This is a genomic window from Mucilaginibacter pankratovii (assembly GCF_014773265.1).
GTDB classification, from domain to species: Bacteria; Bacteroidota; Bacteroidia; order Sphingobacteriales; family Sphingobacteriaceae; genus Mucilaginibacter; species Mucilaginibacter pankratovii.
In genome coordinates this window covers 460472-518142 of sequence record NZ_JACWMY010000002.1, presented here as the reverse complement: position 1 = coordinate 518142, position 57671 = coordinate 460472, and the positions used below count along the sequence as shown (strand labels likewise).

Annotated in this window: 36 protein-coding genes (2 of these 36 running past the window's edge); 26 read left to right on the top strand and 10 right to left on the bottom strand. The window is 44.7% G+C overall.

Translation table 11 applies throughout. The annotated features are described in order from the left end of the window. From IDJ77_RS04990 to IDJ77_RS04965, 6 genes are all read left to right on the top strand, one after another. Positions 1-477 carry the 3' portion of a FecR family protein gene (locus tag IDJ77_RS04990; protein ID WP_191187826.1) on the top strand. 495 nt of this gene lie to the left of the window's left edge, so 477 of the gene's 972 nt are visible here — the last part of the coding sequence; its start codon lies beyond the left edge, outside the window; its stop codon occupies positions 475-477. A 146-nt stretch (positions 478-623) separates the two neighbouring features. After that, positions 624-4022, top strand: a complete 3399-nt coding sequence (locus IDJ77_RS04985) for a SusC/RagA family TonB-linked outer membrane protein (RefSeq protein ID WP_191187825.1) — start codon at positions 624-626, stop codon at positions 4020-4022. 29 nt (positions 4023-4051) lie between these two features. After that, positions 4052-5866 (top strand): RagB/SusD family nutrient uptake outer membrane protein, encoded by a 1815-nt coding sequence (locus IDJ77_RS04980; protein WP_191187824.1) that lies wholly within the window; start codon positions 4052-4054, stop codon positions 5864-5866. Between the two features lie 106 nt (positions 5867-5972). Further along, a complete protein-coding gene (locus IDJ77_RS04975; RefSeq protein WP_191187823.1) occupies positions 5973-6914 on the top strand; it encodes a hypothetical protein in 942 nt (313 codons plus the stop codon). 35 nt (positions 6915-6949) lie between these two features. Then, complete coding sequence (locus IDJ77_RS04970) at positions 6950-8101, top strand: TlpA disulfide reductase family protein (RefSeq protein WP_191187822.1); 1152 nt, start codon at positions 6950-6952, stop codon at positions 8099-8101. Between the two features lie 35 nt (positions 8102-8136). Further along, entirely contained in the window at positions 8137-9567 is a 1431-nt protein-coding gene (locus IDJ77_RS04965) for an alpha-L-fucosidase (protein WP_191187821.1), read from the top strand. 201 nt (positions 9568-9768) lie between these two features. On the opposite strand, the gene IDJ77_RS04960 is transcribed toward IDJ77_RS04965, so the two are convergent. The 4 genes from IDJ77_RS04960 to fucP are packed head-to-tail and all read right to left on the bottom strand — an operon-like array spanning position 9769 to position 14741. Beyond that, positions 9769-10791 (bottom strand): zinc-binding alcohol dehydrogenase family protein, encoded by a 1023-nt coding sequence (locus tag IDJ77_RS04960; RefSeq protein WP_191187820.1) that lies wholly within the window; start codon positions 10789-10791, stop codon positions 9769-9771. Between the two features lie 59 nt (positions 10792-10850). Next, positions 10851-11909, bottom strand: a complete 1059-nt coding sequence (locus IDJ77_RS04955; RefSeq protein ID WP_191187819.1) for an aldo/keto reductase — start codon at positions 11907-11909, stop codon at positions 10851-10853. A gap of 5 nt (positions 11910-11914) precedes the next feature. Then, positions 11915-13429, bottom strand: a complete 1515-nt coding sequence (locus IDJ77_RS04950; RefSeq protein WP_191187818.1) for an alpha-L-fucosidase — start codon at positions 13427-13429, stop codon at positions 11915-11917. Positions 13430-13463: 34 nt separating this feature from the next. Beyond that, the gene (gene fucP, locus IDJ77_RS04945; RefSeq protein WP_191187817.1) at positions 13464-14741 is read right to left on the bottom strand and encodes an L-fucose:H+ symporter permease; all 1278 of its coding nucleotides are present in this window, start codon (positions 14739-14741) and stop codon (positions 13464-13466) included. Between the two features lie 138 nt (positions 14742-14879). On the opposite strand from fucP, the gene IDJ77_RS04940 reads away from it, so the two are divergent. Together IDJ77_RS04940 and IDJ77_RS04935 are read left to right on the top strand one after the other, a co-directional pair. Further along, positions 14880-15752 (top strand): AraC family transcriptional regulator, encoded by an 873-nt coding sequence (locus IDJ77_RS04940; protein ID WP_191187816.1) that lies wholly within the window; start codon positions 14880-14882, stop codon positions 15750-15752. Between the two features lie 473 nt (positions 15753-16225). Further along, the gene (locus IDJ77_RS04935) at positions 16226-18577 is read left to right on the top strand and encodes a glycoside hydrolase family 127 protein (protein ID WP_224750966.1); all 2352 of its coding nucleotides are present in this window, start codon (positions 16226-16228) and stop codon (positions 18575-18577) included. A gap of 169 nt (positions 18578-18746) precedes the next feature. Here IDJ77_RS04935 and IDJ77_RS04930 read toward each other — a convergent pair whose 3' ends face one another. After that, on the bottom strand, positions 18747-20270 hold the full coding sequence (locus IDJ77_RS04930) for a gluconokinase (protein WP_191187815.1): 1524 nt from the start codon (positions 20268-20270) through the stop codon (positions 18747-18749). Positions 20271-20278: 8 nt separating this feature from the next. Further along, the gene (locus IDJ77_RS04925; RefSeq protein ID WP_191187814.1) at positions 20279-21160 is read right to left on the bottom strand and encodes an AraC family transcriptional regulator; all 882 of its coding nucleotides are present in this window, start codon (positions 21158-21160) and stop codon (positions 20279-20281) included. A 261-nt stretch (positions 21161-21421) separates the two neighbouring features. On the opposite strand from IDJ77_RS04925, the gene IDJ77_RS04920 reads away from it, so the two are divergent. The 9 genes from IDJ77_RS04920 (at position 21422) to IDJ77_RS04880 (ending at position 35369) form a co-directional block, all read left to right on the top strand. Continuing rightward, positions 21422-22375 (top strand): RraA family protein, encoded by a 954-nt coding sequence (locus IDJ77_RS04920; RefSeq protein ID WP_191187813.1) that lies wholly within the window; start codon positions 21422-21424, stop codon positions 22373-22375. Positions 22376-22401: 26 nt separating this feature from the next. Next, positions 22402-23685: a mandelate racemase/muconate lactonizing enzyme family protein gene (locus IDJ77_RS04915; protein ID WP_191187812.1), complete on the top strand. Its 1284-nt coding sequence runs from the start codon at positions 22402-22404 to the stop codon at positions 23683-23685. After that, entirely contained in the window at positions 23666-24823 is a 1158-nt protein-coding gene (locus tag IDJ77_RS04910; RefSeq protein ID WP_317174305.1) for a bile acid:sodium symporter family protein, read from the top strand. Before IDJ77_RS04915 ends, IDJ77_RS04910 begins: the two co-directional genes overlap by 20 nt. Positions 24824-24992: 169 nt before the next feature. Further along, on the top strand, positions 24993-25829 hold the full coding sequence (locus tag IDJ77_RS04905; RefSeq protein ID WP_191187811.1) for a fumarylacetoacetate hydrolase family protein: 837 nt from the start codon (positions 24993-24995) through the stop codon (positions 25827-25829). Continuing rightward, positions 25829-27421, top strand: a complete 1593-nt coding sequence (locus IDJ77_RS04900) for an aldehyde dehydrogenase (NADP(+)) (RefSeq protein ID WP_224750965.1) — start codon at positions 25829-25831, stop codon at positions 27419-27421. The genes IDJ77_RS04905 and IDJ77_RS04900 overlap by 1 nt, the downstream gene beginning before the upstream one ends. Positions 27422-27443: 22 nt before the next feature. Next, entirely contained in the window at positions 27444-29159 is a 1716-nt protein-coding gene (locus IDJ77_RS04895; protein ID WP_191187810.1) for an IlvD/Edd family dehydratase, read from the top strand. 20 nt (positions 29160-29179) lie between these two features. Further along, the gene (locus IDJ77_RS04890) at positions 29180-30496 is read left to right on the top strand and encodes a gluconate:H+ symporter (protein WP_191187809.1); all 1317 of its coding nucleotides are present in this window, start codon (positions 29180-29182) and stop codon (positions 30494-30496) included. Between the two features lie 188 nt (positions 30497-30684). Then, complete coding sequence (locus IDJ77_RS04885) at positions 30685-33843, top strand: SusC/RagA family TonB-linked outer membrane protein (protein ID WP_191187808.1); 3159 nt, start codon at positions 30685-30687, stop codon at positions 33841-33843. Positions 33844-33854: 11 nt separating this feature from the next. Continuing rightward, positions 33855-35369, top strand: coding sequence for a SusD/RagB family nutrient-binding outer membrane lipoprotein (locus tag IDJ77_RS04880; RefSeq protein ID WP_191187807.1), 1515 nt, complete (start codon positions 33855-33857; stop codon positions 35367-35369). A gap of 143 nt (positions 35370-35512) precedes the next feature. Here IDJ77_RS04880 and IDJ77_RS04875 read toward each other — a convergent pair whose 3' ends face one another. The 3 genes from IDJ77_RS04875 to IDJ77_RS04865 all read right to left on the bottom strand — a co-directional run bounded on the left by IDJ77_RS04875 (position 35513) and on the right by IDJ77_RS04865 (position 39161). After that, entirely contained in the window at positions 35513-36688 is a 1176-nt protein-coding gene (locus tag IDJ77_RS04875) for a glycoside hydrolase family 43 protein (protein ID WP_191187806.1), read from the bottom strand. Between the two features lie 103 nt (positions 36689-36791). Beyond that, a complete protein-coding gene (locus IDJ77_RS04870) occupies positions 36792-37979 on the bottom strand; it encodes an alpha/beta hydrolase-fold protein (RefSeq protein ID WP_317174304.1) in 1188 nt (395 codons plus the stop codon). 60 nt (positions 37980-38039) lie between these two features. Next, positions 38040-39161: an alpha/beta hydrolase-fold protein gene (locus tag IDJ77_RS04865; RefSeq protein ID WP_191187805.1), complete on the bottom strand. Its 1122-nt coding sequence runs from the start codon at positions 39159-39161 to the stop codon at positions 38040-38042. Between the two features lie 459 nt (positions 39162-39620). On the opposite strand from IDJ77_RS04865, the gene IDJ77_RS04860 reads away from it, so the two are divergent. The 8 genes from IDJ77_RS04860 to IDJ77_RS04825 all read left to right on the top strand — a co-directional run bounded on the left by IDJ77_RS04860 (position 39621) and on the right by IDJ77_RS04825 (position 54171). Then, positions 39621-41732 (top strand): alpha-L-arabinofuranosidase C-terminal domain-containing protein, encoded by a 2112-nt coding sequence (locus IDJ77_RS04860; RefSeq protein ID WP_224750964.1) that lies wholly within the window; start codon positions 39621-39623, stop codon positions 41730-41732. Between the two features lie 34 nt (positions 41733-41766). Then, positions 41767-42735: a glycoside hydrolase family 43 protein gene (locus IDJ77_RS04855; RefSeq protein ID WP_191187804.1), complete on the top strand. Its 969-nt coding sequence runs from the start codon at positions 41767-41769 to the stop codon at positions 42733-42735. A gap of 19 nt (positions 42736-42754) precedes the next feature. Then, a complete protein-coding gene (locus tag IDJ77_RS04850; RefSeq protein ID WP_191187803.1) occupies positions 42755-44329 on the top strand; it encodes a glycoside hydrolase family 43 protein in 1575 nt (524 codons plus the stop codon). 318 nt (positions 44330-44647) lie between these two features. Next, on the top strand, positions 44648-48802 hold the full coding sequence (locus tag IDJ77_RS04845; RefSeq protein ID WP_191187802.1) for a two-component regulator propeller domain-containing protein: 4155 nt from the start codon (positions 44648-44650) through the stop codon (positions 48800-48802). Positions 48803-49259: 457 nt separating this feature from the next. After that, a complete protein-coding gene (locus tag IDJ77_RS04840; RefSeq protein WP_317174303.1) occupies positions 49260-51101 on the top strand; it encodes a family 43 glycosylhydrolase in 1842 nt (613 codons plus the stop codon). Between the two features lie 11 nt (positions 51102-51112). Further along, the gene (locus IDJ77_RS04835; protein WP_191187800.1) at positions 51113-52384 is read left to right on the top strand and encodes a glycosyl hydrolase family 8; all 1272 of its coding nucleotides are present in this window, start codon (positions 51113-51115) and stop codon (positions 52382-52384) included. A gap of 30 nt (positions 52385-52414) precedes the next feature. Beyond that, a complete protein-coding gene (locus tag IDJ77_RS04830; RefSeq protein WP_191187799.1) occupies positions 52415-53308 on the top strand; it encodes an alpha/beta hydrolase in 894 nt (297 codons plus the stop codon). An 11-nt stretch (positions 53309-53319) separates the two neighbouring features. Next, on the top strand, positions 53320-54171 hold the full coding sequence (locus IDJ77_RS04825) for a sialate O-acetylesterase (RefSeq protein WP_191187798.1): 852 nt from the start codon (positions 53320-53322) through the stop codon (positions 54169-54171). A gap of 46 nt (positions 54172-54217) precedes the next feature. Here IDJ77_RS04825 and IDJ77_RS04820 read toward each other — a convergent pair whose 3' ends face one another. Next, positions 54218-55000 (bottom strand): response regulator transcription factor, encoded by a 783-nt coding sequence (locus IDJ77_RS04820; protein WP_191187797.1) that lies wholly within the window; start codon positions 54998-55000, stop codon positions 54218-54220. An 889-nt stretch (positions 55001-55889) separates the two neighbouring features. On the opposite strand from IDJ77_RS04820, the gene IDJ77_RS04815 reads away from it, so the two are divergent. Further along, positions 55890-57671, top strand: partial view of a SusC/RagA family TonB-linked outer membrane protein gene (locus tag IDJ77_RS04815; protein WP_191187796.1) — the 5' portion only. Its footprint extends 1377 nt past the window's final position; only the first 1782 of its 3159 coding nucleotides appear in the window; it begins with the start codon at positions 55890-55892; its stop codon lies off the right edge, out of view.

The following is a 57671-nucleotide window of genomic DNA, read 5'->3' as shown; positions in this document are numbered from 1 at the left end:
CCTTTTATTGTTAGCACAGGCAGCACCAGTACAAGGGTATTAGGTACCAGTTTTAACATATCGGCTTTAAAGGAAAACGATAATGTTACTGTAGCATTGATAACAGGGAAGGTCTCATTTACCGGTAGTAAAACGGCCGTATCGCTGTTGCCAAATAACCAGGTTGTTTACAATAAAGCAACGAAAGAAGCCAGAGTTATGCCTATTGCTGATATAGACGCAGTTGTTGGCCGGCACAATGGTTACTACGAGTATAAAAATATCCCATCTAAAGATGTGGCCGAAGATCTAGGCCGCTTATATGGTATGAATATCAAAGTAGTTGGCAACGTACAGAATTGCACGTTTTACGGCCGCATAAAGCCAGGTGAGAGCCCGGTTAAATTCTTAAAAAAGATGGCGTTTGTACTTAACGCATCTGTAACCACAAAGGATAGTGTATGGATCATTAAAGGAGGAGGGTGTAATTTGAAGTAACGATACCTGCTCATCCAAAGATCAATTAACGCCCCGTGCGAGGGGGCGCTAACTGTATCAAAAAAACATCACAGTAAACAGCTATACCTCAACGGAGTGGAACCCAGGGTACCTGCTATTTTTTAACGTTTTATCGAAGTGAATATATGAAAAATAATGTATCCCGCAATAAGGGACGCAAGTATATGCTTTTTATGAAGATAAGCACCCTCATACTTACAATTTTAAGCAGTTCAACTATCCTGATGGCAGCGCGCCCGGCAGATGCGCAGGATCTGTTGAAAAAGCACATCACTGTTAATTTAAAAAACAGCTTATTGGTAGAGGCTCTTGACAATATTTCGACTGCCTCGGGCGTAAAATTTACGTACAACGGCGCGGTAACCAACAGCAAAACGCGCATATCTGTAAAGGTTGTTAACCAGGAGCTTGGCAGGGTGCTAAATAAAGCCCTCAGCAATACTTCCTATACATTTATAGTGCTCGATGATGAAATTCTCATTCGGTACGAAGAAAAGGTACCCATTGCCAAGCCAAAACAAGCTCAGCGTATTGTTACGGGTAAAGTGGTTGATGAAAAGGGCGAGGCTTTACCCGGTGTTACCATCAGGGTTAAAAACACCACCCGCGGTGGTATCACCGATGCATCAGGAAAGTACCAGATACAGGTAAATGATGATACCGAAACGCTGGTGTTTGCCTTTATTGGTTATCAAAGCCAGGAAGTGGTGGTAGCCGATGCAAAGGTGATAGACATAAAAATGGTACCTAATCCGCAAAACGAGCTGAAAGAAGTTGCGGTGGTTGCTTACGGTACGCAGCGTAAAGTGAGTTTAGTAGGAGCACAGTCTACAGTTGACGTTGGCGAATTAAAACAGCCTGTTGCTAACATTTCTACTTTACTGGCGGGCAGATTATCGGGTATAGTTGGCGTGCAGCGTTCGGGTGAACCCGGCGGCAATAGCGCCGATATCTGGATCCGCGGTATCTCTACTTTTACCAATAACGCTACAGGCCCTTTAGTTTTGGTAGATGGTGTTACCCGATCTATAAACAACCTCGATCCGCAGGATATCCAGTCGTTCACTATTTTAAAAGATGCATCTGCAACAGCAGTGTACGGTGTTAGGGGGGCAAACGGTGTTATATTGGTGCAAACCAAGCGTGGTAAAGCAGGTAAGCCAAAAATTGATGCCGACTATTATGAAGGTTTCACTTCATTTACCCGTGTGCCCGAAATGGCCGATGGCATCACCTTTATGAATGCCGTTAACGAGGCTAATACTACAAGGGGAGGAGTTCCTAAGTATTCGCAGCAATACATTCAAAACACACAGAATAATGTTGATCCACTGCTTTATCCGAACATTAACTGGATGGATGCAGTATTTAAAAATACAAGCCGTAACAGGCGTGCCAATGTTAACATCAATGGTGGTGCACCTAATTCCCGTTACTATATATCGGCCAGTTACTATAACGAAGGCGGCCTTTTAAAAACCGACAAGCTATCTACATACAACTCTAACATTGACTACAGCCGTTACAACTTTACCAGTAACGTTGACCTGGACGTTACCAAGAGCACCAAGGTAGCTTTGGGTGTACAGGGATATGTAAGTAAGGGCAATTACCCATCTGTATCTTCCGGCGATATTTTCCAACAGGCCATGATTGTTTCACCGGTTGTGTTTCCGCTTGAATACCCGGGTGGTTTTGTACCGGGGGTAAACCCTAACGGTGATCAGCGTAACCCTTATGCCGACCTTACCCGCAGAGGTTATCGCACCAACTTCGAAAATCAGCTTTACTCTAATATCCGCGTAACACAGGATCTGGGCTCGATTATAAAAGGTTTAACCTTTAACACCCTCTTCGCCTTTGATGCTTTTAACAGTAATGGCATTACCCGCCAAAAAGGCGAGGATACGTGGTACCCTGATCAGAATACTCCTTACAAACCTGATGGTACCTTAAACCTGGTAAGAACTTACACCGGGCAGGGTAATTACCTTAACTATGGTGCCGGCAGCGGTGGCCGTAACAAGGTTTACACCGAGTCGTCTTTAAACTACGATCGCGGGTTCAGCAAGCACCGCATTGGTGGGCTTTTATTGTTTAACCAGGAGGATGAGTCGCGTTTTCCGGCAGACAACTTTACCACTTCTATCCCATATCGCCTGCGAAGCCTGGCGGGCAGGGTAACCTACTCTTATAGTGATAAGTATTTTGCCGAGTTTAACGTAGGTTACAACGGATCTGAAAACTTTGCGCCGGATAAACGTTACGGTTACTTCCCTGCATTTGGTTTAGGCTGGCTGGTATCCGAAGAAAAGTTTTTTGAACCTGTCAAAAACACTATCTCCTTCTTTAAGATCCGCTACAGCAACGGTATTGTAGGCAGCGCAGATATTGGTTTGGGCCGTAGGTTTGGTTATTTAACGCTATTGTCAGACGGTGCCCCGGGTTATACTTATGGCCAAAACAATACCAATGGCATTAGCGGTATCAATATTACCGATTATGGTGTTGATGTAACATGGTCCAGATCGCACAAGCAGGATCTGGGTTTTGATATTAGAGCGTTTCACGAAACCTTCTCTTTAACCTTCGATCTGTTTAAAGAACATCGCAGCGGTATCTTCCTGCAAAGGGCAGCTGTACCGGGTTATGTGGGCTTATCATCCGCACCCTATGCTAACCTTGGTATAGTTGAAAACAAAGGTTTTGATGCCACCATCGAACAACGCCTTAACATAGGCCAAACGGTGGTGAATTTGCGTGGTAATGTTACCTACAATAAAGATGTTGTTATTGAAAATGACCAGCCATCTCCTAAATATCCATGGAACGACCGGCGCGGACATAACATCCTGGCCGATTTTGGCTACGTAGCCGAGGGTTTATTTACAAGCCAGGAAGAGATCAACAACAGCGCTGTACCAGGATCGAAAGAGAGTATCCGCCCGGGCGATATTAAGTACCGCGATTTAAATAACGACGGCATCATTAACGCTTACGACAGAACACAGATTAGCAAGGGCGATGTGCCTTTCTTAACCTATGGTGTTGGTTTTAACGTTGCTTACAAAGGCTTTAATCTGGGTGCGTTTTTTCAGGGAACCGGCCACGCATCGCGCTATATATCTGGCAATGCTATACAACCCTTTGCAACCAATGGGGGTATCAGCAACGCTTATGCCAACATCACCGACAGGTGGACGGAAGATAACCCGAGCCAGGATGTGTTTTATCCGCGTTTAGCTTATGGCGATGGCGATAACACCAACAACACGCAGCACAGCTCGTGGTGGATAAAAGATGTACAGTTCATCCGCTTGAAAACACTTGATGTTGGATACACCTTCCCGAAAGCCACATTCAATAAATTTGGTATGAGCAACGCCCGTATCTACATAATGGGTTACAACTTGTTCACCATCAGCGATTTTAAGTTATGGGATCCGGAACTAAACACCGGCAACGGCACTACTTATCCTAACGTGAAAACAATTTCCTTAGGTATCAGCGCTCAGTTTAATTAACGGACAAACATTTATTTAAAGCAAATAAAATGAAACGAATTGTAATAGCAGCCTTTGCAACTTGCATATTAACACTTAGTCTTTCGTGTAAAAAAGGTTTCTTAGACCAGGTACCCGATGATCGCCTTACACTCGACGAGACTTTCAGAAACCGAAACTCGGCAGAAAAATTCCTGGCCAATGTATACTCGGTTATACCCGATGAAGCTTCGCAACGATTCCCGGGATCGGATAACAACATAGGGGAATGGACAGGCGGGTCTGACGAAGCCGAATACGACTGGGGTTTTGTAGCAACCCAAAATATCAATAATGGTACCTATGATGCATCAAGCGGGTTTGTAAGCGGTTTTTGGACAACTTATTACCGTGGTATCCGCTCAGCAGGAATCTTTATGGATAATGTTGATAAGGTATCAGATCTGCCGAGCTCATTAAAGGTGCAATACAAGGCCGAAGCAAGGGCTTTAAGAGCCATGTACTACTTTTGGTTGATGCGTATTTACGGCCCGGTAGTAATAACCGGCGATAAATCCATTAATCCGGATGCTTCTTTTGACGATGTACAGCTGCCCCGCAGTTCGTTTGACGAGTGTGTAACTTATGTAACATCAGAACTGGATGCAGCCATGGCAGATCTGCCTTTAAAAGCATCAAACACTAATAATTACGGCCGTATAAACAGGGCTTACGCAATGGCCATTAAATCGCAGGTGTTACTTTATGCCGCCAGCCCGTTATTTAATGGTAATACGGATTACAGTTCAATGCAAAATGCCGATGGTAAAAAACTGATCAGCGATCAGTACGATGCATCTAAATGGAAAAAAGCTGCAGACGCAGCCAAAGCGTTTATAGACCAGTTTGTACCTACCCAGTTCGATCTTTACCGGGTAAACGATGCAAGCGGCAATTATAGCCCGTACCTGTCAACCCGCGACGTAATGCTGGTAGACTGGAACAAGGAAGTAATTTATGCACGTATTGATGCCGGTATCACTAACAGGGCGTACGAACTGGCGCCATATCATTCGGGCTATGCAGATGAAGTAAGGGGCAGCGGCGGATTAGGTGCTACCCAAGCTATGGTAGATGCCTATTTTACAGCAAACGGCCGTTCCATAGACGATCCTGCTTCGGGTTATGTAAAAACCGGGTTCTCCGATTTTCAGGCACCCTATGATGATAAGGCAAGGCGCACTTATAACCAATGGGCAAACCGCGAACCGCGCTTTTATGTGGGTATTACCTACAATGGCAGCAAATGGCTAAATACCAACAGCGGCGAAGTAATTACCGAAACATATAACACGGCCAATTCCGGAAAACAAACAGGCGGTAACGATTATTCGCCAACTGGCTATATTGTGCGCAAAAACATTGTAACCGGCGACTGGAGACAAGGTGGCCGGTCATGGGTAATGCTGAGGCTTGCCGAGATCTACCTGAATTATGCCGAAGCTTTAAACGAAGCGGAGCCAGGTAATGCCGACGTGCTGAAATATGTAAATCTCATCAGAAACAGGGCGGGTGTGCCCGAATACGGCAGTGCCAATCTGCCTGTGCCTGCCGGCCAGGCTGCCATGCGCGACGCTATCAGGAGAGAACGCAGGGTAGAACTTGCCTTTGAAAACAGTCGTTTTTTTGATACGCGCCGCTGGAAAATTGCCGAAGTTACAGATAACGGTCCATTCAAAGCATTAAACATCAGCGCCAACCTGCCCGAGTTTTATAACCTGGTAACGTTTGAGAACCGCGTGTTTAACAAAAGGCATTATCTGTATCCAATTCCCCAGAAAGATGTTGACAGTGATAAACAATTAGTTCAAAATACCGGCTGGTAACAATTTAAAAACTGAGGGGCATCTTCGGATGCTCCCTCAGTTTTAATACAATGGCATCCATCCTACACTGCCGCTAAAATCATGGCAGAAAAACACCTTTAACAACATGACCTTAAAAATCAGTTTAACACTGTGCGCATTAGCATTTGCGGCAGTGATAGAAAGCTCATGCAGCGAAACCAGGCCACAGCGCAATCAAACGCAGCGTACAGCCGCCGACACTTCAAAGACTGGCACGCCGCCGCTTAAATGGAAGGAACACTGGTTTGAGCATGATCTTACTGTATCCAGAACATTCTATGATAATAACGCTGCTATTTACTATGATGATAATATGCCGCGCAACATAACGTGGCCAAACAAGGTAATATCTGATGCCTGGGCCTACGTTAGGAAAACATATGGCAGTTTTGGCGATTCTACCCGTGTATATGCTATTTTCCATAAGGTGGTTGATGGGAAACTTGGCGGCGGGCACCCCGCTTCGTATTTCGATGACAGCCACGATTTTAGGAACGTTATTGACTGCGGGTTGGACGACTGGACAAATCCAACCGGCCAGCAGATAGGAATGCCGATACACGAGCTGGGCCATATAGTATGCGGTGCCAGCCACGGTGTAAAAGGTTCTCCATCTGATGCCCTATGGGGCGATAGTAAATTCATGGAGATCTTTATTTATGATGTGTACCTCCATATTGGTTACGAAGCTGAAGCAGCCAAAGTGTTTGCTGAAATGCAGTCAAAACACGATAATTTCCCGGCTGCAAATACCCAGTGGTTTAAAAACTGGTTCTATCCAATTTATGATAAGCATGGTAAAGCCGCGGTACTAAATAAATACTTTGAGCTGCTTGCCAGTTACTACCCAAAAAAGAACGGTAACGAGTTTGACCATGATCTTAACTGGGGCGAGTTTGTACACTTTTGGAGCGGCGCTGCCGGCATTAACCTAAAAACGCAGGCAACTACCGCCTTCGGTTGGAACGCCAAATGGGAAGCAGAATTTAACAAAGCAAGAAAAGATTTCCCGGCGCTTAAGTATTAAACCGGTTTGCCTTACATAAAGCCCTACATCAACCTATGAAAACATTAAAAATAATTACCGGCATTGCCTGTTTAGTTATCCTAATGCCGTTTATTGCCTGCGCGCAATCGTCAAACTTTAAGTTATCCGGTAAAATTGGCAATTTAAATAAGCCGGCAATGGTCTACCTGGATTATATGGATAACGGCAAAAGCCACGAAGACTCTACCGAATTAATTAACGGTGCATTTAGCTTTTCCGGGCAAATAGCCGATCTCGCCACAGCACGGATGGCACTTGCACCAAACGGAGGCGGTAAGCAATTTGCTATTTACCGGGGTGGCGATGCCATCTATTTTTATTTCGGTAAAGAACAGATCATGATGGCCTCGAAGGACTCATTAAGCAACGCGCTTGTTACCGGCTCTAAAACGTACGATGAATTTGCGGCTTATACCAAAACGGTAGGCGGCTCCATCATGGCGCTTACCAAAGCTGTAAACCTTGATTTTGCAAGCGGCACACCCGAGCAGCAAAAAGATACCACCTATATAAAAGCCGTTGATGCACGGTTTCGAAGGGCTATAGCTGCACGCAACGAAAAGCAATTGAAGTTTGCCAGGGAAAATCCGAATTCTTATTTCGCCCTGGTGGCTTTATCAGAAGCAGCCGGCAGTAAAGTAGATGTAGCTGTGGTAGAGCCCATATATAAAACGCTAAAGCCCCAATTTAAGCAAACCGATATGGGCATTGAGTTGGCCCAGCGCATAAAGGCGGCCAGTACAATTGTTGTTGGCAACCAGGCACCGCTGTTTACACAAAACGATGAAACCGGAAAGCCACTTTCGTTAGCGGCCCTAAAGGGGAAAGTAATCCTCATTGATTTTTGGGCAAGCTGGTGTGCCCCCTGCCGTGCGGAAAACCCCAATCTTGCACAACAATATCAGCTTTATAAAGACAAAGGTTTCGAAATACTTTCGGTATCGCTGGATAGCGATAAAAAGAACTGGACCGGCGCCATTCAGCAGGATGGAATGCCCTGGAAACACGTATCCGACTTAAAAGGCTGGAACAATATGGTTGGCCGTTTATACGGTATCAGGGCTGTACCGGCTTGTTTCCTGATTGATGCTAACGGTAAAATAATAGCTACGGATATAAGGGGCGAAGGCCTTAATGCCAAACTCGCCGAGATATTTAACAAGTAATTACAAAGCGGTAAAGCCGCATTAATAAAAATAATATGTTCAAACTTAAAGCCTTTTGCTTTATACTTTTTGCTGCCATATCGTTAAACGTAATAGCGCAAACGGCGCCTAAAGAGCCGGTAAAAACACTTGCTCAATTACAGCAAGATTTTGTTGACCTCCGCTTCGGAATGTTCATTCACTTCAACATCCCAACTTACATGAACCAGGATTGGGCGGATCCGGAGGCATCACCCGCTTTGTTTAACCCAACAAAACTCAATTGCGATCAGTGGGCAAAAGCGGCAAAGTCGGCTAACATGACTTATGGTTGTATTACCACGAAACATCACAGCGGTTTTTGCATCTGGGATACCAAAACAACCGACTATAACGTAATGAATAGTCCGCTAAAAAAGGACGTGGTTAAAGAGTATGCAGATGCCTTCAGGGCCAACGGTCTTAAGGTATTCCTGTACTATTCAATTTTAGATACCCACCACAAGCTTAGGCCTAATGCCATTACGCCAAAGCATATTGATATGGTTAAGGCGCAGATAACCGAACTGATGACTAAATACGGTAAGGTTGATGCCTTGATCATTGATGGCTGGGATGCACCATGGTCGCGTATCTCTTATGACGATGTGCCATTTGAAGCAATATACCGCCTCATTAAATCTCTGCAGCCCAATTGCATGGTGATGGACCTTAACGGCGCAAAATATCCGGCAGAAGGAATGTATTATACCGATATCAAGACCTATGAAATGGGGGCGGGGCAACGCGTAGCAACAGACAAAAACAGGATGCCTGCGCTGGCGTGCCTGCCTCTGCAATACAACTGGTTCTGGGAAACCAACCATCCAACTGATCCTGTAAAATCGCCGGCAAAAATTGTGAATGATATCTTGATTCCGCTTAACAACGTAAGCTGTAACTTTATATTAAACGTTGCGCCAAACCGCGATGGCCTTTTTGATGATAACGCACTTGTAGCGCTAAAAGAGATAGGCAGGCTTTGGAAAAACCAGGGGCCGGGCACAAAGCTTCCGTTATTAGATGCACCTGTTATATCACGTAACCTCGCCAAAAAAGCGTTCGCCAATTCCAGTTGGAGCGATGATTCGGCGATAATGGATTATGCTAACGACGATGATTTCGGAACCTCGTGGGTATCAAACCCTACTGTTAAAGCACCATGGTATGAAGTAACATTAAAAAAGGGCCAGGCCTTTAATGCAGTTGTTATAGCAGAGCAGAAAGCCAATATTTCTGACTACAGCGTAGAGTACTTTGTAAACGGCACCTGGAATACTTTATTTAACGGACAAAACGCCAACAGAATTAAGGTGCACCGTTTTGCAACAGTTATAGGTGACAAAGTAAGAATATCTATCCGTAAGGCAGACAGCCAGGTATCAATTGCAGAATTGCAGGTTTACAACGAAAAAAAGATAACAAGCGCTGCTTCCAACAGGCAATAGCTTTAAGCACAGCAATCAATTAGTTCTCATAGTTAATTATCCGGAAGCCGGTTTTACCGGCTTCCTTTTTTTATCCATTGCGGCATGAGTAAGCGACAGCTTTCAATGGCAATCATTATTCAACAAAAAGACACTTCAATCTGCGGCGGGCACCTTAGTAAGTGAGACTTGCAAAAAATTAAAAAATCAATCCCGCAGGGTTTAATTGCTTTCAAAGCTCACAATCGCTTTTATCACGCCATTTGCCGGGTTTAACCAGCTTTTAAAGTTGTTGCCTACCTCATCAAATGTAACGCGGTGGGTTATATAGGTTTCGGGCTTTATTTGGCCGGTTTTAATGGCTTGTACTACCTGTTCAAAATCTTCGCGGGTTGCATTTCGGCTGCTCATCAGGGTAGCTTCCCGTTTATGAAATTCCGGGTGACTAACAATAAGCTCTCCTTTTTGCAGGCCAACTAAAACGTATCTGCCGCCATGCGCCAAATAATTAAATCCATTATTTATAGCTTTTTGGTTTCCCGTCGCGTCTATCACAACGGTGGGCATATCGCCGCCGGTTATTTGTTTTAGTTGCTCAATAATATCCTGGGTTTGCACATTTATAGTAAAATCCACCTTTAGTGCTTCGCTGCAGAACAACAAACGCTGCTCGTTCATATCGGCGGCAATTACCCGGGCACCGGCCATGCGGGCAAATTCCATAATTCCTAACCCTATAGGGCCGGCGCCAACAACCAGCACATATTCGCCTTTTTTAACATCAGCCCTCCGCACACCGTGTGCACCTATGGCCAAAGGCTCTACCAGCGCCAATTCATCAAAACCTAATCCTTCGCTTTTTACCAGCAAGCGCGTGGGCACCTGCATATATTCGGCCATGCCGCCATCGGTATGTACACCGCAAACCTGTATGCTGGTGCAACAGTTTGGTTTTGCCGAACGGCAGGCAATGCAGTGGCCACAGTTGTAGTAGGGGATAAAAGTAACTGCTTCGCCTTTTTTAAAACCTTCTGCGCCGCCTGTATCAATCAATTCGCAAGCCAGTTCGTGCCCCAAAATACGTGGGTAGCTAAAATAGGGTTGTGTGCCTTCAAAGGCATGCAGGTCGGTTCCGCAAATGCCTATCCTTTTAATTTTCACAAGGGCATTGCCTGGTAAAAGTTGAGGCAAGTCGGCAACGCCATATTCTAAATGCCCCGGCTTGGTACAGGTTAATATCTTCATTTAATGGGCTTAATATTTTAGTTGAAATACCAATTGTGGCTGTTTACACAAATAAATTTTTAGCTGTGCAAGTAATGTTTTTGTTTGTAACTCCTGTTGATAATGAGCGGCAGATAATCTACACTTATCAAGCCTTCGGCGCTTAACTTGCGCCAAAATTCCATCGGGATAACGGTGGCCGCCATCGCCACATTTTGTTTAACCCTTGCCGGATCGGTAGTGTTTAAGGCAATACTGGTTACCCCCGGCGCACTCAACGCAAACTGTACGCAGGCAACAGCCGGCTTAATTCCAAAATTATTGCAAATGGCGTTGAAGCAATCCCGCCAGGCAATCAAACCTTTACCCTCATCAGTTTTCAGATCGATGGGCCGGTAATTATAAAAATCCCCTCCGGTTAAAAAACCTGCATTAAAAACGGCAGAATTGATGATGGTAATACCCCTGGCTTCCAATTCTTCCATAAAGCGGATCAGTTCCGGCGGGTGACTATGGATGGTCATACTATTAGCTATCATCACCCAATCCAGCTCTACATCCTTTGTTATCTTTTGAATAACCTTCCAGTCCTTAGCGCCAACGCCTATCGCCTTTACTTCGCCTTTTTGTTTTAGATCTGCCAGCGCCCGGTAGGCATCCAGTATATCCAGGTAACGTTTGGCACGGTCGTCATCATCAGCCGCCGCCAGCAGGTATTCATCCGGGTCGTGCACGGATACCAGCGAAGCGCTATACCCATTTAATAGTTGGTTGCCTTGTTTATAACATTGCAATATCCCCTCATAGCTGATGTTTTGCACGGCATCATATTTAAGCCCTTTCCAAACACCTGGTTCAAAGGTTGGTTCTTCGGTTTTCAATTCAGTGCGCAGCCAGCCTAATTTATTGCTGATAAGCACATCCTTAGGCGCTACCCCGCTTTGTTTGAGGCATTTTCCGAGGCATTCCAGCGAAAGGCCCGCTCCATATTTCCCGGCGGTATCAAATACAACCGGTTTTGCGGAGCTGGCGATACTTTCTTCAACAATTGCCAGTTTTACGCTATCTTCCAGGGCCACATATAGATTGCCGAGGCCGCTGGTTCCAAAAATCACCTCCGGTAGGTTAAAGCCAGTCATCCTCCTTAGTTTAGTGTTATTTTTAAGCCCTGCACGGTCCAGGCTGGTGTATTGGCAGGTTTCGTTATAACCAGTGCATCATTTTCCTGCTTCCATTGCAGCTTTTCGCTGCTGCCCAAAAGCTGCACCGATTTTATGGCCTTGTCGTTCACTTTCGAGTTTTTCCCAAGCGAGGTGATCCGGATATCTCCCTTAGGTGCATCCATGCAAAATGCATATAAGCTGTTGCCTTTGGTGGTAAAGCGGATATCAGTTGGCTGGTAAGCATTAACATCGCTCAGGCCGCCAAACTGGCCCTTCTTTTGGTTTGTTTTGATGGTAGACGGGCCTTCGCCGTAGATCTTCCAGGGGCGGGTACCATAAATGCCCTCACCGTTGGCAGGTATCCAGGCCGCAATCTGCTCTATAATGTTCAATACATCAGGCTCCAGGTCACCTTCGGGTGTTTGCACAACGTTTATCAGCAGGTTGCCATTCTTGCTCACGATATCCAGCAGCATTTGTATCACCTCGGTACCTGTACGATATTTTTGCCCGGTTTGGTAATACCAATCGCCAATGGATGTATCAGTTTGCCATGGATACGTACTGATCGAATCGAGCACGCCGCGCTCTACATCCTGCGCCCATTTTCCGTTAGAAGCCTCTTTGCAGTTATAAACAGCAGTTAGTTTGCCGCCGTTGCGGGCAATATCGCCGTTATAATAGTTTGCCAGCATACTGCGGCCAACCTCATCAAACGGTAATTTACTGTCGGAGTATAGCAGGTCGGGGTGATAGGTGTCCACTAATTCTTTAACCTCGGCATACCATTGTTTCATGTATACAGGGTTTGTAGTTAGCCATGCATTGTCACCGGCTGCTGCTTTGGTCTGGTAAAGATCAGCGTACTGCGGGTCGGCACCATCGTAAGGTATGCCTTTATATTGCCCGGCGGTATCGGCACCGTGTGCGGGTTGGTACCAGGTATAACTGGCTGCCAAATGCTCGGATACCCCAAACCGGAGGCCTTGCTTTTTTGCTGCTTTTTGCCAAAGGCCCACCACATCTTTATGCGGTCCCATATTAGCGGCATTCCATTTATGGATCTTTGAGTTCCATAGAAAGAAATTATCGTGGTGGCTGGCCATGCTTACAAAGTATTTTGCGCCGGCGCGCTTGTATAAGGCCATTAATTTTTCGGGATCCCATTTCTCGGCTTTCCATAAGGGGATAATATCCTTAAACCCGAATTTCGACGGAGTGCCGTAATGCGCTACATGGTATTTGTTTTGCCTGCTGTTTTCCACATACATATTGCGGGCGTACCAATCGCCCTGGCGCGGAACCGCCTGCGGCCCCCAGTGCGCCCAGATGCCGAATTTGGCATCTCTAAACCACTCGGGATATTTATATTCTTTTAATGACTCATCCGTAGGTTTAAATGGCCCCTTGTTTATGGGCAGGTCCTGCGCGCAAACAGCCGACACGCTTATTGTGAGCGCTGCGGCTAAGCCGGTAAATATTAGTTTTCTTCTCATGGTTTATTCGTTTGGTGTTTTGAAAATCAGCTGGTTAGAGAATGGGGGATACGATTAGCTCATCTGGTTCAACTTTGCGTACCCGGTGGCCCTTTAGCCCAAACAGGGCAACTACTATAAAACATACCAGCGGTACATAATAGCCCGCCTGTATATTGCCGGTAGCATCACTCAGGTAGCCAAATAAACGGGGGATGATTGCCCCGCCCACGATAGACATAATGATAAGGCTGCTGCCAAATTCGGTATCGCCTTTCAGATCCTTAATGCCCAGCGCAAATATGGTAGGGAACATGATAGACATAAAAAAGCAAATGCCAATTACGGTATAAACCGTAATAATGCCGTGTGCAAAAACCGCAACTAAACAAAGCCCGATATTGATGATGGCGTAAATAGCCAGCAAGTTTTCTGATCTGAAAAAACGCATGAGCGCCGTGCCGACAAACCGGCCGGCAAGAAACGCGCCGCCGCATACACCAAGGTAATCAGCCGCCTGTATATCTGATACACCTGCAGCGTGCGTAGCATACAAAATAAAAAGGCTGAATACCGATACCTGTGCACCTACATAAAAAAACTGGGCTGCCACTCCCCAGGATAAGTGACGGTGTTTAAATGCATGCAGGATATTTTTACTCGCTGCAGGTCCGTCGGTATTTTGAATTTTTGGGAGTTTGGTAAACGCAAACACGACGGCGATAACTACCAGGATAGCGCCTAAAATAAAATAAGGCGTTTTTACGGTTGATGCTTCGGCGGCCAGCGCTATTTTACGCGCATCTGCGGTCATGGTATCCAATTGAGCAATAGTGTTGCCCTTGTTTAATATCAGCCGGGCGCCAATAATAGGGGCAAGCGTAGCAGCAAGCCCGTTAAACGATTGAGCAAAATTCAAGCGGAACGTAGCGCTCTTTGGGTCGCCCAAAACGGTGATATACGGGTTGGCCGCAGTCTCCAATATGGTTAAGCCGCAGGCTATTACAAATAGTGCACCTAAAAACGGTGCATATTGTTGCGTATTGGCTGCCGGGATAAAAAGGAAACAGCCTACTGCAAAAAACAGCAGGCCCGTTATAATGCCGGTTTTATAACCAAATTTTTTCATGATATACCCGGCAGGCAGCGCCATAATAAAATAGGCGATAAATACTGCCGAATCCACCAGGGTAGCCTGTACCGTTGAAAGGGTGAACGACCGTTTTAGATGGGGTATAAGTATAGGGTCGAGATTGTGGGCAAATCCCCATAAAAAAAATAACGATGTTATTAAAATCACCGGGAACAAGGTGCTTTGCGCGTTCTGTTTCATATTTGCAGGAATCGGTATAATAATTGGTTGCCCAAAGAAAGCGCCTTTTATTATCCGTCTGGTTATTTAATTATCCATTTATTAAGGAATTTTATCTATCGTTATTCTAATTCCTATTTTTAGGGAATATTTATCAGTATGAAACCACAACTGCTTAAAGTACCTTACGAGCCCCATCAGTCTTTTGGCGTACGAAAAGAAATGAGGCCCAATATTAATAACAGGTGGCACTATCATTCGGAGGTTGAACTGATCCATTTCCATAAAGGACAGGGTACACAGTTCATTGGGGATAACATTAAACAGTTTGGGCCGGGTGATATTGTACTGGTGGGGAGCAATTTGCCGCATTTTTGGAAGTTTGAAAACTACGACCTCAGCGAACCCGGAGAAGAAGAACCGTATTCTACAGTTATCCATTTTTTTGAGAACTTCATCGGCGAGCGTTTCCTGCATTTGCCGGAAGCCCGTTCGGTAAAAAATTTCCTGGAGAAGGCCCGGCGCGGGGTTGTTATTACCGGTACCGATTCGGAACAGGCGGCTGTGCTGATTGAAAAGGTTTACCAAACAGAAGGGCTTTATAAAATAATTGCACTTATAGAATGTTTGTGCTTTATGGCCTCATCGGGCCAGGTTACCGAGCTTTCGTCTATCGGTTACAAGTATGAGTTCCCCGAGTCGGAAAATAAACGGATCAATGCGATATATAACTATACGCTCAAGAATTTTCAGCGTAAAATTCAGTTAGCCGAGGTTGCAGAAATCGCCGGAATGATCCCAAATTCGTTCTGCAGATATTTTAAGCATTATACCGGCAAAAGCTACTTCGATTTTTTAACAGATATACGAATTGGCTACGCCTGCAAATTACTGGTCGAAAATAAGTTATCGGTAAAGCAGGTGTGTTACGAATGCGGGTACAGGAATTTCTCTTGCTTTCATAAGATATTTAAAGAAATAACAGGAAGAACGCCGATGCTATACAAGCAGCAATTTGAAGTAAACTGTTAATTCATCCCGGCTTGCCGTTACTTGCCAGCAAAGCACCCCGCCAGCAAGCTGGGCTATTCCTGTTTATTTATTAAAAAAACGCAGGTGCAAGTGATTAGTATTAATTTATTCGGAAGCATTGAACTGGTACTTTGCAAGGATATTAATGCTTCGGGTTTATGGGTTATAGTTATATAGCCTTTACTGCAGATATTGTGTTTAATAGTGTTATTTGTACACTTAAATAGCGTGATGATTTTTATGCCTAAGTATGATTTTTTTAAAATTTAACCTTGCTGAATAGAAATTAATATTTATAATTGTTTAATAAACACTAATAAATAATTTGTTTTTTCGGCAATGTAAGGCAAAACCCTGCACAGGGGTATTGCGCATTTATTTGCAGGCTGTACATAGTTCAACCCTCGCCGCCAACGCTAAAAAAATAAAACTAAATAACACGATTAGATCCAATTTCTACCAACCAAAATTAAATGATGAAACGGTTTTGTTTAGTCCTTTTATTTATCCCTGCATTGTTGAGGGCCCAACCCGGCAGCCGCCTTCAGGAATTTCCATTGCAGCAGGTGAAACTTTTACCCGGTATTTTTAAAGAACAGGAACTTACAGACCTATACTATATTCTGCAACTAAATGCCGACAAACTCCTGGCTCCTTTCAGGCGCGAGGCGGGCCTGCCCAAAAAGTCGGAAAGTTATGGCAACTGGGAAAACTCCGGTTTAGATGGCCATATAGCCGGGCATTATCTTTCGGCCCTGGCCATGATGTATGCCAATACCAACGATAAGCGAATATTGGAGCGCTTGAATTATACAATTGCCGAATTGAAGATCTGCCAGGACAAAAACGGCGACGGTTACCTGGGTGGTGTTCCCGGAAGCCGCGGCCTATGGGCAGAGGTACACAAAGGCAATTTCGACACCTTTAATAAACGATGGGTGCCCTTCTACAACGTTCATAAAGTGTTTGCAGGCCTGCGGGATGCTTATCTGTATAATGGTAATCAAACCGCAAAAGCAATGCTGATTAAGCTTGCCGATTGGTTTACCGGTATTTCGACGGTTTTAACGCCGGAGCAAATGCAAAAACTGTTGCAAAACGAACATGGCGGCGTTAACGAGGTGCTGGCAGATGTTTATAGCATAACAGGCAATAAGAAATACCTGGATGCGGCGTACAGCTTTTCGCAGCTGGCTATTTTACAACCGCTCGAAAAGGACCAGGACAAACTGGATAACTTACATGCCAATACGCAAATACCAAAAATTATTGGTTTTAAACGCATTGCCGATCTGGGCAACGACAGCAGTTATAACCACGCCGCCAAATTCTTTTGGGAAACGGTTGTAAAACACCGCTCTGTTGCTACCGGGGGGAATAGCGTTAGGGAACATTTTAACCCCTCGGCAGATTTCTCCAGCATGGTATCGAGCGTGGAAGGCCCCGAGACCTGCAATACCTATAACATGCTTAAATTAACCGAGCAGTTGTACTTTTCCGATCCGAAAGGCCTTTATATGGACTATTACGAAAGGGCATTGTATAACCATATCCTTACAACCCAACGGCCGGGGAAAGGCGGATTTGTATATTTCACGCCGATGCGGCCGGGGCACTACCGTGTTTACTCGCAACCTCAAACCAGTATGTGGTGCTGCGTGGGTTCGGGGATGGAAAACCATGCTAAATATGCCAAAATGATCTACAGCCATTCTGCAGACGCGCTGTTTGTGAATCTCTTCATTCCTTCGCAGTTAAATTGGAACGAAAAGGGTTTGGCTTTAACTCAGTTAACCTCCTTTCCAGAGAGTAATACCACTCAATTGAAAATTAACAAGGTTGCTAAAAGTGATTTTTCGCTTAATATAAGGTACCCGGCATGGGTAAAACCGGGTAGCCTAACCGTCAGGATAAATGGCGTTATACAAAAGGTTAAGCCGGCAGCTTCTTCTTACATAGCACTAAAACGGAAATGGCGAAAGGGTGATCTGATCACCATATCCCTGCCCATGCAAACTACCATCGAAAAACTTCCGGATGGCTCTAATTATGAGGCCGTATTACGCGGACCCATTGTGCTGGCATCGGTAATTGATACAGCCAACGAGCAGGGCCTTAATGCAGATGACAGCCGTATGGGGCATGTTGCAGGGGGCGAGTTGTACAAAATAACCGATATGCCTGCCTTTGTAAGCGATGCCGATAATGATGCCTCGCAAATAGGCGTTGATAACAACGCACCGCTAACATTTACAGCTCAAAATTTAATTTATCCGGATAAGTACAAAAAATTAAAGTTAGTACCCTTTTATAAAATACACGAAGCCAGGTATGTGGTGTACTGGCGCAAAGAATCTAAACAGAATTTCGCCGCTTTACAGGCAAAGTTAGCCGATGAGGATGCCAAGGTAGCCGAACTTGCGGCCAAGACCATCGATGCTATTAATACGGGCGAACAGCAGCCGGAATCTGATCACTTTATGGAAAGTGAACGGGCATTTAGCGGCGTGAATTTTAACAGGCACTGGCGGGCTGCAAACGGGTGGTTTAGTTATTTGCTTACCGATAAGAAACACGAAGCGAAGAAGTTGAGTATAACTTATTACAGTAAGGAGCGAAACCATAGGTTCTCTGTTTTTATCAACGACAAGGAATTAGCAAAGGTTGATTTACAGAACGGTAAGCAGGACGAATTTTTCACCGAAGTGTACACTTTGCCCGGTGATATTAAATATACCGATAACCAATCCTTCAGGATTAAAATTGTGGCCGAAAGCGGCGCGGTTGCAGGCCCTGTTTACGAAGTTCGTTTGCTAAAAGACTAAACCCAGATCGAGCTAAATATCTGCAAATAAAAAAGTGGTGTTTCTGATAAAAAGTGTAAACCCTTGAATTTATTTAATTTATTGATTGTCAAGCATTTAATAGGTTAACACATTGAAAAGTGTAAACTTTTGTAAACCCTGTTTTTCAAAACACAAGCTTATATAACTACTAACTGTACCGCTGCTGCAGATCGGAGATGATATCAAACTCATCTGCTACTTTTGTTATCAGGCTTTCAAATACTTTAAAGTATTGCGCATATATCTCGTGGTTTTCTGCCTTCGGATAATAGGTTTGATGCATGGTAACCGTTTTAGAGGCTTCTTCCAGCGAAGGATAAATACCCATCTCGGTCGCGCTCAACAGGAAGGCTCCTCTGCCAATGCTGTCGCCATGGCTTAGGGTACTTACAGGCTTATTAAATATATCGGCAATAATTTGCGTGCAAAACGGTATGGAGGCAAAGTTACCGTTGATGGACAGCCCCTTAATGTCGCGATGCTTTTCCAGCGTACGGCCAATGCTGTACATTTCGTACAGTATTCCCTCAATGGTAGCCCTGATGAAATGCTTGCGCTCGTGCCTGATGTTTACGCCAAAATAGCAACCCCTTGCATTGGGGTTCCAGATGGGCGCGCGCTCGCCATGGAGAAAGGGGAGGAAGATTAAGCCCCCCGACCCAACTTCAACGCCCTCCGCTTCCTGTATCAGCATCTCCATCGATTCGTCGATATCAAAAGCTTTTGGAAAATCGCCGAATTGTTTGGTGAACCAGTTAAATATCACGCCGCCGTTGCTGGTGGGCCCGCCGGTAATGATATGCTTTTCGGTAAGCAGGTAATTAAAAATTTGCTGTTTAGAATCTTCTATTATCTTATCGCCAATAATGCGGAACGCGCCGCTATCTTCGATGGTAATAGTGGCCATGCCATTATCCCAAACACCTGCCCCCAGGGTTGCCAGGCAACCGTCGCTGGAGCCGATAAGGATCTTCACTGTAGGCAGCAATTTTAAAACCCGTTGGTATTCTTTTTTAAGCGCTACGCCCGAATAGAAAACAGGGTGCAAAGCAGGTAACTCTTCTGGTGTGATGCCCGCAAAATCCAATGCTGCCTGGTCCCAGGTTAAATTGTGGATATTCATCAAACCCATAGCAGATGCAATGCTGTAATCTATTACACATGATCCCGTAAGCTGTTGGATAATATAGCTTTTTATAGGCATGAACTTTTTTGCCAGTCCGAATTTTGCCGGGTCATTATTTTTCATCCAGGCAATTTTTATTAACGACGACATGGGGTGGATGGGTGTTCCGGTGGCTTTATATATTTCCTCGCCAAGGGCGCTGGCTTTTAGTTCGGCAGCCTCTTTTTTGCCCCTGTTATCGGCCCAGGTAATAGCGTTGCCCAATGGTATGCCATCTTTATCCACGGCCAGCAGGCTATGCATAGACGAGCCGAAGCAAATACAGCTTACCGTGTATTTTTTGGGGTAGATCTTTTCTATAAGCAGGTTTTTTAAGATGTATAACATCGTAATGAACATCTGCTCGGGGTCCTGTTCGCTATGGTCGGTTTGCTCATGAAAGGTTGGGTAATGCCCTTTAGAGGAACTTATTAAATTGCCGGAAAGATCAAAGGCAAAAACCTTAACTGCGGCCGTGCCCATTTCTATGATGATGATACAGTTCATGATATATATTATTGATCTGGTGTTTTATTTTTTCTGAATTCGGTTGGCGTATAGCCTGTGAGTTTTTTAAAAGTTGTAGAGAAATGCTGCGATGAATAAAAGCCGGTATTAAGTGCTATATCTGTAACATTTGCCTCGTTCCTTTTTAAAAGCTTGGTTGCTTCGGCTATTCTGATGTTTATCAAATAATTCAGCGGCGAAAATCCGGAGTAATTTTTTACTTTTTCGGTAAATGCGGTAGTGCCCATACCAATTAGTGTGGCCATTTCTTCTACAGTCCATTGATGGGCGAGATTTTGCCTTAAGGTTTGTTCCAGCTTTAAGAAAGTTTGCGGGAAATCCCTCCTCGAATTATTCTGCCTGATGAGTTGCCGGCTTATTAAAATAAAAAGCTCATCCAGCAACTGGTTTGCGCGGGTATAAAAACCTACTTCTTCATTTTGCAATTCGGCTTGCAGGTTATGCAATAGCAAGTGTGCCTCTTTTAGTTTCAAAACATGCTGCTCTTTATTTACCAGCAAAATTTGGTTTACAGATATTTTTTCTTTTTTTGTTAACCCGCTCCATTTACCCAGCAAAAGCTTGCCGCTGTCTTCGGTAGCTATCTTTATCCAAAAAAGTGCGCCAATATTTAATATGCTGCTTTGCCCGCCAATGCGCTGGCCGGGCAATACCATTGCAAAGTCCCCGGGGTATAAAGTATGTTCCTGCAGATCAATTATCCAGGTGAACTTTCCTTCCAAAATATAATACAGGCAAATGCAGTCGGTAACATTGCTGCTAAACGAGTTGAGTTGAATGGTATTATTCTTTTTGTGGGCAAACTCAAGTATGTGCGGAAAATGCACAAGTTCTTTAGATGCCCCCTGCTGAAGTATCAATTGATTCATTCAGAATAAATAATTGGTATGCCGCGGTGGTAACTGCCGTACCGTTGCGCGTATTAGGGAACCATAAACCGGTATCCATAAAAAGCAAGTTTACATAATATCAAACTAACATTTGTATAAAAACCATCGCTGTTTTTTAATGGTATTTTCAGGATTTTTTATTGTCATTCTTTGTACGCAATCATAACCAATTCCAAAAATAAACCAGGCTGCTGCTAACCGGGACGACCGCTTTAACAGTGTGCATATCAAATTTATACTATGAAAAAATGGCGTTTCCTTTTCGGCATTTTAGGTGCCGCACTATTGCATTGTTGTTTCGTTTTTCAAAAAGCCTCTGCCCAGCAGATCAGCAGGGAAGAGCTGATCTTCCTAACCCCGGAGTGGAAAGGTGAGCGCTTTGATGACGGTCGCCCCAAAGTCCCCGATGCTATTTTGAAAAGGATGAAATCTGTGAGTATTGAAGAAGCCTGGGCTGTATTAAAAAATGCCAATTATGCCTACCAGCTCACCGAGAATTGGCTGGTGATAAATCCTGACAGTGTTTTGGTAGGGCGTGCGGTAACTGCAACATTTATGCCTGCACGGCCCGACGTATGGAAAGCGATTGACGACAGGGGTAAAAAACAAGGGAAGAAGGGGCAAAACACCTGGCCCGTAGATTTATTGGTAAAAGGCGATGTGTACGTTGCCGACCAATTTGCCGCGCATAAAAACGGGCCAACCATTGGCGATAACGTAGGTAACGCCATATATGCCAAAACCGGGAACGGTATAGTGTATAACGGAGCGGTAAGAGATATTCGCGGATTAAAAGAGATTGGTGGCTTTACCTCATTTGTAGAAAGTTACGATCCATCGTACCATAACCCGCCGGGCGACCTCAATACCATGATAATAGGTATTAACCAGCCCACCCGTATAAAGCAAGCCACGGTAATGCCCGGAGATGTCGTGCTTGGCGAAAGCGGCGTAGTAATATTTATACCGCCGCATTTAGCCGAGAAAGTTGTAACCACTTCTGAGATAGTGAGGCTAAGGGATATGTTTGGCCACCTGAGGCTAAAAGAAGGGAAGTACACCGCCGGGCAGATAGATGCACGCTGGAGTGAAGAAATAGAAAAAGATTTTTCGCGCTGGCTGAATGATCATATCAGCGAACTGCCGGTACCTAAAGAACAAATACAAAATATCCTAAAAAACCGAACCTGGTAAATAAATCTATCGCTAATTATAAAATTATGTCAAACAATCAAAACAGGCGCAGCTTTCTTACGAAAGCTTCCATAGCCGGTGCGGCTGCGCTGGCAGCACCGCTGAGTAAAACATTTGGGCAGGGGTTAATAGATGCCAAAGAACGCACATCGCAGGCATCATCTCCGGCCGACCTCAAAATTACCGAAGTTAAGTGCGCATATGCCGGCGGCGGGCTTTTTGTGAAGATATATACTAACCAGGGCATATGGGGCTCGGGCGAAGGGGTTGATGCCATTGCCGGTACTTATTACCTGGTTAAACGGCTGGAGTTTTTCCTGAAGGGGCGTAGCCCGCTAAACCCCAACCGCATAGCCGAAGAAATACGCAAAGCGAACTTTTTTGGCGGGGCGCAGTCGGGCATGTTTGTAGCGGTATTAACGGCCATAGAGGCCGCACTTTGGGATCTTATGGGCAAAGCCCTGGGGGTGCCGGTTTACCAGCTATTGGGCGGTAAATACCGGGATAAATGCCGGGTGTATTGCGATACGGAATTATATACGGCTACGCATCCTACACCTAAAGACTATGCCAAGGCCGCCCGTGGCGCTATCGATCGGGGGTATACTGCTGTGAAATTTGATATAGACGATGGGCGCGACCCGAATAAGTTTGACCGCTATAACTGGACGGCCAGCAACGCCGAACTGGACAGGATGTACAATGCCATCGCAGCGGTAAGGAAAGAAGTAGGGCCGCATATAGATATTTGCGTAGATATGCATGGCCGCTATGATGCAACCACTGGTCGAAGGGTTGCCAAAATGATGGAGCCCCTTAACTTGATGTGGCTGGAAGAACCTATACCAGCAGATAATATTGATGTTTACAAATCGGTAACGCAGGAAACCTCTACACCTATTTGCGCCGGAGAGAATTTTTACCTGGCGTATGGTTATACCAGGCTGCTCTCGGAAGCTGCGATAGATATTGTAATGCCCGATCTGCAGAAATGTGGTGGCTTAGGCGAGGGGCAGCGGATAGCCAACCTGGCCAACTTATACTATGTGCCATTTTCGCCGCATATGGTGGGTTCGTTCCTGGGTGCGATGGCTACCGCGCACGTTTGCGCATCCGTACCAAACTTTCACATTATGGAGTGGCAAACGCTGAGCGATACCGAACCTAAGTGGAAAGAAATAGTTACTTACGATAAGCCATTTATCGAAAAAGGCTTCCTGGTGCTATCTGATAAGCCGGGGGTAGGTGTAGAGATAAACGAAGAGGGGCTAAAAAAATACGCCATGCCCGGTGTACCTTTCTTTGCCTGATGATGGTGTGCGCATGAGCACCTTCTGCAAAATAACCACGGTTTTGGCTGTAGCCGTATTTGCCACGTTGGTATTAACGATAACATTTAGGGGGCTGGCCTATGCCGGCCCCTATGTGCTTGCTTTTTTTTTACTGCTGGCCATAAGTGCACGTGCCTATCCAAAAACCAAAAGCTTTGCTTATACCATAGTTATATTCGGAGCGGCGGCAATGGCGCTTTATTATCCTGCGCTGTTCATCAGCTATGGCGACTTTAAATACGCTACACTGATCATTCCCCTTATCCAGCTCATTATGTTTGGCATGGGCACCTCTATGCATTATAGGGATTTCCTTGGGGTATTGAAGGCACCAAAAGGGATTTTGATAGGGGTGGTGAGCCATTTTATTATTATGCCGCTGCTCGGCTTTAGCATTGCCACCCTCAGCGTAAAATTCGCGGCCATGCCGCCCGAGGTAGCTGCCGGTATCATACTCATTGGTTGTTGCCCCAATGGTATGGCATCTAACGTAGTATCCTATCTGGCTAAAGCGAACCTCGCGCTGTCGGTTACCATTACCAGTATCTCCACGCTGCTTTCGCCGGTTGTTACACCCTTTTTGATGAATTTACTCGCGGGCCCGCTCATTAAAATTGATCCTTGGCTCATGGTTGCGGATATTTTTAAAATGGTAATGATACCTATTGCCCTGGGGTTGCTTTTTTCATCTGTTGCTAAGGGGCGTGCAACCTGGCTTAAAAAAGTGATGCCATTGGTATCGATGGGGGGTATTATCTGCATCATTATTATCATAACGGCCGCGGGCCGCGATAGCCTGCTTAAAGTTGGGTTATTACTGGCCGTATTGGTGTTACTGCACAATATTGGCGGCTATTTGCTTGGCTTTTGGTCGGCAAAACTGTTTGGAATGGAAGAGCGCGACTGCCGCACCATTGCCATAGAAGTTGGGATGCAAAACGGCGGTATGGCGGCAGGGCTGGCAAAGGGGATGGGCAAAATAGGCACGCTTGGCCTTGCCCCGGTTATCTTTTCTACCCTGATGAATATTACCGGCTCCTTATTGGCCTCTTACTGGCATAAAAAACCAACTACAAGAGGTGATGAAGCCACTGTGCCTGACGCCGTTGAAGGATAAAGAGTGAATATGAGCTAAGTAATTTTTTGTGTAAAAATCATCGCTGTGGTTTTTTAGAAGATAAAGCGATTTGCTTTAACATTCTTTGTAATGTAACCAGTTAACCGAACGAACCAATTTTTTTAACCCAATAATTAATACCGCAAAACGCGGCATATAATAAACTGCTATGCATATTTTTAAAACCAACGATAAAGTTATTGTAAAACACTCGGGCCTGCTTTACAGCTCGCCGGAATGGAACTGGGACAGTTTTATAAACCGGGAAGGGCTGCATAACGCGGTGCTGAATGATATTCAAAACCTACCCGCCAATCCTGCATTATCGGCCGACCTGGAGAACCCGGGCGCACCTATTGGTAACCAGGAGATCTGGGCATCGGGCGTAACCTATCTGCGCAGTATGGATGCTCGTATGGAAGAATCTAAAGACGCCGGTGGCGGCGATTTCTACTCAAGGGTTTACAACGCCGAACGCCCCGAAATATTTTTTAAATCTCCGGGCTACCGCGCGGTTGGTACAGGCGGAACCGTACGCATCCGTAAGGATTCGAAATGGAACGTCCCCGAGCCGGAACTCGTGCTTTTTATTTGCAGTACAGGTGCTATCGAAGGGTACATGATAGGTAATGATATGTCATCAAGGGATATTGAAGGCGAAAACCCCCTGTACCTGCCACAGGCAAAATCATATGATGGCGCGGCAGCCGTGGGCCCTTGCCTTTATGTGCCGGGTGCGCCGATCTCTCACGATACTAAGATCCAACTGGAGATTTTAAGGGGCGATGAGCAAATGTTTGCTGATGAAATTTTGATCAGCAGGATGAAACGTGCCCACCAGGAACTGGCAAAATACCTTTTTATGGAAATGTCTTTCCCGGTTGGTGCATACCTGATGACAGGTACAGGCATTGTACCGCCCGATTCGTTCACGCTGAATTATGGCGATGTTATCAATATCACCATCAGCAATATAGGCACACTTACAAACCGGGTAGGGGAATAATGATGATGAATTTCGAAGGCAAGCAACTGATAGACGGCCAAAGTATCACTTCGGGCATCGAATATTTTTATGCGGTGAACCGTACTTCGGGAGAAAACCTCGACCTGCGCTTTTTCAATGCCTCGGCAGAAGATATCACCATGGCTGTGGCTGCCGCACAAAGGGATTTTGTAATAACCCGGAATAAAACGGGTATAGAAAAAGCCCGTTTTTTAGATGCAATTGCATTGGAATTGGAAAAGGCCGGCCCGCAGCTCATTCAAATGGCCTGCCTGGAAACCGCGCTAACCACTGTGCGGATAGAGGGCGAACTGGCCCGCACCATAAACCAGGCTAAGTTGTTCGCTAAGTTGTTGAGAGAAGGCAATTGGGTGGACGCCAAAATAGATACCGGCGACCTACAGCGCAAACCCGCGCCAAGGCCAGATATCCGCTCGATGCAGCGGCCAATTGGACCGATAGCAGTATTTGGAGCCAGTAACTTCCCGCTTGCCTTTTCGGCCGCCGGCGGAGATACGGTGAGCGCGATAGCTGCAGGCTGCCCCGTGGTGTTTAAAGCCCATCCAGGCCATCCGGCAACCTGCGAAATAGTAGGTAAGGCTATAGTTGCGGCATGTGTTGCCAGTGACATGCCGCCGGGGTATTTCTCCCTGCTTCAGGGCGAGAGGGCGGAGGTGGGCATAGCACTTACCAATAGCCCTGCAATTAAAGCAATTGCTTTTACAGGCTCTTATCGCGTTGGAAAATTAATATTCAACGCTGCCGCTGCAAGGCCCGAGCCTATCCCGGTTTTTGCCGAAATGGGAAGCAGTAATCCTGTTTTTGTATTGCCGCAAGCGTTAAAAGAGCGGCGCAGTACTATAGCTGCTGGTTATGTAAACGCGCTTACCCTCGGAGTTGGGCAGTTTTGCACAAACCCGGGTTTGTTGATACATGAATCAGATAACAACGATGTGTTATTCCACCAGGAATTAACAAATAATATAAATGCTGCCCCGGGTGGGGTAATGTTAACGCAGGCAATAACCGGCGCATACCGTGCTGGTGTGTCAATCAGAAGCGCCATTAAGGAATTGCAAATCCTTGCAGAAGGGGAGGTGACGAATGATCCGCAGCGCCAGTCGCCCGTGCTCTTCAAAACAAGCTTACAAGAGTTTAACCAGCACCCGCAACTGGAAGAAGAATTGTTTGGTCCGTCTGCGATAGTGATAACCACTACCTCTCCATCAGAAATGGTAGCCTTTGTAGAAGGCCTGTCTGGCCATCTTACTGCAACCGTACATGGCACCGAAGACGAGCTCCCGGCATATAAAACCCTGCTGGATGTACTGGAAACTAAAGTTGGCCGGCTTATTATCAACGGCTACCCAACCGGTGTGGAAGTGGTAGAACCCATGGTCCACGGCGGCCCTTACCCTGCTACAACTGATGCCCGCAGTACGTCTGTAGGCACCGGGGCAATTTACCGCTTCACCAGGCCGGTTTGTTACCAGGGTATGCCGCAGGCTTTACTGCCCGATGAATTAAAAGATAGTAACGTGCTTGGGATTTGGCGCCGGGTAAACGGCAATTTCAACAATACCTCTATATAAACTAATAATAAAAGAATAAACAATGTCACAATTTAGAAGTTCGGATTGGTTTGGAAAAACAGGAAAAATGGGTTTTTTCTACAGAAGCTGGATGAAAAACCAGGGAATGCCTACCGACATGTTTGACGGCAGGCCGGTAATTGGCATATGCAACACCTGGTCGGAATTAACGCCATGTAACGCCCATTTTCGCGATATAGCAGAATCTGTTAAGCGTGGCGTATTGGAGGCAGGTGGTTTCCCGGTAGAATTCCCCATTATGTCGCTGGGCGAAACACTGCTTAAACCAACCGCAATGCTTTTTAGGAATTTGGCCAGTATGGATGCCGAGGAGTCGATCCGTGGAAACCCTATTGATGGGGTGGTACTGCTTACCGGCTGCGATAAAACTACACCATCAACCATGATGGGTGCTGCGAGTGTTGGCTTGCCAACCATTGTGGTACCGGGCGGCCCGATGCTGAACGGCAAGTACCGTGGCACCGATATCGGATCGGGAACGGCGGTTTGGAAACTGACAGAGGACCTGAAAACGGGGAAAATAACCAATGATGATTATCTTTTTGCCGAGTCCTGCATGTCGAGAAGCGCAGGGCATTGTATGACAATGGGCACGGCTTCAACCATGGCGTGTATGGTAGAATCCCTTGGGATGTGCCTATCGCAGGGCGCGGCCACCCCGGCAGTAGATTCGAGGAGGAAAGTGATAGCACAATTATCCGGCAGGCGCATTGTCGAGATGGTGAAAGAAGGGTTAACCATATCAAAAATACTTACCCGTTCGGCTTTTGAAAATGCAATTAAAGTAAACGCCGCAATTGGCGGTTCTACCAATTTCATTATACATCTCACCGCAATTGCCGGGCGGGTTGGTGTTGATCTGAGTATCGACGATTTCGACAAGCTGGGAAGCAAGATCCCATTGTTGCTAAACCTCATGCCATCGGGCAAATACCTGATGGAAGATTTTTACTATGCAGGTGGCTTGCCGGTGATATTGAAAGAACTGAGTAAAGAACTGGATATGGGCGCGATAACCGTGACAGGTAAATCTCACGCGGAGAATATAAGCGATAACAGTACCTGTTATAATAATGAAGTTATAGCCGGTTACAATAACCCCATTATCCCCGAGGCAGGCATAGCTGTTTTAAAAGGCAACCTGGCCATTAACGGCGCGGTTATCAAACCCTCCGCAGCAACACCGGCGCTGATGCAGCACACCGGCAGGGCGGTGGTTTTTGAAACGATGGAAGATTACCACGCCAGAATTGATGACCCGGAGCTTGATATAGACGAAACCTGCGTAATGGTGCTGAAAGGCGTTGGCCCGGTAGGCTACCCGGGTATGCCCGAAGTGGGAAACATGATACTCCCTCAGAAACTACTGGAAAAAGGTGTTAGAGACATGGTGAGGATCTCCGACGGGCGGATGAGCGGTACTGCTTATGGTACAGTTATACTACATGTATCGCCGGAGTCGGCCATTGGCGGAAACCTGGCATTGGTAGAAAACGGTGATATGATTTGCCTGGATGTACCTGCAAGAAGAATTGACCTGCTGGTTGATGATGCCGAACTGGACCGACGGAGGCTGTTGTGGCAGAAACCAGCTTACCATACCGATAGGGGGTATGTATCGATGTACCAGCGCCATGTGCAGCAGGCCGATAAAGGGGCCGATCTTGATTTCCTGGTAGGGAATTCCGGGTCGGTTGTAACGCGCGATTCTCATTAATAAGATAGAGCTGATTAGCCATGATGATATTTGTACTCATCTTTTGTATTCTGCTGCTGGTAACGCTTATAACCTGGGCAAAGGTTAACGCATTCCTTGCCTTTATCATCGTGGCGCTGCTGGCTGGTTGCCTGTTCGGCATGCCGTTCGCAAAAGTTATCGCTTCGATAAATAAAGGGCTTGGCGATACTTTGGGGTCGGTGGCCATTATTATAGTATTAGGGGCCATGCTGGGTAAACTGGTTGCCGAAAGCGGTGCCGCCCAGCGCATCGCCCATTTTATGCACGACCTGTTTGGAGCCAAGTACGTAACCTATGCCATGGCGCTAACCGGCTTTATTGTAGGTATCCCGCTGTACTACAACGTAGGGTTTATACTGTTGGTGCCTATTATTTTTTCAGTTGCTTCCAGCTACCGCTTGCCCCTGCTGTATGTAGGTATGCCAATGCTTACGGCTTTATCTGTAATGCATGGCTTTTTACCACCGCATCCATCGCCAATGACGCTTATCAGCGTTTTTCATGCGGATATCATTAAAACATTTGGCTACGGCTTGGTGATCGCTATCCCGGCTATAATCATTGCGGGGCCAATATTTGCAGGCACACTAAAAAATATAGGATCAAAAGGTTTGAGGTTTGCAAACAGCCAGGCCCCGTTGCCCGATAACGAATTACCGGGTATTGCTAACAGTATCTTATCCTCGCTTTTACCTGTGATCCTCATCTGCCTGGCATATGTGCTGCCGGTACTTTTTGTGGCGCCGCCCGTAATAAAAACTATAGCACAATGGCTGGGCGAACCAATTATTGCCATGCTGCTCACTGTAGTTATCAGCACCTATACCCTCGGCCTGCAAAAAGGGCGGCCCCTGGCTAAGATAATGGAAGGGTATGTGTGCGCCGTAAAAGATATAGCCATGGTGTTGCTCATTATAGGCAGTGCCGGGGCGCTAAAGCAAATATTTGTAGATAGCCGGCTAAGTGATGCGCTTGCTGTAATGCTGGTACAAAGCGCAATGCCGCCTTTGTTACTTGCCTGGCTGGCAACAGCCTGTTTACGCCTTTGCCTGGGCTCGGCCACCGTAGCTGGGGTAACTGCCGCTGGTGTTTTATTTCCAATTGCACAGCATGCAGGGATCAATACCAATTTGCTGGTGCTGGCTATTGGCGCCGGCAGCTTATTTGGCTCGCATGTAAATGATACGGCCTTTTGGCTCTGCAAGGAATATTTCGGGCTGTCAGTAAAAGAAACGCTGCGCTCGTGGACGGTGATGGAAAGCCTGGTATCGGTGATCGGCCTTGCGGGCGTATCGGCACTAAATTGTTTACTATAAAATATATCATTCAATAAATGTGCATTAAACCAATTAACAACTAAACCCCTACATCAACATGAAGAAAAAACTACATTAAAACCAAAAAAAGGCGCTTAAAGCGCCACTTAGAAAGGGCTTTTTCGCATTTACCAATTTTTGAGGAAGAGTTAAATTAAGAAGTTACCAAATTAAATAAACCTAAAATTATGAGAAAAAAGATTAAAGCATCACAGATGCTGCTATCTGTTGCGATAAGTGTTGTTTGTACACTTATCGTCGCGGTAGATTCAAAGGCTGCGAGTGCCGTCGGTTCAGCTATCGGCATGGAAATGAGTGTGCTAACAGTTAGCGGAAAAGTGCTCGATGAAAAAGGTGCCCCGCTTGTTGGCGTTAGCGTAAGCGAAAAAGGAACCAGCAACGGCGCAATGACCGATGTTAATGGTAATTACAGAATACAGGTATCTGGCGACAATGCCATATTGTTATTCAGTTACGTAGGATACCTACCCAAAACAGAGCCACTTAACGGTCGCAGTACGCTTAACATTACACTCGAACCAAGGTCAAACGCTATCAGCGAGATAGTGGTAACGGCCCTGGGCATTAAGCGCGAATCGAAAAAATTAGGCTATGCGGCAGAAAACGTGCGCGTAGGCGAAATTACAACCAACCGGTCTACAAACTTTATTAACTCGCTTGAAGGGAAAGTAGCCGGTTTAGATATTTCACCACCATCAGCAGGCCCGGGCGGAAGTACTAAGATCAGGCTGCGGGGACAATCTTCCTTTACCGGCGACAATTCTCCTTTGATCGTGATCAACGGCCTGCCAATGTCTCAAAGCCCATCCCCAACCAACGGTTACACTCAGTCGGTAGATCTTGGCGATAATATGCAGCAAATAAACCCGGACGATATCGAATCGATGACGATTTTGAAAGGGGCCACCGCAGCAGCGCTTTATGGCTCCAGGGCAAGCAACGGTGCCATTATCATCACTACAAAAAGTGGCAACAAAAACACCGGTATAGGTGTTGAGTTTACCTCAAACTTTACCCAAAACCAGGCACTTGATTTTACCGACTTTCAGTATGAGTACGGACAGGGCGAAAATAACGTTCGGCCCAAAACGCAAGGACAGGCACAAAGCTCGGGCGCATGGAGTTTTGGTGAGAAATTTGATAATGCACTTACGTACCAGTTTGATGGGGTACAACGCCCCTACGCTCCTGAGAAAAACCGTATAAGCAAATTCTTCCGGCTTGCCAACGCTTGGTCTAATACCATCGCATTCTCCGGCGGTAATGACAAGGGCAGCTTCAGGTTCTCTTATTCTAATCAGGATGCCCAAGGCATCGTACCCAATAATGATTACCATAAAAAAATCTTTAACCTGGGCATGAACTACAATTTTACGTCTAAATTGTCTGCACAGATCTATATGAATTATGATCACGAGAATAACAAAAACCCGCCGGTAATAGGAATTCAGGGGTCATCGGTTACCAACTACATGTATCGTTATTCCAACTCGGTTAGTTTAGATGTGTTAAAGGCAGCAGCGGTTGATGCTAACGGTAACGAAACGCCTACATCGCGTTTTACTACCCTTACTAACCCGTACTGGATAATGAACAAACAATTTACTAGGCAAACCAAAGATCACCTTTTGGGTACAGCAAGCCTGCGCTATCAATTTTTTGATTGGCTTTACCTGCAGGGCCGTGTGAATATGGAATACAGCACTTCGTTTTACGAACAAAATGCGCCAACGGGTACTTTGGCGAATGCTGCTGCGCCGGCGGGCCTCTATAATGGCAGTTATAACTCAAATGATAACAGCTACCGTGCATTAAACGCCGACTTTTTATTAGGTGGTGGCCACAAATGGGGAGACTTTTCTTTTGATGCCACTGTGGGCGGAAATACTTTCCCTCAGTCATCGCAAGGGTACAACGTATCGGCAACGAACTTTTATGTAAGGGACTTTTACACACTTGGTAATGGCGTAACCAACACAGCCACCTTTGGCGTTACCAAGTCTACAGTTAACTCACTTTACGGAACTGCGGAGTTTGGTTATAAATCATATTTATTCATAAACCTGACGGGCCGTAACGACTGGTTCTCGGTGTTAAGCCCTGAGAATAACCACTATTTTTATCCTTCGATAAGCGGCAGTTTTGTGTTTTCGGAAATGTTCAAAACCCTCCCTTCATGGCTTTCATTTGGAAAGATCAGGGCCAGCTATGCCGATGTGGGCAGTGCAAACGGTGCCAATCCGTATAGTAATTCGCTTACGTACACCGTTTCTCCCAACAGCTTTAATGGGCAGCCACTTGGCAGTATCAGTAACACCGCCACCCCAAATCCGAACTTAAAACCTTTTAGCCTAAAAGAAAAGGAGATTGGGTTTGAGTTGAGAATGTTTAACAGCCGCGTGAACCTGGATGTTGCTGCGTATGAAAAGCGTACAACTAACCAAATCCTGGGTGTTGCCATTTCCAATGCATCAGGCTATACAAGTACAATTGTAAACCTGGGCGAATCAAAAACCCGTGGTATGGAGTTCCAACTGGAATTAGTGCCGGTGAAAACTCAGAACTTTACATGGCGCTCGGCATTCAACACAGCCTTAAATACCACCAAAGTGCTGGCTTTAGCAAACGGACAACAGCAGTTTACAATCGGTACCGGTGAGTTTTTTGGTTCAATAGTTCACCAGGTTGGCCTTCCGTATAACCAAATCCTGGGTTCTACCTACCGGAGGGATGCTAACGGTAAAATTATCGTATCCGGAGGTAAACCGGTAGCAAGTGCCACACCGGTTCTTTTCGGCAGTGCATTACCTAAAGCTACCGGCGGTTGGGTAAATACATTTACTTATAAAAAGTTTACGCTGTTGGCTCATATAGATTATAAAGCCGGTGGTAAACTATTATCAAGTTCCGCCCTGAATTTCCTGAGAGAAGGTTTATCCAAAGAGTCATTGGTTGGCCGGGAAGGTGGGGTGAAGTTTGATGGCGTAAATGCCGATGGTACACCTAACACTACGGCTGTGAATGCTGAGGACTTTTATGCCAATTATCGTTCGCAGAACATCCTGGATCCTTTTATTTATAAATCAGATTTTATTAAGCTGAGAAATGTTTCGTTAAGCTATGATTTTTCGAAGATGGTGAAAGCTAAATTTATCAAGGGGTTGGTGCTTTCTGCAGTTTGCCACAACGTACTTATTATCAAAAAGTATACGCCAAATATCGACCCTGAGGCTATATCATCAAGCGGCGATATTTTAGCCGGTTACGAGCAGAGTTCGCTACCAACAACGCGGACTTACGGATTTAACCTTAACGTCAAATTTTAAACGAGTAAATTATGAAAAAGTTTATAAAAATTATATTGTCTGCTGCTTGCCTTTGTTCCGCAGTAAGTTGCGATAAAGGATTTAGAGAGCTGAATATTAATCCAAACAATACAACCAGCCTCGACCCTGGCATATTGTTTTCTAACGCAGAGCTATTAACCTATGCGTCTTTAATGGAAACCGAGGCAACCGTTGTACAACAGTTTATCGACCCTTTTGGTGGAATTACCTCGGCGTTTAACTTCAATGTATTGAATCAAACGTATACGGTAATACGGTGGAATAATACGTACCCAAACAGCGTGAAACTGCTTGAACAAATCTTGTCTCAAACCAAGGCGGATGCCGCGCGGACTAACTTATACAACGAGGCGAGGATATTGAGAGCCTATAATTATATGACACTGGTTGATACGTATGGTGATGTGCCATATAGCCAGGCCGGCCAAGGTTACTTAAACTCAGTTCTTTTGCCAAAGTACGATAAACAACAGGATATTTATACCGATCTGGTAAACGAAATAACCACGGCAACTGCTGCCTTAGATGCTACAAAAGACGTAGTAAAAGGTGATGTTTTCTTCGGCGGTAACGTCCCGCAATGGAAGAGGTTGGGCTATTCCCTATTGTTACGTATAGGGATGCGGTATTCTAAAACTGATGCTGCAAAAGCAAAAACTATTGTACAGGCTGCATTTGCAGGCGGCGTAATGCAATCCAATGCTGATAACTGTTATTTAAAATATAACAGTACTTACCCTAACCCGGTTACGCAACAAATTCAGCAATTAACCAATACCTATTACCTGGCCGAGCCGTTTGTTACCCAGTTAAAAACAACCGGCGACCCAAGGCTAAAGTACATTTCTGCAATTTATGCCGACCCGGGAAAAGCGTTGTCGCTTTCTCCTGATACCGCATCTGCTAACCAATTTGGCTTGCCGATAGGGTATGATAGTGGTACTTTGCCATCAGCGCCCGGTTTTCGCGGCAGTAGTGGTTCTGGCTTTAAATATTCGCAGGTTAATTACAGTGTATTTGGGAAAATAACCGCGCCCCAGTTTTTTATAACGTATGCGCAAACTCAGTTACTATTGGCCGAAGCAACATTCAGGGGGTACATTTCGGGCACCACAAGCACTTTCTATAACAATGGTGTTAAGGCTGCCATGGATCAATTTGCAGCCTACGATGCCGCTGCAGTGATACCCGGCAGTACCGAAGATGCTTTCCTAAATAACCCGCTGAATGCATATTCTGATGCGAACGCTTTGCGGCTCATCAATACGCAGTATTGGATAACCTCGTTTGGCAACGGTGCAGAATCATGGGCCAATTTCAGGAGAAGCGGCTTCCCGGCATTAGCGCCTAATACGTACCCTGGTAAGCAAATAAAGGGGAGCTTTGTACGCAGGTATACTTATCCGCAAACCGAAGCTTCTATTAACGCAGATAATTACCGGGCGGCTGTTACAAGTATAGGCGGTTCGGATGACCTGGATACTCCTGTGTTTTGGGATAAATAACAATAATATCACCCCTAACTATTATTCTTTTAACGCCCCGGTACCGGTTGGTTCCGGGGCGTTTTTTTGATCAAAGTAATCTTCGGTCTAATTTTATGGTGATCTAAATCTGCAGGCAGCTACTGTAACTAATTCACCGGGGTTTAATATTTCACCATCTGTTGCGTCCAGGTTGGGCCTCCAATAGTAAAAATACCATTCCGGAAAAATACCGGCTCAATACCTAACTGTGGCCTCGGCGAATAATTCTCGTCAGTTGGTGTAAAGGTTCGGCCATTATAAAATGTGTAATGGCACGAGCTCCATAGTTTACCGTCGGGGCCTTCAAAAATTGCATTGTGGCCGGTTTCGGCATAGGGGTCATAGGAATCATCAAATGGTGCTGCAACCTGTGCGGAAGCACCCCGATAGATCGCTTTCCTTGTGCCGAATATAGGTTCGGGCGAAGCTAATTCCCAGGGCCCAAGCGGCGTTTTAGACCGTAAAAGGCCAACCTCGTAACCGCGTGTCCAGGTAGAAAAGAACATATAATATATGCCGTCCCGCTTCAACACAAAGGGGCCTTCTATGCCTCCCCACATCCATTTTGGATTTTCAGGGTCTTTTGCCGAGCGGAATTTTTGAATTTCGCCAATAAGTTTTCCTTTCTGCAGATCTATTTTTGCCTGGAACAAGCCGTTACCACTGCAATACAAATAGGTTTGTCCGTCCTCATCTTCAAATAAAGTTGCGTCGTTGTTGTACTGCGGGGTTAAGGGGCCGTTTACCAATGTGTATGGCCCTTTAATATGGTCAGCTTTAAAAAGCCAAACGCTGTGCGTTTTCATGCCTTTAGGGTCTTCCGCGGTTACTTTTCCGCTGTTTACTGTTAACCAGTATTTGTTTTTTATAAAATGGATCTCGGGTGCCCAAAAGCGACCGTTATAGGGACAATCTGCAGGCAATTTACTTGCGTCGATAAGCCAGGCCTCCTGTTTCCAATGGATAAGATCATCAGATACAAGCAACCTTACCCCGGGAGAGTGGCCCGTCCAAACGGGAAGCGAGGTTCCGGTGCAATACCATTTATTGCCTACTTTTAAAATACAATGGTCGCGCATGCTTATGGAAGTATCGCTTGTAATAGGGTTGGTATATCTAAAGACCCGGGGCTGCTTTTTTGGGGTGTCTTTTTTGCCGATGGTTAAATTTAAATAGGCTGGTCGTTCGCTTGTCGATACGGTTTGAGCATGAAGACTTTGCGCACCCAATAACGTCAGGCACGTTAAAAGGCCGCCTCCGATTGCTTTGCGCTGAAAATGTGTTAACCTGGTTTTCATTTTAAAAATGTATTTAAGTGATATTAAGCGCTAAGGAAGAAGCTGGACTATGGCATACTCAATTAGGATATAAGCGAGGTCCTATCATCCGTTTTCTGTGCGTCTATTTTTTAAAAAGCAATGGAACAAAACTATGCAGGCTACGGCGCCAGGTTTGCCATTCATGAGCCGTTCCGGGCGATTCGTAAGTGGAATACTTAATACCTTGTTTATCCAACATAGCGCGGAACGCACCAATAGACCCGGGGAAGGGGTTAGGCTCTTTGCTGCCCCAGCTCAGGAATAATACCTTAAGCTGTTTGTTGATAGCGGCACCGTCTTTATACTTCCCGTCGAGAAAAGTGTTGGGATCTATAACATCAGCACTTGGATAATTAGGCGTACCACTAAAAGCACCGATAGCCGAGAACTTATCCAGGTTGTTCATGATGATGCGCATGGTTTGATTTGCGCCCATCGAAAGGCCGGCTATCGCCCTATGCTCGCCGTTGGCAATTGTGCGGAACTTTGCATCAACCATGGGTATAATTTCGTTTATCACCACTTCTTCAAATATAGAAACCGGGCGTGCGTTGTTGTCTGTTGTTCCATTTGAAGGTTTGTTTGCGTAACCATTATCCATAACAATGATCATCGGTACGGCCTTTTTATCCGCGATGAGGTTACCAAGTATCAGGTTTGCTTTTCCCTGCGTAGCCCAGCCGGTTTCATCTTCAAAACTGCCATGCTGAAGGTATAGTACAGGGTAACGGGTTTTAGTATTTTCGTTATAACCGGCGGGTGTATAAACAAAGCAGCGTCTCCACAAATTGGTCAGTTTTGAGAAATAGATATTTTCGCTCACCAGGCCGTGCGGTACGTCTTTCAATGCATAAAAATCATGGTCAGTAGCCGGGATCTCAATTCCGCTGCCCAGGCGGCCCGCTCCATAATAGTAAAGGCTGCCCGGGTCGGGAACAGAGGCGCCATCTATATTGAGCTGATAATAATGGAAACCCTCATCCTGTGGGAGCGATTCACCCGTCCAAACGCCTTTTTCATCCTTTACCAGGTCGTACTTTTTACCTCCTAAATCTAACTGCACTTTAGTTGCCTGTGGTGCAGAAATGCTTGCTCTTACCCGGGCTTGGCTATTTACCTGTGGGTATTGCTTACCCGGTTGGTTGGTGGTTGCCGGTTTAAAATCTTCAGCAACCGAAATCTGACCGGATTGCGCCAAACTGTAGCTACCGCTCCAGGCGGTAACTATCAGTATCATGGCTATTTTATAATATAATGGAATTTTTTTCACGTTTTTAGTTTTTGTAAACTGACATCGTTAATTGCAACGCTTGGTATAACGCGGTATGGCTTATTTGTTAAATAGCATAGGTGCAAGTTCGAGCAGGCTTCGGCGCCAGGTTAAAAACTCGTGGGCAGTGTTTTCAGACACATAGGAAACTGCATTATAGCCCGCATCTTTTAGCGCAGTTGCAGCTTTTTTTACTCCTGTTGGGTTCTCCTTGCTGCCGCAACTAATGAAAATAAGCTTGGGTTTTGCTTTGCCGGTAAATTCAGCAGGCGTGTAAACACCGCCGCTAAGTAAAGCGTAGTAATCAAAAACCTCGGGTTTGTTAAGCGTTATGGTATGTGTTTCCATCCCGCCCATTGATAGGCCGGCCATGGCGCGTTGTGCCTTATTCGCAACCGTACGGAAATTAGCATCCACAAAAGGGATAAGTTCATCTGTTAAAACCGTTTGAAAAGGCTCGATCTTAAAATTTCTTATTCCGCCGTACTTAATCTCGTTCGTCATGCCGTAAGTCATTACTATAATAAAGGGTTTTATCTTACCGTCGGCAATCAGGTTATCCATAATTAAATTGGCATGCCCCTGGTTGCTCCATGCGGTTTCATCTTCTCCCCAGCCGTGCTGCAGGTATAATACCGGGTAACGTTTAGATTTATCTGTCCCGTAAGCAGGAGGGGTGTAAACAAATGCTCTGCGTGAGGTGCCCGTACTTTTAGAGGGGAAGAGTATCTGCTGAACATTGCCGTGCGGAACATCTTTTAGCGCGTAAAAATCCTGGTCGTGGGCAGGGATTTCAATGCCGCTCTCCCAACGGGTAGAGCCATAAAAATTCAATGCTCCGGGGTCGTTAAATACACCGCCATCGATGGTAAGGTGGTAATAATGGAATCCTTCGTCCATCGGCCCTTCTGTAGTGCCGGTAAAAGCTCCATCGGCTCCCTTGGTAAGCCTGGTTCCGCCTCTGCCGCCAAGCCCGAGGCTAACCTTAATGCTATCTGCCTTTGGTGCCATGATCCGGAATCGCGCGTACCCCTGCGAGTTCACCTGGGGATATTCTTGCCCTGGCTGATTAACTGTAGAGGGTTTGAAGTCTTCCAGTACCGCGGTCTGGCTGTTTTGGGAATAACAAATACCACTTGCTAACGTGGTTGCTAATACAATAGCTAAACATTTCAGTTTCATTGTTTGATAATTTAAGTTTATAAAATTGGTGGTTTGAATGGTTTAATCGTGAGAGCATGGGGACCAATCACGATATTCAATTTTAGTAATTAATTGTATAAATAACAATTAATTACTTTATTTTTTTTGAGCTATCACCTTTTTATGAAATTTTAGCCCAACAGATACGTGTTTGCTTCTGCTTTTAAAGTTCAAATGGGGAGTGCAGATAGCAATAAAGACCAACTATAATGGTTTAATTTGATTTGAAATTGATTACAATTAAGAAATCAATCGAAATTAAGGACGTTTTTGTAGTTTGACAATGGACGAGAGCAATTGCGCCTGTGGTACCGACTGGACAAAAAGCAGTATATTGAAATTATTTTTAACAATCGATTGTTAATTTGATAAATCCTATTACATTTGTTACCCTATTTAAGTGTATAAAACACAATTAATAAACCAAAAAAACCAATTATGATGAAGCCATGCACCACTATAAGCTTGTGCGTATTCGTGTTTATTACAACCAATTTGGTAGCACAAAACCCTAAGCTAACGCTTGATCTAACTAAACCCGGGGTAACCGTTAGTCGGCAACTTTATGGGTTAATGACCGAAGAGATCAATCATTCATACGACGGCGGCCTATATGGGGAATTGATCAGAAACCGCGTATTTAAGGATAATGCGAAAACACCCGAAGCATGGAGTGTTCTTCAGGAAGGAAATAGCAGTGCTGCTATCCATTTGGTCGCCGGAGATCCCGATAATGTCCCCATGGATCAGCGGGGGCACGCAATCAATAGTGCGCTTACAACCTGCTTGAAACTGGTGGTAGAAACCGATGGTGGGAGAGCAGGAATTGCCAATGAAGGCTATTGGGGTATCCCGGTAAAACCTAATACAACCTACAAAGCTTCTTTTTATATTAAAGGTTTGGGCAGCACACCTCCGCGCCGCCGTCCGGATGGTTCTACGTTAACCCCAAATTCCCCTGTCATCGAAAATAATACCCCCGGGCCGATAACCGTAAGCATAGAAAGCAGTGATGGTAAAACCGTTTACGCTTCGGGGATTATTACATTAATTAAAAGCAATTTTTGGAAAAAATACGAACTGCAGTTAACTACTGCATCTGATATAAAACCCACAGCAGATGCCCGTTTTGTGATCTCAACCAATCGCAAGGGCATTTATTACTTTAACCTGGTGTCGTTATTCCCACCGACTTATAATAACCGTGCAAACGGTAACCGGATCGATATCATGAAATTAATGGCCGATATGAAACCGGCTTTTTTAAGGTTTCCGGGCGGTAATTTCCTCGAAGGGCCAAAGTTAACGGACGCTTTTCCCTGGAAGATAACTTTGGGGCCGCTCGAGAGCAGGCCCGGCCATAAAGGCTCATGGGGTTACCATGCAACCGACGGAATGGGATTGCTTGAGTTTTTAGAATGGTGCGAGGACATCAAGATGGAACCTTTGCTGGCTGTATATGCAGGTTACTCGCTCGATGGCGATCATGTAGACGCAGGCCCCTTATTGAAACCTTATATCGAAGATGCCTTAAACGAAATTGAATATATTACAGGAGACATACATACTTATTGGGGCGCAAAGCGTGCGGCCGATGGCCATCCGGCGCCATTTAAGTTACGGTACGTAGAGATTGGTAATGAAGATGGTTTCGACGCATCGGGCAGCTATGATGGGCGTTTTGCGCAATTTAATGATGCTATTAAAGCTAAATATCCAGCTTTAAAATGCATCGCGACAATAGGGGGGAGAGATTTCCTTGGAGTTCGCGGTAAATTAACCATACGTAAACCCGAAATTGTTGACGAGCACTACTATCGTAACGCCTGGGAAATGGAAGAGGATGCCGCCCATTATGATAATTATGATCGGAAAGGCTTTAAAGTATTTGTTGGCGAATGGGCAACACGCGAAGGCGCGCCGACCACTAACCTGAATGCAGCCCTTGGCGATGCCGCGTGGATGACGGGTATGGAGCGTAACTCAGATCTGGTTATCTTGTCGTGCTATGCACCACTTTTCGTAAATGTTAATAAGGCTACCTCTACCGCCCCAAAGGCCTGGCAATGGGACTCTGACCTGATCGGGTATAATGCTTTAACAAGCTTTGGGTCTCCATCGTACTACGTACAAAAAATATTTAGTAACTATATAGGCAACAAGGTTGTGCCTTTAACTGGTGCAAATATCCCAACCCAAACCAGGCCCGCAACTAAAAAAGACAGCGCAGATAAGAAAATGCCGCAGCCTATACCCGGCATGTTTTATGTAGCCACAAAAGATACCAAAACAGGTAAAATATTTTTAAAAGTAGTAAATGCTACAGGCAAGCCGCAGCAGGTTGATATCGAATTAAATGGTGCAACAACGCTCTCTCCCGAAGGTACTATCGTAGTTATAAAAGGGGATAAGCCAGAAGATACCAATACAATTGATGATCCGGAAAAAATAGTCCCTGTTACTTCCGCTGTAAAAGGCCTCGGTAAAAAGTTCACAAGAACATTCGATCCATATTCGGTAAGTGTGCTTCAGATTAACACCATTAAATAGTTAGTAAACGGTTGGTAAGTAATAATTTACGGTGATGAAAATTTATAAAAAAACCTTTGTGCTGTTATGCGGATGCCTGTTTGCCTTAGGCAATTGCCTTGCCCAAAATCCAATTATAAAAAGCATGTTCACCGCAGACCCGGCACCACTGGTTTACAAAGACACCGTTTTTTTATACACCGGCCATGATACCGCAGCCATAGGCGTAAAAGCTTACAAGATGCCCGACTGGCTCGTTTGGTCGTCAACAGACATGGTTAACTGGACCAATCGCGGCCCTTGTGTTTCTACAAAGGATTTTGCCTGGGCTTCGGGCGATGCCTGTGCTGCACAATGCATATACCGCAACGGCAAATTTTATTTTTACGCATCAATAACCCATAAGCAAAACCAGGAAAGCAAAGGCGGCATTGCCATTGGGGTAGCGGTTTCTTCCAGCCCTACTGGTCCGTTTAAAGATGCTTTGGGCAAGGCGCTGGTAACTAATGAGATGACGGTGGATAAACCGCACTCATGGGATGACCTGGATCCTTCGGTATTTATTGACGACGACGGCCAGGCTTACCTGTTTTGGGGAAACGGCAGCTGCAAGTACGCCAAACTGAAAGACAACATGACCGAACTTGATGGACCTATCAAAACTTTTACGCCGACTAATTACACAGAAGCACCATGGATTTATAAACGTAATGGCTTGTATTATCTCGTTTATGCCGCCAATTTCCCCGAGACGATAGAATATAGTACAGCTAAAAATATCAACGGCCCCTGGAGTTATGGCGGCTTAATAGAAGATAAGGTGCCCAATAGCAAAACTACCCATCCCGGTATTATAGATTACAACGGCAAAACTTACTTTTTTTATCATAACGGCATTTTACCCGGCGGCGGCGACTACAGGCGGGCCGTTTGTGTAGATTACCTGACTTATAATACAGACGGAACAATAAATAAAGTGGAACAAACCACACAAGGTGTTGGCCCCGTTAAACGCATTAAATAAACCAGCAAACTTTTACAACATGAGATATTTTTTTGCCCGCATCAGTATAGCTCTCGCCTTTCTTTTTGTCCCCTTTTTAGTTAAGGCGCAAAAGAAAGCTGTTAACCCGGTTATATATGCCGACGTGCCCGATATGAGCATGATTCGTGTTGGCGATACCTACTATATGAGCAGTACAACCATGCACATGAGTCCCGGCGTGCCCATCATGAAATCGAAAGACCTGGTGAACTGGGAATTGATCGGCTATGCCTATGACACACTTGCAACTGTAGATGCACTTACTTTAACCAATGGTAAAAACACCTACGGCCGTGGTTCCTGGGCCAGCAGTCTCCGTTATCATAAGGGTGTTTTCTACGTCACTACTTTTGCCCAAACCACAGGTAAAACCCATATATACACTACAAACAATATCGAAAAAGGGCCATGGAGATCCGTTTCGTTTAAACCAGACCTGCATGACCACTCCTTGTTTTTTGACGACGATGGAAAAGTATACATGGTAACAGGCGGTGGAAAATTAAGGATAGTTGAATTAAACGCAGATGCGTCGGGTATAAAACCCGGCGGAATTGATCAAACCCTGATTGAGAACGCCAGCTTGCCTTCCGGTAATAATGGGGGACTGGGTGCAGAAGGCTCCCAGCTATTTAAGGTAAACGGAAAATATTACCTGTTCAATATCACCTGGCCACGCGGCGGTATGCGTACCGTAGTAATTCACCGTGCCGATAAAATTACCGGCCCCTACGAAGGGCGGGTTGGACTACAGGATAAGGGTGTAGCGCAAGGCGGGTTAATTGATAAACCAGACGGTACATGGTATGCGTACCTATTCCGCGATTTTGGTGCAGTGGGGCGCGTACCTTATTTAGTGCCTGTGAAATGGGAAGATGGGTGGCCGGTGTTAGGCATCAACGGCAAAGTGCCGGATACGCTTGATTTGCCGGTATCGCGTGGCTTACTGCCCGGGATCGTATCCCCGGATGAGTTTACCAGAAAAAAGGGAGAACCGCCGTTACCACTCGCCTGGCAATGGAATCATAACCCTGATAACGCCCTGTGGTCAGTTACGGCGCGCAAAGGTTACTTGCGCCTTACCACCGGTAGGATAGATACAAATTTCTTGATGGCCCGGAATTCGTTAACGCAACGAACCATCGGCCCGGTGTGTACGGGTTCGATAGCGCTCGACGTGTCTAACATGCAAGACGGCGACTTTGCGGGCCTCGGCTTACTGCAGAAAAATTATGGCCTTGTAGGAGTTAAATTAAACGGCAAAAGCAAAACCATTGTAATGGTAAACGCTACTACCGATAAACCCATAGAGGTGCAAAGTATCGTACTAAATCAACAGAAGGTTTTCTTTAAGGCCGAGTGTGTTTTTTCGGATAAAAAGGATGTGGCGAATTTCTTTTACAGCCTTGACGGGAAGGTGTGGACATCTTTGGGAACGCAATTGAAAATGACTTATACTTTACCTCATTTTATGGGCTACAGGTTCGCATTGTTTAATTATGCTACAAAGAAGCCGGGCGGATCAGCCGATTTTGACTATTTCCATATTACAGACAAGGTTTCGGGGGAATAGCTCAATAGTCGATAGCTTTTCAGTACGAAGAAGGCTTTTGGATAGCTATGGAAGTTAAGTGAGGCATAGCCTATAACTTTGCCTTAAGAACTGATGAGATATTTGCTTCTTCTATGAAAAGAATTGTAAATTTAACAATTATAAACCACCTCGTTTTTTTCTTAATAAGCACCTCTATAGGGCGTGATTTGGAGCTGAATTGTCTTTCGGGGCATATTTAGTTTGATATTCCTTGTTCTTTACACGGGTAAATTGCGTTGGGTTACCTATAAAATTGAAAAAGAAATGCATGATAAACCGCTATTTTCAAGTAAATCAGTGTTAAAGCAACTTTTGTCTCGGTTGTGCTTTTCGGTGCTGATGGTATGTATGTTCGTCGGCAGGGCAAATGCGCAGGATATAAAATTTACTTCGATAACATCGAGAGACGGATTGTCATCAAACACTATAAACAGTATATTGAAAGATGATGATGGTTATATGTGGTTTGCCACCCCCGAAGGTGTAGACAGATTTAACGGGCGGGATATTAAAGGCTATGGTTTCAATACGGGTAGGCAGGCCACCTTTCAGGCTAAGGAAGCTACCGCGCTATACAAAGACCGATCTGGTCGCATTTGGGTCGGAACCATGGGAGGAGGCCTTTATTTTTATGACAAAGCGCATGATCAGTTTAATCCTTATACGGTGCTTAGCTATCCCGGCGAAGTATCTAATCAATATATAAGGGCAATATGCGGCGACTCCCTGGGCCGAATATGGCTCGGCACCATCGATGGGATCACCATAGTTGATCTGAAAGCAAAAACAGCCCGCCGGTTTTTTCCGGCAAAAAAACGGGAGGGGCAGCTAATTCCGGAAAGTACCTTGTGTTTGTACAACGATAGGGCAAACAGAATGTGGATAGGTACATCAACCGGTCTCCACTTATACGACCCCAGGACCGGGAGCCTCCTAACGTTTACTCATAACAATAAGGATATAAATAGCATTGTTGACGATAGAGTTAACACTATTACAGAATCGGGCGACGGTAGAATTTGGATAGGCACTTCTAACGGGCTAAGTTGTTTGTCACCTGATCTGCAAACGGTTAAAAATTTCAAATACAGTTCGGTAAATAGTCAGACTTTAAGCGGTAACCTCATTTATAGCGTAGCCATAGCAGATGCCAACCAATTATGGATCGGCACCGAAGGTGGGCTTGATATTATGGATATGCAGACGGGTAACGTAAACCGCTTTAAACACGACGACCGCGAACTATTTAGTATAAACAGCAAATCCATCCGTTGTGTGTATTTAGATCATAATGGTATTTATTGGCTGGGCACTTACGAAGGTGGGATAAATAAATATGATAAAAGCCTCACCTTATTTAATTTAAAGCAAAATAACGGGTATGATCCTAAAAGCTTAAGCAACCCGGTGGTAACATCCCTTGTAGAGAATAGCAAGGGTAATATATATGTGGGAACAGATGGCGGCGGACTTAACCTTTTTGATATAAAAACACGCTTATTTACCCACCTGGAAATTAAGCCAAAAGAAAAAATAAACTCTGCGGGTTTACCGATCTTATGCATGGCCCTTGATGATCATCAACAACTCTGGATCGGTACTTTCCAGAACGGCATATTTGTTTATAACACCCAAACGGGTAATTATAAGCAATTAAAGGCAGGCAATACCACTACAGATATCAACAGTAATGAGATATTTTGCCTGAAGCAAGATAGCAGGGGCAATATGTGGATTGGAACAAACGGCAACGGATTAAATAAATTCAACCCCGTAAGTAAAACATTTCAAAAATATGAGGGCACCTTCGGTTCTTTAGATCAAAAAAGCCTGCCATTAAATGGCTACATCAGGGCAATTGCCGAAGACCGGGAAGGAAATCTTTGGATAGGGTCTGTTGGAACAGGGGTTGCCATTTTAAATCAAAAAACGCAAAAATTCAGGGTGCTGAACTTTGCCAATACCGGTATGGCAATAGACAGGGTTTTTAGTTTATTGGAAGACCGCCTTGGTAATATGTGGATCGGAACCAGTGGCGATGGTTTGTTTTGTTACGATAAAGCTACAAACAAAATAAGTGCGTATTCACAGCGTAACGGGCTTTCAAACGGCGTTATTCATAAAATATTAGAAGATAACCAGGGCCAGATTTGGGTGAGCACTAATAAAGGCATATCAAGTTTTAATAGCAAGCAAAAGAAATTTACAAACTATTCAAAATTTAACGGCTTGCAGAACGCAGCTTTTTCTGATGGCGCAGGATTAAAATATTCAAACGGTTCGCTTTTTTTCGGTGGCGGCGAAGGGCTTAACTACATAAACCCTTCAAAGGACGTAAAATTCAACCAAAACCCACCACCGGTATTTTTAACCGGTTTGCACGCTGATAATAAAGAGGTTATAGCTGGTAAAGATGCACCGATAGACCGCGATGTTTCGGTGGCAAAAGTGATCAGGCTTCATTATAAGCAAGATTTCTCTTTAAGTTATAATGCTATCAATTTCACAATTCCACAGCAAAATAGCTATGCTTACAAACTTGTTGGGTTTAACCCGGATTGGAACTACGTAGGGCAGAGCACTACAGCTTATTTTACCAACCTAAACCCCGGCGAGTACACCTTTATGGTTAAGGCTGCCAATAACAATGGTATTTGGGGCAGCAACGTAGCCCAGGTGCGCATTATTATACGCGCACCCTTCTGGATGACATGGTATGCTTACTTTGCTTATTTAATTGTTATATCTGGCACCCTGCTTTTTATTCGTCACCTGGGTATTAAGAAAGTTAAACGGCAACTCGCTATTGAACAAGAAAGAAAAATAGCCGAAGAAATGCACCAAGTAGATATGATGAAAGTGAAATTTGTTACTAATCTTAGTCATGAATTTCGTACGCCCATTTCGCTTATCATGGCACCGACAGATAAACTGCTTGCACAACACAGCGACCATCAGACCACCAAACAGCTCGCTGTTATTAAAAGGAACAGCCATAGGTTGTTGAATATGGTAGATCAAATGTTGGATTTTCGGAAACTTGAAGAGCATGAAATGAAAATAGCGCTCGCTGATGGGGAAATTACGTCGTTTATAAAAGATGTGGTTGATTCCTTCCATGATCTTTCAGAATCTAAAAACATCCAGCTTAATTACGAGGGTTTATCATATCCTTTATTTGTGAAATTCGACGGAGACAAAATCGAACGGATACTTCTCAATCTTCTCTCCAATGCATTTAAATTTACGCCACCCGGCGGAAAGGTAAGAGTAGAAGTGCTTCAAATTGCTGCAGAAAGCGCTAAAACAACGGTTTCTCTGGCAATTAAGGTAACAGATAACGGCATCGGGATTGAAAAGGAAAACTTGAATAAGATTTTCAACCGGTTTTTCCAGGTGGGCGATCTGTCGGGCGGTTTAAACCAGGGCAGCGGCATAGGGCTTTCAATAGCAAAAGAATTTGCCGAAATGCACGGCGGTAAGATCTTGGTTGATAGCAAACCAGGTAATGGCGCTGTTTTTACGGTGATGCTTGACTTAAGATTGTTTGATCATCAGCCAGTGGAGCAAAAATTGATTGTAACGGCAGAAAAACTGGAAGAAATAGACCACCAGGGCGATGATCTAACTGAACAAGTAAGCACCAATTGCGCCGCAAAACTGCGGGTGCTTGTTATAGAAGATAATGCCGAATTACGATTTTACATTAAAGATAATTTGAAAAGAAACTTTAAAGTTGAAGAAGCGGCAGATGGCAAGGAAGGGTGGGAAAAAGTGCTTTCGTTTCATCCGGACCTGGTTGTAAGCGATATCAGTATGCCCAATATGGATGGCATTTCTTTAACCAGTAAAATTAAAGCGGATAAAAGAACATGTCATATACCGGTTATTTTACTCACCGCGCTTACCGGCGATAGGCAGCAACTGCTTGGATTGGAGACCGGCGCAAATGATTACCTTACAAAGCCGTTTAATTTCGATATCCTAAATATCAAGATCAAAAATCTGTTATCTCAAAATAGTATATTAAAAAATACCTACACCAAGCAGCTTAAGGTTACTCCGGATGAGGTAGAAGTAGAATCGAGCGGCGAGAAATTTCTGAGTAATGCCATCAACTATATAGAAAAAAATCTGACCAACCCCAAATTTTCTATTGTAGACCTAAGCGAGCATCTTGGGATGAGCAGAGGAGCTCTTTACAACAAGATATTTGCCCTTACCGGCCAGCCGCCGGTAGAATTTATCAGGTCGTACAAACTCGACCGCGCCGCATTTTTATTGCTAAAAAGCGACATGACCGTTTCACAAATAGCGTATGAAGCGGGTTTTGGTACACCTCATTACTTTTCAAAATCATTTAGAAATAAATTTGACGTGCTTCCATCGGAATATCGTAAAATGGAATTTAAAGAGGGAGCCTTATCCGGTACACCAGCGGCACAAGAGTAATCTTAGGATCAAACTAAATTTTAACGCCTGGCTATTACCATCTCCCATAATTTAATGTCGATTATACATTTCTTGCAGTAACATGTTAAATAGTGTTACTTAAAGCCTGCCTGTATGAATATTTTTGAAGTGTTAGGATCACCTTAACCCGATTAAGAAGCTAATTCATAACCTTTCAACTATTACTAATTGTCCCTATGCGGTTTGATATGCATAGGCCAGCCTATGCATATAGCTTTAGGGATTAATGATAGACAAGGAGCCGGTATCCCCGGTTGCGTACTGTTGCGCAGCTTAGTTTGTTATCCATAACAATTAATTATAAACCCCGGATATGAGGCATCTGTACACGATTTCTTTTTGCTTGATCTTTCAATTAATTTGCATTTCAACTTTGCTTGCGCAAAATAAGGCAACAACCGATTCTGCGTCGTTTTTTTCAACAGTTAAAACTTATGTGAATCCCGTTTTACCCGGAGATCACCCCGACCCAACCTTGCTCAGGGTGGGCAACGATTTTTACTATTGCGGCTCCACATTTCATTTTAATCCATATCTGCCCATTTATCACTCAACCGATTTGGTTCACTGGGAGGTGATCAGCAGGGTTTTGCCGTCAGCAAAGGCGGGTTGGGTTAATGACCGCCCGTCTGGCGGAATATGGCAGGGGGCTATTACTTATTTCTATGGCTCTTATTGGATCTATTTCTCTGCAGGCGGCCAATGGTTTTGTAAAGCCAGTTCTCCGGCCGGCCCCTGGTCTGATCCTGTACAGGTAAAATCTAACCCTGCAACAGGTAATCTGGGGTATGATAACTCCATTTTTGTAGATGACGATGGCAAGCCTTACATGCTTATTAAAGATGGACAAAAAGTAAACCGTATCCAGGCTTTGGGAACCGACGGACAGATAACCGGCACGGTAATTAACATGGACTGGGTGAATGCCAAATTGCAATACAGTTGGGCGGAAGGGCCTGTAATGTGTAAACGGAACGGTTATTATTATTACTTCCCCGCAGGTGACGTTTCCGGCGGGCAATATGTACTCAGAGGGACCGCTTTAACAGGAGACTCCACCAAATGGGAACGGCTGGGGGATTTTTTTAAACCCATAACCGATGCCAAAGCGGGCTTCCGCCGCCCAAATCATATAGCGGCGCCGTTTCAGCTGGCGGATGGAACCTGGTGGACAATAGGACAAAGTTATGAGAAGTACGAAGGAAATGATTGGTCGGGGTTGGGGCGACAAACGTCTTTGTATCCCGTACTATGGGAAGGCGACAGGCCCTGGGGCATGGCGCCAACTACCCAGCCTATTATAAAACCATTGCTGCCCAGGTCGAGCGTACCGTGGCGTAGTGTTAAAACCGATTATTTTGACGGGGGCACACTTGGCCCATGGTGGCATTTTTTAACCAAGAAAGCCTCCATAAGTTATTCTTTAACTGCGCGAAAGGGGTGGGTAAGGCTTATGCCCGATACTAACCGCACGCATTTGATGCAGAAGGAAACAGACCATTTTTATTCTGTAGTCACCAAAGTTTCGTTTCGCGCGCTTGAACAAAACGCTAAGGCGGGGTTGTATCTTACCAATGGTAATCAAAAGGTAATTGCAAGGTTATACTTGGGATATGAGAAGGGCAAAAAGATCATATTCACATTAGATACTGCAACACGTTCTGCTACAAATTTGGCCGGCGATATTATTTGGTTAAAGCTGCAGCGCGAACAACATCTTTTAACCGCCTTTTACAGCGGTAACGGAAAAAGCTGGGTTCGGCTGGGCGAGCCGATCAGCGCGATAAACCTGGATAAAGAGCAGCCCAATTTTAATTCGTGGGTGGGCACCAGTGTGGGGCTTTTTGCCGAAGGCAAACCTGCAGATTTCGACTTCTTTATTGGCAAAGATGGTTCATCACCGTTGCCCGCAGCAGGATATAGCAATTATTTTGGTGTGATGGCAACTGATTCAAAATTAGGCCCGATAGTAACTAATACATCAACTCTGGGCGGATGGTTGATGATCTCGGGAGTGGAATTAGGTGCTGCATCGCCATCGGCAATAGAGTTGGTAGTTTCTTCTGTAAAGACGGGCAATTTTGAAGTATGGCTTGATGATCTGAAGTATGGAAAGTTGATAGCGACGATCCCTTTCACGCCAACCGGGCCGGATAACTGGAAAATATTTAAAAAGACCTTAACTAATATTACCGGGCAGCACGACCTGTTTATAAAATTTCCGCCCGGAACACCTAATGAGACATTTGTTAAAAATATCAAGTTCCTAACCAAATAAAAGATATTAGAATGAAAAAAGCGTTCGCATCGTTGTTGGTGATTGCATTAATGCCAGCATTAGTTTTTGCTCAAAATAAAAAACAGGGTAAAAAAAAGAGTATTGCAGCAGTTAAAACCGGCGTTTATAGCAACCTGTTTCGCAAGGCAGGGTATAGCCAAGCAGCAATCGATGAAAAGGTTGCAAAGGCATATCATGATGTTTTTGAAGGCCCTAATCATGTTTTTTTTAAGGTTGGCGATACCCTTGGTTATGTAAGCGATATAAAGAATCATGATGCCCGGACGGAGGGGCTCTCTTATGGGATGATGATCGCCGTGCAATTAAACAAGAAAGATGTGTTTGACAGGATTTGGCGATGGTCTAAAAAATACCTCCAGCATCAGGATGGCCCAAGGGAAGGGTATTTCGCCTGGAGTATCAATACCACTACCATGAAGCGCAATTCGGAAGGTTCCGCTTCAGACGGGGAGCTGTATTATATAACCAGCCTTTTATTCGCGTCGAACAAATGGGGAAATAATACAGGTATCGATTATTACCACGAGGCGCGGCGGATATTGGATGCGATGTGGAAAAAGAATGGCTCGAACAATATCTATAACTTAATTAATACCGAACATAAGCAAATAACCTTTGTACCAGAAGGCAATAATTACAATTGGACCGACCCATCTTATCATCTCCCGGCTTTTTACGAGGCCTGGGCCCTGTATGCAAAGGACGGGCACGAGCAATTTTACAGAGATTGCGCTGATACGTCCCGCGTTTTTCTCCACAGGGCTTGTGATCCGGTGACTGCGCTGAATTCTGATTATACTGAATTTAGCGGCAAACCACATGCAACCCCCTGGATGCCGCCCGGCTTTCGGTACGATTCGTGGCGGGTGCCTATGAATATCACTATGGATTATGTATGGTTTGGTAAAGATAAAACCTGGCAGGAGCAATATTCCAGGCGTTTTCAGAATTTCCTGCGTTCGAAAGGTATAGATACTTTTGAAGACCAGTTCAACCTTGATGGCACCCGCCCGGGTTTTATTTTGAAGGCCGGCAGTGTTGAAAAGTTAAGACATTCCCTCGGCCTGGTTGCTACCTCTGCTTCTGCCTCAATAATGAACAAGGATAAAGCCAGCCTCGATTTTGTGCATGCTTTATGGAACGCCAAACTGGAACCTTACGATGATGGGTATTTTGACCCGTATTACGATGGATTATTGTACCTTTTTAGCCTGATGCATCTCAGTGGAAAATACCAACTCATAAAACCACATGTTAACTAACCTTTTATCTGAAGAACTTTAGCCAAAAAAATGAAAAAACCACTACAAGTTAAGCAACTGCTTTGTACCATAGCTGCGTTGTTATTTACCTCCTTTGTTTTCGCGCAAGATATTGCAAAACAAGCACAGGCGGGTTTCGATGTTCTGCGTGCCGACATCCCGCATGGAAAGATCGACACCATCCTTTACGATTCAAAAACAGTTGGCAATGCCCGTAAAGCATTGATCTATACGTCTCCGGGCTTCTCCGGGAAAAATAAATACCCTGTGCTCTACCTATTGCATGGTATCGGCGGCGATGAAAAAGAATGGCTTAACGGCGGCACTCCGCAGATCGTTCTCGATAATCTTTACAGCGAGGGAAAGCTAACGCCTATGATAGTTGTATTACCAAACGGGAGAGCAATGAAAGACGACCGCGCCACGGGTAATATCATGGCTCCCGACAAAGTCGCAGCATTTGCAACTTTTGAAAAAGACTTGCTTACCGATCTGATACCTTTTGTTGAGAGCAGATATCCTGTAATTAAAGACAGAGAGCATCGTGCTATTGCGGGCCTTTCGATGGGCGGGGGGCAATCGCTGAATTTCGGTTTGGGTAACCTGGATAAATTTGCGTGGGTGGGAGCCTTTTCGGCTGCACCAAACACAAAAAAACCTGAAGAGTTAGTGCTGGACCCTGAGACGGCAAAGAAACAACTTAAACTACTTTGGATATCCTGCGGCGCAAGTGATGGCTTACTTGCCTTTAGCAAACGTACACACGAATACCTGGTAGAAAAGGGCGTTCCGCATGTGTACTACATTGAGCCGGGCGTACATGATTTTAAGGTTTGGAAAAACGGCTTATACATGTTTTCTCAATCTATTTTTAAACCGGTGGATGTGTCCAACTTCGCCAAATACGTTTATTCGGATAAATAAATATGCCGTACATGAAAGTTAAACTTCGATTTATTGTCACCGGCATATTTCTTTTTATCGCGTCGGACTGTTTCTCTCAGGATAAAGATTTTTATATTTTTTTATGTTTTGGCCAATCCAACATGGAAGGCAATGCGAAAATAGAGCCGCAGGACACAATTGTTGACAAACGTTTCCAGATGTTTGAAACAGTTGATTGCCCTACCCTGGGCAGAACAAAAGGTAATTGGTACCCCGCTGTGCCACCGCTTGCCCGGTGCAATACAGGCCTTACACCAGTAGATTATTTCGGCAGGACGCTGCTCGCAAATTTGCCCGAAAAAATAAAAATTGGTATCATAAATGTTTCGGTGGCGGGGTGCAGGATAGAATTATTTGAAAAAGACAGCTATCAATCCTACGCCGCCAAAGCCCCCTCGTGGATGGTGAATATGATTAACGAGTACAACGGAAACCCCTATGGGCATTTGGTAGAAATGGCAAAACTGGCTAAGAAATACGGGGTGATTAAAGGCGTTTTACTGCACCAGGGCGAATCGAACCCCAATGACACCCTTTGGACACATAAAGTTAAAGGAATATACAGCGGCCTTTTGAAAGATCTGCACTTAAAACCCAAAAAAGTGCCATTGCTGGTTGGCGAATTGGTTAATGCTGATGAGGGCGGGAAATGCGCAAATATGAACACTATAATTGCCGGGTTGCCCAATTTACTTCCAAATTCGTACATTATTTCTTCCAGTGGTTGCCCGGCGAGCCCGGATAAGCTGCACTTTACTGCCGAAGGGTACAGGATCATAGGGAAACGGTATGGCGAAAAAATGCTTTCGTTATTAGGATATCAGGCTACTGTGGTAAAGTGAGCGAATTGAATCCTCATTCCTTATACACACCGGCTTACTGATAATGTTAAGAATTGGCTGATTTTAGATTGGCTGCCCGGTATTCGGATGGGAGTACCCCAAATTTATCTTTAAACGATTTGGAAAAATAATGAGCTGTAGCAAAGCCGGTCTCCATCGCAATTTGCGATACTGCGATATCGCTTTTAATTAATAAATCAGCCGCTTTTTCCAGTTTGTAAGATCTTATGAATTCTACCGGCGGCTTACCGGTAAGTTCCAGGATACGATTATACAGCGCCACACGGCTTCTACCCAGATGTGCGCTTAAATCTGCGACGCTTAATTTGGGGCTTTTAATATTTGTTTCGATATAGTTGATGGCCATACTAAGAAACTTATCTCCGCTTGATTTAATGTCCGCGTCAACCTGCGCAACTATTATTTGCTCACCATAGCTGTTTTTAAACATATCGGTTAAGGCAAGTAAGTTCCTTACTTTAATATGTAGGATATCGAAATTAAACGGCTTTATGAGATAATCGTTAGCCCCGGAGTTGAGCCCCTTAATTTGATCCTCTTCACGGTTAAGTGCTGTCAACAAAATCACCGGTAAATGCTGGGTTCTTTTATCAGATTTGATCTTTTTAGTCAACTGAATACCGTCTATCAATGGCAACTTTATGTCGCTGATTACCAGATTTGGGTCGCATGAAAATACCTTGTCCCAGCCTTCCTTACCATCAGCTGCCTGAAACACTTCATAGCTTTGCCGTAGGTTATCTACCACATAATCGCGCAAGTCTGCATCGTCTTCAATCACTAATAAACGAAACTGATGCTTTTTCATTTTCTGTATAAGTTTTAAGAAGTTTTATTACAAAGGTCTTATAATTTGTATTTAATATTCAATTAATACCATGCATTGCTAAGGATTTAATTGAATTACCGCGCCTAAAATGGATAATGCGTTTTTGGTTTATTGGCGTTGGTCGGGCATCTGAAGTATTTGCTCATACCGATAACAATTATACTAAAAACGAGCCTTGTTTAAAACCAGGCGATTTTCACTAAAATTAACGGCGGTGAGGAAATTTACCTTACAGGCAAAGGAGTTACAGCTATGGTAATAGATGAGTAAGGTTTAATTTATTACTTAATGTTTTGTAAATGAGCAATATAGATAAAGAAAAATCTATATTAAACATCCGGTATAGCGGGAGAGTATTACACTATTTGTTAATGGTGCTGAACAAATGTTGTGTAAATATGGTAAAAAATTGCACCTCCTCTTTTCCCTGCGGTGTAATTTTACTGTTACTATCGTCCTTGCTCTCAAACAGTTTGAACGACTATAAACCAATTACTAATTCACGATCACAAAGCTAATCAGGTTACTTAACGCGAAACGTTTGACGGCAATAAACCTGCAATCGATTGTTTTATGAAATTGACTTGAAAATTATTAAAAATAATCCATTTGGCGGAACAAGTAATTCAACAGGGAACATGCATAAGATAAATTAATATTCCGCTGATTGGCCTAAGCGATAGCCATTAAGAAACCAACATAAATTAAATAACCAATTAAATAACTATAAACTAAAAATACATGAGAGACACTATTACCTATTGAAAATTGATGAAGATGATCGGGGACATCATTCTTCAGAATTGGGAAATGCATTGTCATTATACCCAAAATTTGACTTACTCCAATTTAAAATTTTAACCAAATTATGAAAAGAAAACATTTACTTAATCATTACATACGAACAACGTTATCACTAATTTTGTTAGGTATTGTTACACTTAATTCTGTTTATGCTTCGGCTACAAATGGGCGCTCTAAAAATTCGCTTCTGTTTGAGGCAAAAACTGTTGCTGCTATCACAGTAACAGGTAAAATTACCGACGAAGCCGGAGCTCCTATTCCCGGCGCTACAGTAATGATAAAAGGCACATCAATGGCCGCGGGTACAGATGTTAACGGGAACTATAAAATATCCGTACCTAACGAAAATTCTGTTTTAGTGTTTAGCTTCCTCGGTTACATTTCAGCTGAAGTTTCGGTTGACGGAAGGGCTATAATCAACGTTCAGCTAAAACCCGATACTAAATCACTGAATGAAGTAGTAGTTGTGGGTTACGGAAGCCAAAAGCGTGCAGCAGTAACCGGTGCCATATCCTCGGTAAGCGGGAAAACTCTTACGCAGCTTCCCGTAGCCGGTCTCGATCAGGCCTTACAGGGACGGGTAGCCGGCCTTACGGTTACCAATAATGGCTCACCGGGCAGTGCCCCTATTGTGTCTATCCGCGGTAACAGCTCTATCAGTTTTGGCTCAGATCCGCTTTACATTGTTGACGGATTTCCAGGCAGCATTGGCGGTATCGACCCTAAAGATATCCAGTCGATCGACGTATTGAAGGATGCGAGCGCGGCTGCGATCTATGGCTCAAGGGCTACAAACGGTGTGGTTATCGTAACTACCAAAAAAGGCGCTACAGGAAAGGTGCAAATCGATTTGGACTCATATGTAGGTGTGCAAAGCATAACCAAAAGATTTGATCTGTTAAACACTGCCCAATATTTGCAATATGAAAGAGCATTAAATGCAGGGTCGGCAGTGCCACCTAGGCTGGAGTCGGCAAATTTCAATCAGCCAATTTATGCTGGCTCGTCTCAAACTTTTGCAGGAACTAATACCGATTGGCAGGACGAATACTTTAGGAACAACCAATTATTGCAACAGCATTCGGTAGCCATCAGCGGTGGTAATGAAAGCTCTCATTTTTACACCTCCGCCGGTTATTTTTCACAAAACGGTATCGCACAGGGATTAGATTTCAACAGGAAAAATTTCCGTATGAACTCCGATCATAAGATCCGTTCTTTTTTAACATTTGGAGAAACATTCAACGCATCCGTTACGCATCAGCGCTTCGATATCCCGCCGGGCAACCGTACCGCTTTAACAAATGTTATCAGGATGTTACCTTATATCCCGGTGCGTAATCCGAATAACGCGGGTGGCTTTCAGGGCCCGCTAAACAGTTTTGATGGTTCTGACCCTACCAACCCGGTTGAGGCGGCACTGATCAACGAAAACTACAACAACGGCTTTAATATCCGCGGTAATGCGTTTATGACGTTAAAATTCACCGACTGGTTGAAATTTACTTCCACCTACGGACTGGATTACGGAACAAATCTTAATGAGCAATACACCCCGATATACAACGATGGCGGAACTTTAAGTTCGCCAACTGCCACAATTAACAAAAGCAGGGGAACAGGCACAACTACGCTGTATTCACAACAGCTTGCCTTCGATAAATTGTTTGGCAAGCACCACGTATCAGGTGTTGCTGTATACGAAAGCCAGGGTACCAAAAACACAAACCAGTCTTCCAGTGGTAACCAGTCAACCAATGATGTTAAAACATTAAATGGCGCCACTAATTTGTTTACAAATTACACAAAGGATAATACACTGCTCGTTTCGATGGTTGGCAGGCTT

What these genes read in the sequence shown, in the direction of transcription:
- IDJ77_RS04955 (WP_191187819.1), bottom strand. Translation starts at nt 11,909, where the DNA reads ATGACTGGCTTTAACCTACCGGAGGTGATTTTTGGAACCAGCGGCCTC.
- IDJ77_RS04830 (WP_191187799.1), top strand. Translation starts at nt 52,415, where the DNA reads ATGAAAAAACCACTACAAGTTAAGCAACTGCTTTGTACCATAGCTGCG.
- IDJ77_RS04850 (WP_191187803.1), top strand. Translation starts at nt 42,755, where the DNA reads ATGAGATATTTTTTTGCCCGCATCAGTATAGCTCTCGCCTTTCTTTTT.
- IDJ77_RS04865 (WP_191187805.1), bottom strand. Translation starts at nt 39,161, where the DNA reads ATGAAACTGAAATGTTTAGCTATTGTATTAGCAACCACGTTAGCAAGT.
- IDJ77_RS04875 (WP_191187806.1), bottom strand. Translation starts at nt 36,688, where the DNA reads ATGAAAACCAGGTTAACACATTTTCAGCGCAAAGCAATCGGAGGCGGC.
- IDJ77_RS04985 (WP_191187825.1), top strand. Translation starts at nt 624, where the DNA reads ATGAAAAATAATGTATCCCGCAATAAGGGACGCAAGTATATGCTTTTT.
- IDJ77_RS04895 (WP_191187810.1), top strand. Translation starts at nt 27,444, where the DNA reads ATGTCACAATTTAGAAGTTCGGATTGGTTTGGAAAAACAGGAAAAATG.
- IDJ77_RS04965 (WP_191187821.1), top strand. Translation starts at nt 8,137, where the DNA reads ATGTTCAAACTTAAAGCCTTTTGCTTTATACTTTTTGCTGCCATATCG.
- IDJ77_RS04970 (WP_191187822.1), top strand. Translation starts at nt 6,950, where the DNA reads ATGAAAACATTAAAAATAATTACCGGCATTGCCTGTTTAGTTATCCTA.
- IDJ77_RS04820 (WP_191187797.1), bottom strand. Translation starts at nt 55,000, where the DNA reads ATGAAAAAGCATCAGTTTCGTTTATTAGTGATTGAAGACGATGCAGAC.
- IDJ77_RS04825 (WP_191187798.1), top strand. Translation starts at nt 53,320, where the DNA reads ATGAAAGTTAAACTTCGATTTATTGTCACCGGCATATTTCTTTTTATC.
- IDJ77_RS04905 (WP_191187811.1), top strand. Translation starts at nt 24,993, where the DNA reads ATGCATATTTTTAAAACCAACGATAAAGTTATTGTAAAACACTCGGGC.
- IDJ77_RS04890 (WP_191187809.1), top strand. Translation starts at nt 29,180, where the DNA reads ATGATGATATTTGTACTCATCTTTTGTATTCTGCTGCTGGTAACGCTT.
- IDJ77_RS04860 (WP_224750964.1), top strand. Translation starts at nt 39,621, where the DNA reads ATGATGAAGCCATGCACCACTATAAGCTTGTGCGTATTCGTGTTTATT.
- IDJ77_RS04925 (WP_191187814.1), bottom strand. Translation starts at nt 21,160, where the DNA reads ATGAATCAATTGATACTTCAGCAGGGGGCATCTAAAGAACTTGTGCAT.
- IDJ77_RS04980 (WP_191187824.1), top strand. Translation starts at nt 4,052, where the DNA reads ATGAAACGAATTGTAATAGCAGCCTTTGCAACTTGCATATTAACACTT.
- IDJ77_RS04940 (WP_191187816.1), top strand. Translation starts at nt 14,880, where the DNA reads ATGAAACCACAACTGCTTAAAGTACCTTACGAGCCCCATCAGTCTTTT.
- IDJ77_RS04930 (WP_191187815.1), bottom strand. Translation starts at nt 20,270, where the DNA reads ATGAACTGTATCATCATCATAGAAATGGGCACGGCCGCAGTTAAGGTT.
- IDJ77_RS04935 (WP_224750966.1), top strand. Translation starts at nt 16,226, where the DNA reads ATGATGAAACGGTTTTGTTTAGTCCTTTTATTTATCCCTGCATTGTTG.
- IDJ77_RS04950 (WP_191187818.1), bottom strand. Translation starts at nt 13,429, where the DNA reads ATGAGAAGAAAACTAATATTTACCGGCTTAGCCGCAGCGCTCACAATA.
- IDJ77_RS04900 (WP_224750965.1), top strand. Translation starts at nt 25,829, where the DNA reads ATGATGATGAATTTCGAAGGCAAGCAACTGATAGACGGCCAAAGTATC.
- IDJ77_RS04960 (WP_191187820.1), bottom strand. Translation starts at nt 10,791, where the DNA reads ATGAAGATATTAACCTGTACCAAGCCGGGGCATTTAGAATATGGCGTT.
- IDJ77_RS04920 (WP_191187813.1), top strand. Translation starts at nt 21,422, where the DNA reads ATGAAAAAATGGCGTTTCCTTTTCGGCATTTTAGGTGCCGCACTATTG.
- IDJ77_RS04880 (WP_191187807.1), top strand. Translation starts at nt 33,855, where the DNA reads ATGAAAAAGTTTATAAAAATTATATTGTCTGCTGCTTGCCTTTGTTCC.
- IDJ77_RS04885 (WP_191187808.1), top strand. Translation starts at nt 30,685, where the DNA reads ATGAGAAAAAAGATTAAAGCATCACAGATGCTGCTATCTGTTGCGATA.
- IDJ77_RS04835 (WP_191187800.1), top strand. Translation starts at nt 51,113, where the DNA reads ATGAAAAAAGCGTTCGCATCGTTGTTGGTGATTGCATTAATGCCAGCA.
- IDJ77_RS04975 (WP_191187823.1), top strand. Translation starts at nt 5,973, where the DNA reads ATGACCTTAAAAATCAGTTTAACACTGTGCGCATTAGCATTTGCGGCA.
- IDJ77_RS04915 (WP_191187812.1), top strand. Translation starts at nt 22,402, where the DNA reads ATGTCAAACAATCAAAACAGGCGCAGCTTTCTTACGAAAGCTTCCATA.
- fucP (WP_191187817.1), bottom strand. Translation starts at nt 14,741, where the DNA reads ATGAAACAGAACGCGCAAAGCACCTTGTTCCCGGTGATTTTAATAACA.
- IDJ77_RS04855 (WP_191187804.1), top strand. Translation starts at nt 41,767, where the DNA reads ATGAAAATTTATAAAAAAACCTTTGTGCTGTTATGCGGATGCCTGTTT.